A 57127-nucleotide genomic window follows, 5' to 3' on the forward strand; every position below is an offset into this window, starting at 1 on the left:
ATATACGACTGCAGGCTTCTCCCTAATGTCATTCCCGTCGGTCAGTCTCTTGTACTTTGGAGGGAGTCCATATATGTCACGTTATAGCTTGGGATTGGTATAACGTTGAATGCCGATTGGATTTCTGCCCTGTCACGGCAGACCGAATCCGGTTTGATAAACCCTCCTGATCTACGGTTTTTCTTTCCCGCCAAACCCGCCCGGCTCGCGCCGCGGTGTTTGTCATAGGCTCGTACCGTAAACAATGACGGAATCTAACGTACGTCATAACCCAAGGCGTGGATTTTCATGAAGCTATGTAGATATGGCAAATTTGCAAAAAATTACATATTTGCAATTGACGCCTTGATGTTACCAGTGAGAAAGCATCACAATGATGTGGTATCGCATGACATCCCGTATTAGTCGGTTCTGGCTTTCAAACCCTGACGAGAGTGGATTCGTGCGTCATAGCACTCTCCTTCTTGTTGCCTGGTTTATCGTCAGCCTGATGGTCCTTGCAACTGGATGGGCTACATTAGAAAAGAGTTTACGGAGTCAAAAGCAGGCTGCCGAGACGACTGCGCTACGCCACGCTGAGTTGCTCGCCGACGCATATGCCGAACGCCTGCATCGCTCACTTCAGGCGATTGACCAAATTACGCTTTACGTGAAGCATGGTTGGGAAAAAGCGGGAACAAGCTTTCATTTGGAAAGTATTGCCGAATCCGGAAATATCGCAGCGAGCGCTGGATTCTACGTAAGCATTGTCGACCGCTACGGTTTTTTGTTATCCAGTACGATCCTCAATCCCTTGCCTGCGAATGCCAGGAACCGAGCTTATTTTTCTCAGCAAGAACGCTCCGGGACCGATTTTCTATACATAGGCTATCCCGTACAGGGGATATTCACAAATCAAACTGTCGTGCATTTCAGCCGAAAATTGATGACGGAAGACGGCTCTTTTAATGGAGTCGTTATTGTGGCAGTCGAACCATCATTTTTCATTACACAGTTTGATGAAGGCGTGATAAATAATAACCGGCTATTGACTATTCTGGATACCGACAGAACTGTTCACATCGCCCGGGTTGGCGAGAGAATCTTTGACGCTACTCATCAGCCTGTCTCCAATCTCCTTCCAATAAGTGGAACAAAGGGGCAAAAGATATTGCCAGGTGAGCCCTGGTTCTCGGATAAGCGTAGTCGGTATGTGGCGTGGCACACTACCGAAGGTTACGGAATGATAGCCTTAGCCGGAATTGATCAACAAGAAGTCCTGGCGCCATATGAAGGTCAACGTCACCGTAGCTATTTATACGCAGGTATCGCAAGCGCACTTCTGATAGCTTTTTCGTTGTTCGGTACGCTCGCTTTCGCTAGACTGCGTTGGCGCAAGCATCAATTGGACGCGATGCGGGAAACCTATCGCGCCGCTACAGAGGGCGGTCAAGAGGGCTTTTATATTGCGCGACCTGTCGAAAATAGCGATGGCCACATAGCGGATTTTAAGTTTGTCGACTGTAACGAGCGTGGCGCGACGATTTTAAGACACCGGCGAAACGAACTCATTGGTAAAACTATTCGTACTGTTTACCACGGAGACGCAGGAAAAGGCACTATGCAGTTGCTGAGGCACGCAATGACTACAGGCCACTTCGCCGGTGAAATCGAGGCCCGTATCGGGGACCCATCGGGGTTGTCATGGCTATACGTTACCGTATCGAAACCTGACGGCGACCTCGCGGTTACGTTAAGAGACATAAGCGATATCAAAAAGCATGTTTCCGAACTCGAGCGCCGTAGCAATGAAGACACGCTGACGGGTTTGCCGAACCGGCTATGGATTAACAACTATCTCCCAGGCGCCCTCGAATCAGCACGACATAGCGGGAAAATGCTGGCGCTTCTGTTCATTGACCTGGACGGATTCAAGTCAATCAACGACACCATGGGACACGAAGCGGGCGACGAACTTTTGCGCAATGCGGGCCATCGTCTCAAGGATGCGATTCGCCCTCACGACTATGTCGTGCGAATTGGTGGTGACGAGTTTGTAGTCATTGTAGAAAACATGGCACACAAGATCGATGCGGCACACGTTGCTGAGCGCATATTGAAGTCGTTCCAGGAATCTTTTCGCCTGTCTAAGGGCATGCATTCGGTTGGCACGTCGATTGGCATCAGCGTTTTCCCGGAAGATGGACAGGATGCAGATTCGCTTCTCAAAAATGCCGATATGGCGATGTACGCCGTCAAGACCAGCGGAAAGCGTAACTATCAATTTTTTGATGTGCATTTTGCCGAGGCAGTGCAATCGAAGCATCAATGCGAAATGGAACTTCAGTACGCACTGGAGCATGACCAGTTCGTTATGCATTACCAGCCACGGGTCGATATGACGTCTGGGGAGATATCGAGTATGGAAGCATTGGTTCGGTGGGCCCATCCGACCAGAGGCTTGGTGGATCCCTCCGCTTTCATTCCTGTCGCAGAAGAAACCGGCTTAATTATTCAACTGGGTGAACAAGTCATTGATAAGGTATGCGCGCAATTGGCATTCTGGGCACGCACAGGACAAAAATTGGTGCCGATATCTATCAACGTATCTCCGAAACAATTTCAGGAGATAGATGTTGCCGACACCCTGGCTTTGGCACTTTCGCGTTATCACGTCCCGGCCAGCTTAATTGAACTGGAACTGACCGAATCCACGATGATGGAGAATAGGCCGGCGATGGCCGACGCACTTCATAAACTACAAGCGATGGGCGTGACCTTGCTGGTTGACGACTTTGGAACGGGCTACTCATCCCTGTCTCAGCTGCAGGAGCTGGATTTCGACGTCCTGAAGGTCGACAAGGCATTTACAGCCCGGCTTGAAAAGCACCCCGAAGGAAAAATATTTTTTACGGCGATTATCACAATGGCCCACTCCCTGGGAATGCGAGTTGTCGCTGAAGGCGTAGAAACACTTGAACAGTTAAAATCTTTAAAAGAATTGCATTGTGATGAAGTACAGGGCTACTTCATATCAAGGCCGCTTGCGCCTTCAGAGCGGCAGCCAGGTACCTATGACACTGCAGCGGGATTCGGTGTTTGGTAGCTGACTGCCAAAGTGCAGCCTCGTCGAACTTTGAAGACCTTCTGGTGTAACGATGTCACCCGTACGGTGAATGCTTGCTTTTTAAACTAGAGTAGCCAACATGAGCATCTTATGTGCCAGTTGGAGACACCGAACTGGCTCTTCGATCGTCTCCCTTTCCCAATGACGCGGCTTTACTTCTTATATATTCCTGCACCCACGACGAGATCGTCGATTTTCTCAACGTAGGTTGACTTGTTGTCGATCGCCTTTGTGCTAGGATTCACCCATTTATAATCAACCCAGCCGTTACCTTTGGCTTTAGCGAGGTCCGTGTACTCTTTGACGAAAAGCTTACCGTCCGCATCCTTCAGGTCCATTAGATTTTTCCCGATCAACTTTGAATTCGCTCCGTGAGCGACCATCTTGCCTTGCATATCGCTGACGAAGATATATAACTCACCCTTTGCAAAGTTACCAGTTGGATTATTGAAGTCGGCGAAAGCTTTTTCCTTACCGTTTTCCTTAATGTGCGCTACTGCTTTTTTTACCATTGCTGTTGCGTTGGCAGCATCGTCAGCGAACGCTTGGGTTGAGAGTGCGAACGCAGCCAACGCGAAAGCCGCGTATTTCAGAATTGTCATACCAGTCTCCACAATCTACTTTTAAGTTATCACGCGAATCATTTCCACAAAGAAATATTACTTGGTAATCGGCTTTGAGTCACTTCACATTTTGTGGCGATGTATAACTGCAACGGTCCTGGCAAAATTAACTTCTGACGCAGATCCGAATCTCACTTAGTTACTTTATATTCGTCTACAAATTGAAAAAACCGGGCGAGGTCCCGCGACGCGTCATCGGTGCGGAAGTTCATGATAATTGGCGATGTGACGCCTGCATCTGCAACCGGACGGTAGACGACATCATCACGTCGCAAGCGCTGGACGGAACTTGGGACCAGCGTTACGCCGATTCCTGCAGCAACCAGGCCAATGGCGGTCTGCATTTCGTTAGCCTCCACAACTGAGCCCAGATTGAGCCCATGCGAGCGGAAATGCTGCAATACATGATCTGCGTAACTGGGGCGCGGCTTGGCGGGATAGAGGATAAACTGCTCCGTTGCGAGCCGCTTCAGGCTAAGACGCGCATGCCTTAATAAAGGATGGCGCAATGGCAAGGCCACGACGAGCGGTTCGTCTTCAATAACGTCGCATACCAGCTCTGGATCGTTGAGCATAAGTCGCCCGATGCCGACGTCAATCCTCCCTGCCTTCAATGCTTCGCTTTGTTCAATGGTGGTCATTTCCGACAGGATGACTTCCACGCCATTACTTGCCTTGCGGTAGCTGCGAATGAGTTCCGGAAAGAATCCGTACAGTACCGACGGAACAAATCCAATCCCGAACCACCGATGTCGCCCTTGCCCGATTCGGTGTGTCGCCTGCTGAATCTCATCGATTCTCGCAAGTACCTGTATGCATTGCTGAAGAAAAAACGATCCGGCCTTGGTCAATGCCAGCGGCCTCGCGCTACGGTCAATGAGTTGCACACCCAGTTCGTCCTCCAGTTGCCGTATCTGACGTGACAGCGGCGGCTGTGCGATATGCAACAATTCTGCCGCACGGCTAAAGTTCAGGGTCTTTCCTACTGCTTCGAAATAACGTAAATGCCGCAGTTCCACAATACCTCCAGGGTATAGCACGGTAGCTAAATGATATTAGACTCGGGGTGCCGTAAAACTTACCATTGGCGCATCCATATCGTCATTTATTTAAAAATGCTCAATAAATCGAATCGCCCTTGTATCACGGCACTTGAGGCAATTATCGTCGACCTTCCGACTATTCGCGAACATCGCCTTGCGATGACGACGATGAGCCGCCAGACGCTGGTGATTGTTCGCCTGCGCTGCGATGATGGCATTGAAGGTATCGGTGAGGCGACCACTATTGGCGGTCTCAGCTACGGCGACCAAAGCCCCGAATCGATCAAGCTGACCCTTGATCACTACATCAGTCCGCTGGTCATCGGCATGGATGCCACGAGCGCGAATGCCGTGCTGGCGCAAATTGATCTCTCCATACAGGGAAATGCTCTCGCAAAATCCGCGCTGGAAACTGCCCTGCTGGATGCCCAGGGCAAGCGCCTGGGCGTTCCGGTGCATGCCCTGCTTGGCGGCGCTGTGCGCAATTCCCTACCTGTTCTCTGGACGCTGGCCAGCGGCGACAGCGCCCGCGATATCGAAGAAGCCAAGCAACTACTCGAGATCCGCCGTCACAAGGTCTTCAAGCTCAAGATCGGCAAACGCAGTCCGCGTCAGGATATCGAACACGTGGCAGCCATTAAGAATGCTCTCGGCGACCGCGCCGACATTACAGTCGATATCAATCAGGCCTGGAGCGTGGCAACGGCTGCACGGCATATTCCCGACCTGCAGGCTGCCGGTGTGATGCTGGTCGAGCAGCCCATTGCACGTGACAATCGACGGGGCATGGCGCGGCTCGCGCAGATGTTCAACATTCCTATCATGGCGGACGAAGCGGTCAGCACGCCCGCTGACATGTTCGACTATGCGAGCGATGGCGCGGCAGACATCGTTGCACTCAAAATTGCGAAATCAGGGGGACCATTGGGCGTTGTTCGTACGGCAGCTGTTGCCGACGCGGCGGGAATAGGCTGCTATGGCGGCACGCTGCTGGAAGGCACTATCGGAAGCATTGCGTCTGCCCATGCATTTGCTGCCTGCCGGAGAATGGATTGGGGGACGGAATTGTTCGGCCCCCTGCTGTTGAAAGACGATATCGTTGTCGAGCGCGCATCGGTTGTCGATTTCGAGCTCGCCGTGCCTGACGCTCCGGGTCTCGGCGTCGCCATCGATGAAGACAAGCTTGCCCATTACAGGCGCGACAAGACTCGCACCATGGTCGCATGAGAAAAGGCGAGCACGCACGCTGGCACAATCAATAACAGAAAGGAAAGAATCATGCTGTTTCTTGTCCGTATGGATGTCTTATTACCCCCAGATATGCCTTCGGCCATTGCCGATGATATCAAGGCACGCGAGAAGGCCTATGCGCAAGATTTGCAACGCAGCGGCAAGTGGGCCCACTTGTACCGCGTCGTCGGCGAATACGCAAACTACAGTATCTTCGATGTCGAGTCCAATGACGAACTGCATGGCTTGCTGTCTTCGCTTCCCTTGTTTCCCTATATGAAGATCAATGTCACCCCGCTGGCAAAGCATCCATCGTCCATCGTATAACCGAACCACCAGAATTGCAGGAATAAAAATGAAGCATTCCATTATTAAAGCCATTTTCGGCGGCGTGATAGTAAGCACCGCATTCTCCGTCGCAGCCGCCGATGCCTATCCCAGCAAAACCATCAAATGGGTGGTGCCATTCACCCCCGGCGGCGCGATGGACACCATGGCCCGTACATTGGGCGACAAAATGTCGCAAAGCATGAAGCAGCCGATCGTCATCGAAAACCGTCCCGGTGCCGGCGGTGTCATTGGCTCGACCATGGTCGCCAAGTCTGAGCCGGATGGCTACACCATGATGATCGTGTCCATCGGACATGCGGTGAATCCCAGCCTGTATTCCAGGCTTGCCTATGATCCCATCAAGGATTTCGAACCGGTCAGCCTGGTAGGTGTCGTGCCGAACGTACTGGTGGTCAATCCTGCAGTCAAAGCGAACAATGTGTCCGAGCTGATCGCATTGGCGAAACAGCAACCCGGCAAACTGACCTTTGCTTCAGCTGGCAGTGGCACCACCATTCATCTGGCAGGCGAATTGTTTGCTTCCATGGCGAATATCGATATCCTTCACGTTCCCTACAAAGGCAGTGCACCGGCAGTCACGGACCTCATGGGGCGTCAGGTCGATATGATGTTTGACTCGGTGTCGTCCGCCAAACCGTATATCGACTCCGGTCGGCTGAAGCCGCTGGCGGTCACAACCAACAAACGTTCCAGTGTACTGCCGAATGTACCGACCGTTGCAGAGGCAGGCATCAAAGGCTATGAACTCAATGGCTGGTATGCCGTGTTCGTGCCGGCGAAGACGCCGCAGCCCATCGTCAACCGGCTCAACGAAGAACTGGTGAAGGCGCTGAAGCAGCCGGAAGTCAAAGCACGATTCACACAAATCGGTGCGGAGCCGGTCGGTTCTACACCTGCGGAACTTGGCCAGTACCTGAAGGCCGAAACGACTAAATGGTCAGAGATTGTCCGTGCCCGTAATATCAAGGCTGACTGATCGATATTGCCGGTCTCGTTGACTGGAGGCAGTCGCCCAGCGTACCGGGATTGGGATTACATGCTGAAGCGAATTGGATTCGCTTCAGCTATGGTCCCCGTTGTGCTTGACATGTTATTGATCGAAGTGACGCCTGATCCATCGAACAACACCGTCGACAGATCGGAAATCGTCGATAGAGCGGCATTCGATATGGGGATGCGCGCCGTGCAGCATACGCGCCAGCGCGCCGCCCGGACCAAGTTCCAGCGCAACCGTGATGCCTGTTTCCGCACAAGTGTCCATGCAATCCTTCCATCGGATGGTTTCGCTAATCTGTCGTGCGAGCGTGCGGCTCGCCTCGTCGCGGTTTCTGATTGTCGCTCCAGTCAGGCCTGATACCACCGGTATCGTTGGGTCAGACAGACGATGTTTGCCGAGAGCTTCCAGAAATGGGGCAACAGCCGCGTTCATCAGCGGCGTATGAGAAGCAACGCCAACAGGCAGCATGACGGTACGTATTCCCTCTTGCGCCAGTTGGACCGCATAATTCTGTACCTCTTCCTGTAGTCCGCCAACAACCGCGCTATCGTGTCCCGTCTCAATGGCAACAGAAAGTCCGGCGCGTGCGGCAGTGTCACTGATGCGCATGAGGTCGAGACCGGTGACCGCCAGGAGAGCTTGCGGTGGCGAAGATTGAGCACTTGCGTCCATCAGTTGCGCGCGGATATCGGCAAGCATCAGTGTCGCAGCAGGCGCAATGGCACCGGCGACTGCATAGGCGGATAACTCTCCGACGCTATACCCCAGAACCACGGTTGGTGCCGGGAGTTCATGTTTTAGCTTTTCCCAGACAGACAGTGTCGCGGCCACGATCAGCGGCTGTGCAAGCCGATTGGAGAATAGCAGCGTTTCGTTTGCCAGGATCATGTCTAACGGCATAGAAAGCCGCTCCGGCATCGACCAATGTTCGAGCAAGGTATGTGCGTTGGATGACAAGCCCAGCACGTCAAACATACGCGGATGCTGCCTGCCCTGACCCGGACACAAAATCGCCAGCTGTGCCATCACTGTCCCGCTCCGTCGTCATTGAGGCATCGTGCTTTCCCCTGGGCTAACGGTGGTGGGCTATGCCTTCCCATTCTTTTTTCCACCCTGAAAACAAAGCAGGTCGCACCAAGCAGGTCCGCTGCGCCGCCAGGTGACAGTTTTTTTTCGGTAAAACGGCGGTGGCAGGAAATTGCATACTCTCTCCAGTCGGTCGACCCGGTGCCGCCTCGCGCAAGAAAATCCCGCGCGCAGGTTTTGACCATCTGCGCACCGAGGGATCCGCCGCGGTAGTAAACGTTGGTATCGCTGACACTCGCCATCAATGCAAAAAGCGCATCGATACGCGCACGTTCCCAGCAGTCGGTTTTCCCAAGTGTTGTCTTCAGCATCGGCAGCGCAATCTCGAATACCGATGGCATGCCGAGCGCTGCTTCTTCCCGTGCACCTGAAGCGGCATATCGATTCGCCACCTGAATGCCGTGAGAATTGCCCTTGATGTCCTGAGCGTGATGCAGCAGTTCGGCACCCCATTCACTGACAAGTGCCGCCCGGATCGAGGATGCCGAAATCAGGGTTTTCTGCGCGCGACAAACCCCGGCGGAAGCGCAAAGAAGTCCAACTGCAAAGATCGCGCCGCGATGGGTATTGACACCGCCGGTCGCGAGCATCATGCGTTTTTCGGCGGCGATGCCAAGATGTTTAAGTGTAAAAAATGACTGCTGGCGCATCCCGGCTTCGGCCATCCTCACGAAGTAATGACGTAGCGAGAATAAACTGCGTAAAAAGGTCTCGGCCGTCATGTCATCGTGGCTGCCATTGTCCACAAGCGAAACCAATCCGGGTTTTGGATACAAGGATAGCTCGTCGTACAGGCTGACAATCGCAATGCGCCCGACTTCGGCGCAAAACGCGCGATCGCTCAGACTTTTCTCTTGTGCGCAGCTTGCCCTGATTACCGGGTGCGGCTGCACCTTGTGACAATGGGCGAGGACGTCGAAGACGTTGATCAGGCTGTCCATTCTCTCTCATCCAGCGCTGCAAGCAGTTCAGAAGGATGGGCCAGACGCACTCCGTGCAAATGCTTTACGAGGACACGTGTGCCGCGCTGCGCCGTCATCGCAGCATGCCATTCCTTCCATGCGACGCCCTGACCTCCCGGAAAAGCGATCTCACCGTCGAGCGGCAGGGTGACACTCGCCTCCTGCAGCAGATCCAGTCCTGCCGACAACTGTTCTCGGCTCACAGGAGCGAGAAACAAATCTATGTCGGACGCAGGCTTCAGATAATCCATTTCTGTCATGGCTTGCAGCGCGAGCGAGCCATAGACACGCAGAACCATGCCTGCTGCAGATGCCTTTTGGTCCAGAACCGTCAGCGCTTCTTTCCATACCGGCAGCGCTTTTGGGATTGCCGTCGAAAGCGCAAGCGGAGCCGACGTTTGCAGCAGGTGCCTTTTTGATACGCGCAGGCCGATGCGCTTTTTAACACCGCTAACGACATCCGGCGGCAACGCGATACCGAGTGAGCAATCATCCATGCGTGCACCGGCGTCCTGACGGCGCACGGTGGCTGGCCAATTCGTCCGTTGCCAGGAGCGAATAGCGTCGCGGCATTCGGGCGTTGCGGCCTGGATGGCTTCGCGCCAGCCCTCCTCGGCCAGCCATGCAAGACTATGCCGCCCGAGCATGTGCATCAGCGACTACTGCCTGCATGACGCGATGCGCTGAGCGCCTTCCGCCCCGTTCCTCTCCCAGGCTGCTGCGTCTATCCTCAGACGTTGCTGTTTCCAGTGCCCTGGCCAGATTGGCCGCGAGATCGCTTTCCCAGACCGCTTCGATTCCGCCCATCATGAAATAATTGTGGGCGCCGGGCGCGAACACAGGATTGGCTTTTGCAAGTTCCACAAGCCGCTCTTCAGGCACCTTGGTGATGCGCGCCATCGCCGGTAAACCCATCACGCGGATAGTCGCATCCGGAAGTGCGTAACAGGCATCAGCCAGAAGGCCGCTTGTAATGAAGCCGCCCGACAGTGCCTGGTCATACACTAAACCGATCACCTTATGGCCCCGGCACCGTGCGAAGTCTATGCACTTGCCCAGATGCGCCATGTAGCTGTTAATGCCGAGCATCTCGTCGCGGTGGCGCAGGCGCTGTCCTTGTGTATCGACCAGGATAACGATGGGACGCCCCGGATGACGGTCGACTGTATCAAGCACTGCCTTGGCCTGAGCAAGCGCGATTTCCACGCCGATGGGCGCGTGCTCCGTTGTACCGATAACCGTCACCTCGGCGCCAGCCGCGCGCGCCGTGCCGGACAGGAACAAGTCACGTTCGACAATATCGAATCCTTCCGGGAACAGCTGTGATGAGAGCTCTCGCCAATTCATGGTTACTTTCCTATCCGATGACTATCCGCGACAGCCCGGAATGCATCCGCATCCAGCATGGGCAAGGTCGGCGCTGCGGGAATGCCTAGGTCGCTCCAGATTTCAACCGGGTCGGTCCGGGTGCCGAAGTTGGCCAGCCGGCGTTCCAGCATTGCGTTTTCTGCGTGCAGTCCATCCAGAGTCAGTTCTGCGCCTGCGGCGTCCACGAACTGCATCGCATCAAATGCCGCGTTGCGGAATGCGTCGATACTATCCGGCACGATCACCTGGCAATCTCCGAGCAGATACCGGTGCTTGCCACCAGTGGTGCGCCATACCAGCGCCCGGTCACGGGAGTCGAATTCTTCGACGCCGGCCGCGGTTTCGATCACCTCGGGGCCGGACATTGCCAGTCGCCCTTCTTCCGACATCACAACCACATTTGCGCATCGTGCGACGATGCCCATGCCGCCGAAGCAGCCGTTAGCACCTCCGATTAATGCGATGACCGGAATGCCGGCGGCACGGGTTTCAAGTACCGCGCGCATCACTTCCGAGACCGCGATCAGACCGGCGTTGGCCTCATGCAGTCTTACACCGCCGCTTTCGGCAAGGAGAATGACTGCTCCGACCTTTTCTGCCATGGCGCGCTTGAAAAGTCCCACCAGTTTGGCGCCGTGGACCTCGCCGACAGCGCCGCCCATGAATTCGCCTTCCTGCGCCGCTGCAAACACTTTGCGCCCCTGCAGGAGTCCGCTACCGATGACGATGCCGTCATCGAACGACACCGGTGCATCCAGTTGTCCCAGATGAGGACTAATAACGCGCTCGGATGGCGGCAGGAATTCGTGGAAGGTATTCGGGTCCAGGAGTTTGCGGATGCGTGATCGTGCACTCGCTTCCAGATAACTTGTCATGTCTGTTCTCCGAACATGGTTTCGACGGCCTGGTCCATGCGCAGGCTGACTACCGCCGGTGTCGCCCCCATGTCATTGATCGAGATACGCGTGTCAGCCAGCTGCCAGCGCGCATGGAAATCGGACATCACCGCCTGCCAGATTGCTGCGAAGCCAACGGCGGCCGTTTTCACTTCGATCTCGCAGGCCCCGTTCAACGCTGCCGGCTCTATCAGCACCTCCAGGTTCCCCGAACTGACGACACCGACCAGCTCCGTTTTCGTGCCGCTACCGCGGCTGCCATTTTCAAAACGAAAATTTAAGGTTTCCATGTTTGCCTACCAGTTCCTGAATCGCTTTGGCGGGTTGTACAACCCGCCCGAGGCATGCACGAGTTCCTTCATATTCTTTGCAGCCAGGAGATCGCGCGTTGCCTGGCGCTTGTCGATTCCAAGATCTTCGGCGCGCCGGATAATGCCTCGGTCACGCAGGTTTTCCACCGCCCTCTTGTCACGTGCCAGACCGACAGGTGTGTAACCGGCTACGCCGCGGATGGCCTGCTCCCGCTCTTCGTCGCTGCGGCACAGCAACAAGTTGGCGATACCCTCTTCGGTGAGGACATGCGTGACATCGTCGCCATAGATCATGACGGGAGGGATGGCCATGTTCGCCTGCTCTGCCAGTTCCCACGCATCAAGCCTTTCTACGAATGCCGGCTGCATATGCTCGCGAAAGGTCTCCACCATCTGCACAACCAGCTTCTGCCCGCGCGGAATCAGGTTTTTACCATCCCTTGCCTGCCGTCCGGCTTTCAGCCAGGCCGGGCTGACATGTCGCCGCCCGCGTGCGTCGGATCCCATGTTTGGCGCCCCGCCAAAACCGGCGACCCGGCCCAGCGTGGCAGTTGACGAATTGCCCTGTAAATCAATTTGCAGGGTTGAACCGATAAACATGTCGCAGGCGTAGTGTCCGGCTGCCTGGCACAGCGCACGATTACTGCGCATTGAACCGTCCGGACCAACGAAGAAGATATCCGGCCTTGCGCGAATGTATTCTTCCATGCCGAGTTCCGACCCGAAGGAGTGCACCGATTCGACAAAGCCCGCTTCAATTGCGGGAATCAATGCCGGGTGCGGATTGAGCGCCCAATAGCGGGCAATTTTTCCACGCAAGCCGAGCGACTCAGCATAGGTTGGCAACAGCAGTTCAATGGCGGCGGTATCGAAGCCGATACCATGGTTGAGACGCTCGACCTGGTACTCTGCATAGATGCCTTTGATTGCCATCATTGCCATGAGTATCTGGATCTCGGAAATCTGTGCAGGGTCCCTGGTAAACAGCGGCTCGATGTAATAGGGGGCCGGCGACTGCACGACAAAATCGACCCAGTCGGCAGGAATATCTACGCGCGGCAGTGTGTCTTCGATCCGGTTAACCTGCGCAATCACGATACCGCCCTTGAATGCCGTCGCTTCCACGATTGCCGGTGTGTCCTCAGTGTTTGGCCCGGTGTATAAATTACCGTTACGGTCAGCCGCCTCTGCGACAATCAGCGACACACGCGGCGTAAGGTCGATGAAATAACGGGAGAACAGTTCGAGATAGGTGTGGATTGCACCGATGTTGAGCTTTCCGCTCCCGGCAAGCCGCGCAAGCCGGGCGGCCTGCGGCCCGGAAAACGAGAAATCGAGACGATCCGCGATGCCGCGTTCAAAAACATCGAGATGTTCCGGCAACGCAATCACCGACTGGAGGATATGCAACCGGTTAACCCGGCCGGGGTCCAGTGCGGCGAGCGCCTTTGCAAGAAAATCCGCTTGCTTTTGATTGTTTCCCTCGATGCAAACCCTGTCCCCCGGCTCCAGAATCGCATGCAAAAGATCAGCTATACGCCCCGTTGCACAGACCTTGCCGGATAATCCGTCAGCGAGGATGCCCCGGGCGCGACCAAGCCGTGTCGCCCGGTTCGCTTGCTGCTGATTCCATACGCGCTCAAGGGCCCCCATACTTTCTCCTTTTACAGTTCTGCCTTAATCGATCTTTACGTTCGCGGCTTTAACCACCTTGTTCCAGCGTGCAACTTCGGACGCCACCATCGCGCCAAACTCGGATGAGGACATGGTCGGGATGTCTGATCCGCCGTTTTGCCAGTTGGTCTGCAATTCAGAAGAAGCAAGCGCCTTTTTGACTTCTGTCCTCATGCGCTCGACCAGTTCTGGCGGCGTACCCTTTACGGCAAAGAGGCCATACCAGGTCGACACTTCGTAATCAGGCAGGCCGGCCTCGGCCGCTGTGGGAACATTCGGAAATCCAGGAGCACGTTTTGATGCCGCGACGGCCAGTGCCTTGATTTTTCCAGCCTTGATATGGGATGCGGATGAGCCAAGTCCATCGAACATCATGTCAACTTGTCCGGCAACCAAGTCCTGCAACGCTGGGCCAGCACCTTTGTAGGGGATATGCGTCAGTGAAGTTTTGGTCTGAATCTTGAACAATTCACCGGCGAGGTGATGAGAAGTTCCGTTTCCAGCCGAACCGAAATTGACTTTGCCCGGGTTCTTTTGTGCGTACTCGATCAGTCCTTTCAAGTCGTTGACCGGTACTCTTTGCGGATTGACGACGATCACCTGGGGCGGTGTCGCCACGAGAGAAACAGGAATAAAGTCTTTCTGGATGTCGTAATCCAGCTTCGGATAGATGGACGGCGCAATGGCATGGTGCGCCCCGCCCATGAAAAATGTATAGCCGTCAGGAGCGGCCCGGGAAGCCAGGCCGGCACCAAGCGTGCCACCCGCTCCGCCGCGATTATCGATGACGACCGTCTTGCCAAGCTGCTTCGTCAGTTGTGCAGCAAGTGGGCGCGCGAAGGCGTCAGTCCCACCCCCTGCCGGGAACGGCACGATGATGGTTACCGGTCGTGCCGGCCAGTCATTTGCAAGTGCGCCCGCTGAAATCGCGAGGCCAGCGATAAGGAATAACGCCCGTTTGATATTCATAGTCAGTCTCCACCTTGATTGGAAGGGTTGTTGCCGCTTCGCGGTCTGGTTTGGTCTTAAGTTATACAAACCTAATATTCTTGTATACACAAGGACGAAGAAAATATACGCTTATTTTGAATAAAATCAAATTGCAGCGCACAATCGTTCAAAATCGCTTAAATTTCAGATGCGTTATGTCTAAAGGGTGTAACCGATGATTTTGTATGCGCAAGCAAGACGCAACGTATACAAAGACATGGTATGTTGCACTTTTATGACTATCTTCTTGAAAAAATAGTATGACCAGCCGCGCCCAATCCCTGAGAGACGCCATCGAAGAGCAAATTGCCATAGGAAAACTACGTCCCGGGGAGCATCTTGACGAAACCGTGCTTGCCACTCAATTCCGCGTGTCACGGACACCTATTCGGGAAGCACTTATTCAGCTGGCAACCATGGGCTTAGTCGTTATACGGCCCCGCCGCGGCGCGGTGGTGGCGGAAATAGCGCCGCAGCAGCTGGTGGAGATGTTCGAGGTGATGGCCGAACTGGAGGCAATGTGCGGAAGACTGGCTGCGCGACGCATGTTCAGCGAAGAGCATGCAGATCTGCTTAAAGCGCATCAAGCGTGTAAGGAAGCACACGATGAAGGTAATTCCGATGATTACTACTATCAGAACGAAGCATTTCATCAACAAATATATGCCGGCAGTCATAACGCCTTTCTTGCCGAGCAGGCCCGCAATTTACACCGGCGGCTGAGGCCTTATCGTCGTCTCCAGCTCCGGGTGCGAAATCGGATGGCGACTTCATTCACCGAGCACGATGAAATTGTCAAGGCGATCATTGCTGGCAATGGTGAGCGGACGGCACAGTTGCTTCGAGAACACGTTATGATTCAAGGGCAGCGCTTCGCCGACTTGATTGCTTCGTTGTCTCACCTGGCTTCCAAGGCCGCGTGACAACAAGAGTACCGATCAAAACGACGATGGCAAGGCGGGCCGATGAAGAGAGTACAGACGTAAGACCAGGAGACCTCGACGACCCCAAGCAACGCGAGAAGCGGCGTTGTGATAAGCGCACCAAGTATGTTTCATCCGTCCCGATTAAATAGACAGTGCTTGCTAATTAGCAGGCACTAAGCTGAGTGACATCTGACAGCCTCCGTGTGCCTTACCGGTGCGAACTGATTACGATGGTACTTGGCTTGGCGCATGACGATACCGTCGACCGTTGCCGGGAAGGAGTCGATCTCATTAAGATTAGCAATGAGCCGATCGACAGTTGCACACGCCTTTTAAACTGCGCTACCTGAACGGTAAATTTCTGCGAGTTTCTGGCGGACTCGTTCTTGCACCGTCGGATCGCTCAATCCCAATTGATCGCTGGTCTGGATCAAATGCTCCTTGCACCAGACAGGCCAGCCGAATGCGTCATCATCGAGCGCAAACCAATGCGTCGGCTTGCGCCGTTCTACATCAGCCCAGATCTGCATTCCGCGTGACATCGTGTCGAACTCGGCTTTGACTATTTTGGGATGCAGAAAAGTGGAGCCGATCACCCGATTTCGCAGCGATGCAGAAAGTTCATGCTTTGCTTCATTGAACCCCAATTCGCGAACCCAGGTAGTCGACAAAACAATCTTCAGATCCGGATACGGTGCGAGCAAGTCATCGAGAATTGGCATCCATTCGAAAAAGCTACGGCCGGGCGTCTTCATGGTCATACCCTTGATGCGATTGCGCAGTACATTGCCGTCGTGCAGGACGGCTTCATAGTCTAGGTAACAGATTTTCATCATAAAGTTGGCAGTAAAGGGGGGCATAGTATCGTCTAATTTCGACAGACAGAAAACAAGGTGATGCAATCCCTTTAGTCATCCGTTTGCTGTGCCTCACTAAAGAGAATGATAGAAAACAACGCACAGCGCCACAAAAGGTCCTCGGAATTAATTTCCTGCAGACAGCAGCTCCCACGTTTGGCCTTATGAGGGCGAAAACACTTAGCTGAATGTCGAGTGCAATCGACGGCCATCCACAAGCACAACTGCGGAAGCTTGGTAAACGAAAAACCAACTCCAGCCTGGTTTTGTCCAGTTGTTCATCGCAATGACATATCTCAAGGCTGACTAGTGCATCTGGAATAACGTGGCTGAACAGCAGTAAACGCTAACAATGAAACGGGAGAGAAGCATATTGCCTTACGAAGGCTTGCGGAGACTTCCATGTCTAGAATATGTTTTCGGATTCGGTATGCAGCATGTGCATTCGGGCCCGCAGCTATTTGTTTGCTGACGTCCTGCGGCGTCAATGGTGGAGATGCCGACACTTCCGTAGAAGTATCTACTCATCCAGGAGTTACAGGAGATCAATTCCTTACTACTCAATCACTACTACGTCAGGAGCAGCATAATGGGCGGGCTCCGGAATCTGTCGTTGGCTTATTAACTTTAACGCAGTCTCGGCCTGTTCTCGCTGGCAACGAATCGACGGTAGAGATTCAATACCTGGTTAACGGATTGTCGTCCTCCGTCTCCAGCTTTCAGATCGAACATGCAGATAGCGGTCTACCAGTCGAAGTATCGGGATGTCAGGTGCTTACGCTTCAGAGCCTTTTGGATTATGGCTTTGTTTGCCAGGGCGAGGTTCCGGTCGATAATTCAAATAGCGCAATAAGAATCAAACTGCGACTTCAGAATGGCCGAGATGCCTACTCTAACAGTGTTACGTTGCCAACTTCCTAGAGTAGACATGGAAAAACTCGGCGAGCGGAGAGCACCGATGCAGTGCGGCCACATAAACAAGGGCTTATGCAGGTGCACTGCGGTCTTTTTGATGACAGGTAGTGGGTATCAAAAATCAAATAAGTCGCTAAGAAAGCCTTCCTTTTTCTTTTTCTTGTAGTGATCCTGTTGATGCTGATGATAGCCCTGTGGCTGGTGTGAGCGTCCAAATCCGTCGGGTTGATGTGGCTGACCCGCATATTGGTCGGGTCGTTGGGTAGCAGGTTGGGTTACCCCAACAGAAGTCCTCTCGATAATTTTGTCGAGTTCACCGCGGTCGAGCCAGACACCACGGCAACTTGGGCAGTAATCGATCTCAATGCCCTGACGCTCTGACATCACTAGCTTTGTGTTTTGACATACTGGACAGTCCATAGTCTGTTCCCTTCTTCGGCTTGTATTCTATAAACGCCTCGCGACAATGGCGAGATCCTCTAACTACTGATATGGAATTAAAAAGGCAAATTGCAATGGGTAATTGCGTATCCGGTTATTGCTACGCAAACATAATCATAGATAACCCAAATCGACAACGTTTTACTTGCGCCCCAAAATGCCACCGGAGATAGTCATTCCTTACGACCGAATTGATAGACGCCGCCGGCTCGTACGCCGGTATCCTGCTTTCCTGCCCGTAGGTCGCGATACACTGCCGCACGCATGATCATCATTGCGACGACCGGCGCTGTCATGAACACGAATACGGTAATGATTAGTTCATGGACCACGAGACGTGCCTCCAGCGCAGAGAAATAGATGATGGAAGCCATTAAGACACAGCCGGCGCCAAGCGTAATAGTAATAGCCGGACCGTGTATCCTTTGGTAAAAATTCGGAAGTCGCATCAATCCAAGGGCGCCGATGAGAATGATACTGCCGCCCAGAATAAGCAATGCCGCGACAGGTAGTACCGCCCACCAGGAAATATCTTCAATCGCGTTCATTCTATGACCTCCCCTCGCATTAAAAACTTTGCCATCGCAACAGTCGACACAAAACCCAGCAAAGCCAGCAGCATGGCAGCTTCAAAGTAAATTTCGCTTTTAAACCGGATGCCCAATACCAGAGCGAGCAGCATTCCGCACATCCATAAGGTATCCAGGGCCAGCACGCGGTCGTGTGCAGAAGGACCCATAATCAGGCGCACCGTGCAAAACAGCATTGCCAGCAGCACGCAAACGAAAGCGTAGCTGATTGACAGTTCGAGTAGTGTGAGCATGTCAGATATTCCTATTCAAAGATTTCGATCAACGGCTTTTCATACCGTTCCTTGATCGTCTCAATCCACCACTGCTCGTCGTGGAGATCAAAAACATGGAGCGCCAGCTCATGCCTGTCACCCAATATTTCGACCCATACGGTGCCGGGCGTGGAGTTAATCAGGCAGGAGAGCATTGCGAGGCCGTACGGGTTGCGTATGTCCAGCGGAACTTTGATAAATTGAGACTTCACCTCGGCCGGCTTTACAAATAAAATGATCCGGCTGACGCTGATGCACGAGCGCACGATCTCTACCAATGCCATAGACATCAGTCGCACGAAGGTGAGCGGCTTTGCCAGTCGCGGATAACCCAGTGGTTGAAGCTTCCGGGTCAATAGCGGTGTGGCTATGCCGAGGCAGGCCCCGAACAACAGATGCACCGGCTCAATGCTTTGGTTAAGCAGCAGCCACAAAACAAGCAGGAATAAGGACATCCAGGGAAAGGGAAGCAATCGTTTCATGGCTGCCCCTCCTTGCGGCCTGGATTGGGGACTGCTGGCTCGGAAAATATCCGTTGTATGTATTGTTCAGGGCGGTGAATTTGCTCTGAAGTGCGCCGCAGATACTCAAAGATCGGACCAGCCTGCACAGTCATGATCAGGCACACTAGCAACAGGGCACTGATGGGGGCAACTTCCGTCACCTGCAGTCGGGGCGGGGAAACGGCACCTGAAGCCCAGAAGGTTCGTACTCCGAACCGCATCATCGAAATGATGGCAGCCAGGCCGGACACCAGAATCAAAGCCATTAAAATCCAGCTGATCATAGGCAGAGCATGGCGAGGCGATTCCGGATTGAGCAGGGCATGGAACAGACCGAACTTGGCTATGAACCCGGAAAGCGGCGGCAAACCAGTAATGATCAGTGCGCATGCTGCAAACGACAGGCCGAGAAATACGAGCGCCGCAGGAATTCCTACGCCCACAGGTGCCTCAGGAGTGTCTTCGATAGCGAATGCCTCCATTGTCACAGCCAGAACTGCTGCGCCGGGTGTGCGAATGCGCTCAATCAGTTCAATCAGCAGAACGAAAGCCGCTATCGCCAGAGTTGATCCGACCATGTAATACAGGCCGGCCGTCACAAGCGATGGTTGGCCATAACCTATCACCGCGAGCAAGGTGCCTGAAGACACGATGGCGCCATAGCCTGCCATTCTGCCTGGAGTCTCGCTGGCAAGCATGCCGGCCGCCCCGTAGATGATGGTGGCCATACCTCCCCACAATAATGCACTAAATCCAAAACCGGCCGCCAATCCCGCATCGCTGGAGAACACAAGCAGCCATAGCCGGAGAATTGCATAGGCGCCCACTTTGGTCATCAACACCAGCATTGCGGCCACCGGCGGGGACGCTGTAGCGTATGTCGCAGGAAGCCAGAAGCCCAGTGGCCACATTGCGCTTTTCACCAGGAATGCCATGGCGAGCACAGTCGCCGCCAGTTTCATCAAGGCCAGGTCAGTTGCGCTCATGGCACCAATACGCGCCGCAAGATCGGCCATATTCAATGTTCCGCTACTGGCATAAATTAGCGCGACGCCAATCAGGAACAAAAGAGATGCCACGAGATTGATCGCGATGTAATGCATCCCGCTACGGAGTCGACTCGCATTGTAGCCATGGAGCAGCAGGCCATAGGATGCGGCCAGCATGACTTCAAAAAAAACAAACAGATTGAACAGGTCATTGGTCAGGAATGCACCATTGAGGCCCATGACCAGGAACAGAAAAAGCGAATGGAAGTGCACGCCGACCCGACTCCAGCGCAACATGGAATATAACAGCGTCGCTACAGCCAGCAGCGCGGTCAGCAACACCATCAACGCCGCCAACCGATCAGCCAGAAGCACGATACCGAACGGCGCCATCCAGTTTGCTGCCAGGTAAACACCCATTCCTTTCTGCCAGCGTGGACCGTCTGTCTGTATCACGAGCAGAACTGCCACGGCCAGTAGCGCCAGCACCGACACCATACTGATCGAAAACTTGAGGGTGTGGCGATTATGCCTGATGGGCACCTGCAGAGCGCCGCATACCAGCGGAATAAGCACAGGCGCCACGATGAGGTGTTCGCTCCATCCAACGTTCATTGATCCGGTTCCTCGCCATCGACATGGTCGGTACCGGTCAGTCCGCGCGTACCGATCATGAGCACAAGATATAGTGCCGTGGTGGCGAAACCGATGACGATTGCCGTCAACACTAATGCCTGCGGAAGCGGATCGCCGATAGCCGCAGGATTGGGTTCACCACCGCCCAATATCAGGGGTGGGCGATTCACCCACAGCCGTCCCATAATAAAGATGAACAGATTGACTGCATAGGACATCAGCAGCAGGCCGATCAGCATCTGAAAGCTTCGCGGGCGTAAAATCAACCAGATGCCCGATCCAAACACTACGCCGATGGCAATTGAGATGACGACTTCCATTACGGAATCTCCTGTGTGGGAATTGCGGCAGGGATTGTCAGTCCCCCACCTGGAACACGGTGGCTACGGACCGATTGGTGCGCCAGGGCGACCAGAATCAACATTGTTGAACCAACTACTGCTGAGAAAACCCCCAAGTCAAATGCGAACGCGCTAGGCACATGTATGTCGCCAAGCAACGGCAAGTGCAGATGCGCGGTGTGACTGGTTAGAAATGGATAGCCAACGATCCATGCACCAAGCCCCGTCACGCATGCAAGCAGCAAGCCGTATGCAATCCAGCGGTGCGGCCGCAAACGTATATGTGACTCAACCCAGGCCGTGCCGGCAACCATGTACTGTACGATGATCGCCGTCGCAAAAATCAGTCCGGCCACGAATCCGCCTCCTGGCAAGTTATGCCCTCGCATGAAGAAGTAAACTGCAATCACCCCCATGAAAGGCAGCAAGAAGCGCAGATACACCGCCGGAATCATCAAATAGCCATTGCTTGCCTGTTCCAGGGGCGTCTGGCGAACAGCCGGGTCCAGGTCGCTTACCTGCTGCGCGGGAATGGAAACGCTTTCTGGCGCCGGCCTAAAGCGCCGAAGCAGCGCATATACAGTCAGCGCCACCGTCGCAAGCACGGTGATTTCACCCATGGTGTCGAAGCCTCGGAAATCAACTAAAAGCACATTGACGACGTTCGTGCCTCCACCTTCGGGAAGGGCTCGCAGGATGAAGAAATCGCCAATGCTTTTTGGTGCGGGATGCACCAGAACGATGTAACTCACCGTCGCCAGGCCCAGGCCGCCCGCAACGGCAATGAGAAGGTCGCGAGAACGACGTAGCAGAACGGTACCGGGAATACGTTCACTCAGACCTGTTGGCCTGGAGCGTGGTGGCAACCAGCGCAAGCCGAGCAAGATCAGTACGGTGGTGACGGTCTCCACCATGAGCTGCGTGAGTGCCAGATCGGGCGCAGATAACCAGAGAAAAGTGATGCTAGTGACGACGCCTGTGCCGCCTACGAGCAAAAGCGCGGCCAAGCGATGATACTTAGCCTTCCATGCCGCTGCAAGTGCACAGCCACAACCGACTAGCCACACTAAAGCAAACAACGGGTCGGTGCCCGCAAAATGTAATGCCGGCCAATCCGGAAGGGGCCGTACTAACAGTAAGGGCGCGATAATGAACACCAGCATGACCATCATTAGTTGTGACTGCAGGCGCTGCGTGCCGAGACGATTTACCAGCCATGCGGCCGATACCGAAAGCGACAACATGGTGGACTCGTAGGCCTGGGCACCTTTTAGCCGATGCAACACCGGCACCTGATCGCTTGAAGCCAACGTATAGTACTTTCGCAGCACAATGTAAAACAGCACCCCGCCCGTCAGGGCAGCAACACTCATCACGAGTGGAAGGTTAAATCCATGCCATATCCCGAGATCGTACGTCGGTATGTCTTTGCCAAGCACGGACTCCGCTGCGAACGCCAGAAACGGCCCGACGGTTAGCTCGGGAACCATGCCAACCAGTATGCATAGCAACACCAACAACTCAATGGGAAAACGCATCCAGCGCGGAGGCTCATGCGGCTCCTTTGGCAAATTATCGGGAAGCTTGCCGAAGAACACACTGATAAAGCGAAGTGAATAGGCGACGCTGAATATACCCATTGCGACAGCGGCGATTGACATCCACCAGTTTTCGGTACCGCCGACATGCACGGTCTCGGCAAAGAACATTTCCTTGGACAAGAAGCCGTTGAGCAACGGCACCCCAGCCATGGACGCGCTGGCGACGATGGCCAGCACGCCGGTGAACGGAATGGCTTTGTACAAGCCACGTAGAATTCGCATGTCACGCGTACCAGTCTCATGGTCAATAATTCCGGCCGCCATGAACAGGGAAGCCTTGAATATTGCATGGTTGAGCGTATGAAAAATTGCGGCCACCACGGACAAAGGCGTGCCTATGCCCATCAGTACCGTGATCAGTCCCAGATGGCTGATCGTGGAATATGCCAGGAGCCCCTTCAAATCATGCTGAAAGATCGCTACAAAGGAGCCCAGCAGTAGTGTACAAACACCGGCTCCGCCAATGATCCACGTCCACTCAGGCGTGCCGGACAAAACCGGCCACAGGCGAATTAGCAGGAATACGCCTGCCTTGACCATCGTCGCGGAATGCAAGTACGCCGACACTGGCGTCGGCGCAGCCATTGCATGGGGAAGCCAGAAGTGAAAAGGAAACTGCGCGCTCTTGGTGAGTGCACCGAGTGCGACGAGTATCAGTACTGCCAAATACCCGTCATGCCGTCGGACGATATCTCCGGCTGCAAGGACCACATCCAGGTCGTAACTTCCAGTGATCCGGCCAAGTATTAACACCCCGCACAATAAACATAGCCCGCCGATCGTTGTCACCGTGAAGGCCATGCGGGCTCCACGTCGAACATCTATCCGATGATGCCAGTATCCAATAAGCAGAAAGGACGTCAGGCTGGTCAGCTCCCAGAAAACCACCAGCTGGATCAGGTTCCCGGATAGCACAACACCGAGCATCGAACCCATGAACGCCAAGACGAAGGCAAAGAAGCGCGGTATGGGGTCTTCCGGCGACATGTAATAGCGTGCGTACAATGCGACCAGCACGCCAATACCCAGCACGAGTACCGCGAACAACCACGACAAACCGTCCATTCGCAGTACGAAGTTCAGGCCATACGCAGGAAGCCATTCGACCTCGTAACGCATCACTTCATTCGACTCGACGTGGGAATACAGAGAGCAGGTCAGCAACAGACCAACCAGGGCCACCCCGCCCGTTATTGCAGCCGCCCATTTGCGTACAAGTGATGGCGTGCAGGCGATGATCGTGCTGCCAATGAATGGTAGAACAATAATGAGCAGTAGGAGCATCGGTGCTGTATCGAGCATTTAATCCTGTTGATGAAGGTAAAGAGCCTGGAATTACAGAAGTTGAATCGGTACCGACAAACACCTGAATGAATTATATTGAATAAACGGCAATAGAGCGAAATCTATATCACTGGCCATCCCACGATGATTTGAAAAACAAGGGTTCATTAAATCTCCTTGCCCTCCTCCTGCCAGGGGAAGGAGTCCTATCGCTTCCTCTCGCCAGAGGCGCCCGGCGAAGGGAGGGTCAGGATGGGGGGCGAAAGTATTAGTACGCCCCACTGTCTTTTATTTACCGAGCACTCCGTAGTTCGCCGGTCTGTTCGGACTGCACACAGTTCGTCGGGACGATAGTTCTTGAGACAGCTAATGGACTTCCAGACACTGTGGAAGTACGAGCACAGGAATTTCTGCCTTCGTTAGCAGTTGCTGAGTCGTGCTTTCTTTAAAAACAGTATCAATAACTCCCATTTTTCCGCGGGTTGCCATGACTATTAGATCGCACTGATAGCGCGCTGCGGTTTCAAGAATTTCCTCGCACGGTATACGTGACATGGTGATCACCGCTTCGCATGGAACATGCGCGTCTGTTGATGCGTTAACCGCCTTTTGTACGTTTGCACGAGCAGCCTGTAAATTTAAGTCTTCGACCGCTCTACCATCGTCAACCTTGTCAAGATCCGACGTGGTAACCAAGCGTGGCTCGGCAACCGACAAGAATACGAGCGTTGCGGTGTGCATTTTTGCGATGGCGATCGCGGTTTGCACCGGTTTATTAGACAGCCCTGAGCCGTCTACAGGTACGAGTATTGACCTAAACATGATTTTCCACTTCCAAAGACGGCACCGTCAGCCAAGCCGCTCTTCAGCGAAGCAAGACGGTTCTTTACATGCGTGAAGATACGCTACAGGCTCGCACAACCATGCGGGTGTAGAAACCTTTATGCAATCCGAAATTCAGGAACGTGGAGGGGGTATAGGCCTGGGAAGGATGATTGAAACAAAGGGAGATTTACCCACTGCCATTTGCTGTGCGCAACGACTCTCTTCTTGAACAATCAGTTCGAGAACGACATAGTCAGACATCTCCTCAATTGCACACTTTGCCTGTGTATCATCAAAATCCGATTGGCCGTACGCATCTGATGAGACCAAAAGATTTGCAGATTGGCTCTTCGCAATCTCTTGACTGAAAAGCTTTGTCCCAGCGATGGCATGCTCTCCTGCTGCCGCAGCCATAACCTGCACAGAGAAAACAAGCAGCAATAACTGGATAACCAAACGTCTCATGGATAAAAAATTTTGTACAAGTTGCCAGACTAGTATGACTCTTACAGCTGGAAAAGATTCAGGGTGATTTCAGAAGCATACCTTAGAAAGTTGCCTTTATCATTTGCGACAGAGAAATTATTCGAACCGGTTTTCAATCCAATCAGGCGAGGCAATTTCGGGGGCCGCAACACACTATGAAAAAACTCGCACGCACTACGTGTCATTTTCCCCCTTCGTTTGCGTGGTATTGACGCTGTCAATCCGGCCTGCCGTTGCTCTGTTCTGATGGTAGCCGGATGAGAAAGATTGTCACAATAACCCCGATCGCGATCAGGATTATTGTGACTGGCCATTTCTGTACTTGGTAGATCGAGAACGCCAATGATGGCCATAGAAGCAGAATGGCCGTCACCTTCGCACGCCGTGGGACAACCCGGTGCTGCTGATAATCGCTTAAGACCTTCCCTAGTACGGGCGCTTGTAGAAGCCAGGTATGCATTCGTTCCGATCCACGCAAGTAACACGCCGATGCCAGGAGGAGAAATGGTGTAGTCGGCAATAACGGCAGAAATATCCCGAGAATGGCAAGCAGTAAAGCGAGAGTCCCTACGACATTAAACAGAAGCTTCACATTACTCCCTTGAGCATTTCATTGAACTGATCGACAGACTAAACGATAGTAGATTTGTCGGCGGTTACAGCGATTATTACAAAGAAAATGTAGTAGCAGACTAAATTAGTGCAGCTTTAGCTTGGCTGTACTGTCGATGCCAACTGCTTCGTCAACCGAAATGCCAGATTGCTCCGCTTTAACAGCTTTGGTATTAACCGACATAGTGGCATATGGGCTGCCCTCGTCGCCCTGCTCTCCCCCCTTTTGCTGTCCATGCGTGCAAACGCACAGGCCATAGATCGTCAGAACGTCGTTAAGGAAGCGCCTCAGGCCCTTGATACCGTCCTCGTTACCGCCTCGACGCCGAAGTCTATAAACGCGTCAAAATCCTTTGCGGTCCTCTTCCACGCAGTACGGCAGCGACGACCTCACGGGCGCCGTCAACTTCCTGGTCTGACCATGTAGCTTCAATTTCGTTAAGCGAAGGAAACATTGGTACGTCATACGTCGCGTGCCAAAGTGATACGGAGCCAATGTCATTTCCGTGCATTGTATTTTCCAGTGGGAAGCGCCCCAGAATGTGCGCGAAACTCACATCGTCATGAGCCGCTCATCGCAATTCGCCTAATAAGCCGTGCTTGATACGCAGGTATGTTGCAGGTTGGATTCGTAGCACATATCGATACTATATTTGATTAGACGAGCTTGCCGTTCTTGGCGTTCCAGAAAAAGATTGCCTTATCCATTTGCCGTCATCCTGCGTAGCAATAGGGAATGCATACAAAATCCGGTGGTCAGAAAAAGCTTTGGCTATCTGCATTAAGTCAGATCGACCTGCCGGAAGATCTTTACTCAGCGTCTTTCAACAAGTCTTGTTCGTCCATAGCAGGTTATCTTGAATGTATATCACACTGTGATATATTATAATCGTGGGAGTCATACAGTTCCGTTCAGCGTTCGGACAGACATTTTTAAATTGAATACTTACTACCAAGGCACAGACCAGGTATGGACACATTGAGTTAAGAAATGGCATCCTATTTTTACCTTGCACGAAAGCCGGCACTACAGGCAGCTGAAAAAACTCGCTTATCCCGACACTTCACAGACCGTAAGATAGATCACTGGGTCATGGAGGACTCCGATGAGGTGGAATCCGCCGTCCATTCGCGATGTTTTCAGAAATTGCTATGCACTCTGAGTAACGGCGATACATTGATTGTTGAGCGACTAAAGGATTTCGGTTGCGGCCCTCTTGAAGCGATTGCCTTGATCAACACGCTGATGTCCCGCATGATTGAAATCGTGATCCTTGAATTTGGCGAGTATCACCTTGCTGCGCCAGAGAACAGCGCTGTCATCAAGATGCTCAATGCAATCATTGGCTTGGATCCGAAGGCTTTCGTTTCTCCCCCTTGCCAAAGCACTGAATCCGCTTGCAGACCTCGCCACAAGAACGACGATTTGGTCAGAGAAACAATTATCACGCAGTACTCGTTAGGGGAAAGCGTGACTTCACTCGCCAGACAATACAACGTTTCGCGATCAACGATTGCGAGAATTGTTCAACCTCCACCCCTATATGAACCATACTATCGGCGCGCGTTCGGCGACTGAATGCACCTACTCTATGCTGAGGTTTATCTTGCATTGAAAGAAAACGCCATTGGGAAGTCATCACCTTACGCAGCCGATGCCTGATGTCCGATCGTGTAAGCGAATCTACGTAGAACCATTTCGTGGTTATCGGTACAGGACATGAAGGAGAAGCAATGAATATCGAAACGCGCCATCAGTTCGAGGCATGGGCAGCCACCTATGACCTTGATTTGAAACCAGCCCGATGCTCAATGGGAGAATTTCAGTATTGCGAACTAAACACAGACTTCGCGTGGCAAGCATGGAAGATACAGGCGCATGCAATTGAGCAAGCACATGAACGATTGGCGGCTGTGGAGATGGAAAATGGTATTTTGAAAAGCGAGACGGCAAAGGCATTCGCTTCCCGGATCGCCGAGAAACGTGACATTGCCCACATGCTGCGGGACGCAGAGCGTTATCGTTATCTTCGCGTACATCCCAACATATTATTGCCATCGTCAGACGGAACTTTCCGCGCATCTGACGAAGTGGATGCATTGGTTGATATTGCCAGGTTTGGCAAGGTAGACGCGTAATTAACCTCGGTCTTCCTATCCCTTGTGCCGCTGGCAGGCATAGGGAGACATATAAAGCTAATGCAGGTCATTGGAAATGTGACACGACGCTCCTTGACTTTATATCATATCGTGATATGTTTAATTCAGATACAAGTAACCGTGAATACCGGTTGATTGATGCCGGTGCCTGACATAGGGCGATATCTATCTAGCCGCATTCATAGTGCTGCCTGTGCCGTGTAACTCCCTGGAGGATACTATGTTCGATACGATCCTTGTTCCGACCGACGGCTCGCCATTATCCGCCAAGGCAATCAACGCCGCTGTGCAGTTCGCCAATGAACACGGCAGTGAAATTGTCGCTTTTTCAGTGACGGAGCCGTATCAGTATTCCGCGCTGGCCGATGGATTCATCGCGGATACAACCAATACGGAAGAGTTCGACGAAGACATGGAAAAGCTGGCACGGGCGCATGTCGATGAGATTGCCAGCCTGGCCAAGGCTAAGAATGTCCGGTGCCGAACGACCACGGTGCGATCTTATGATCCTGCGCATGAGATCATCGCGGCTACGAAGAGGTACCGTTGTGATGTCATATTCATGGCGACGCATGGACGTTCCTGGTTTGGAAACTTGCTGATTGGAAGTGAAACCCAAAAAGTACTAACACACTCATCAATTCCGGTCGTGGTGTTTCGCTAAGACCTAAGGCGTTGCAGAAGATGTCCATGTGCCATGTCAGCTTTCATGAAAACTTATCTGGAACTGACACCGCATTTTCTGTAATAGTACATACCTGATCTGTCATACAGATGATGCACGTTCCTGGACAAGCGAAAAGAATTCGCTCCTGAGCGCGTCCGAAGTTCGCATGTCACCTAGTAGCGCTGAGGTCACAGTTTCTTCACCGCGCGTCTGAATTCCACGGCTCTCCATGCACATATGACGGCATCGTATGACGACGCCTACCGACCGCGGCGCCAGATGTGACATTAGCGCCTCGGCGATCTGTATGGTGAGCCGCTCCTGCACCTGGAGTCGCTGGGCAAAGCACTGTACCAGCCTTGTCAGCTTCGACAATCCCACAATCGCATCTTGAGGGGTATAGCCAATCGTCGCGGTACCAAAAAATGGCGCCAGATGATGTTCGCAGTGGCTATAAACCGGTATCCCGCGCACAATAACCAATTCGTTATAGCGTTGTGCGCCATCCTGAAACACCTTCAGAATACTGGCTGGATCCTGATGGTAGCCGGCGGTCCAGTGTTTCCATGCTTTTGCCACACGCCGTGGCGTCTCATGAAGCCCCTGACGATCTGGGTCTTCACCTAGATGGCTTAGCAGACGACGCCAATCGACCTCCGTAAACTCGCTGTCGCTGTCGCTGTCGCTGTCGTTGTCGTTGTCGAGGACATTCCATCGTTTGTGCTCTTGTAGGTCCATGGCCATCATTCCGTTCTTTGTTTAAATCGTGTTAGTTATTTGTGGTTATACAAATGGCTTTCTCCACGCAGTTCGAGGCGACAACAATGACGTGGAGTGTCGCGTGATCAGCTCAAAGCATAGATACCACGGCGGCAAACCGATGCAGGGTTTTGGTGCGGCGCGCCCTGGCTGCATCCTTTTTGATGCCGTTGGCATGCATTGTCGCTCCCCTCCCCTGAGTGTTTCAAAAGATTAGATGTTTGCAAAACTAGCTGCGTTCCCATTCCATTGCAACTTAAGGCCTTGTGAGTGGCAGGTCGTTTGCCACCTCAGTCAAGATCCGGTAATGCAGCACCCTCATGAATGTCATGTCTAAAAAACCCCGGCCTTACGTACAGACATTGATGAGGGCCAGGGTCATGTCGGGATGATCATGATGCAATGTGTTGATATTTGGCATGACACGCAACGGTTGGTCAATCTCATCAGCGTTGAGCAACGGAGTTGACGAATTGTGCAATGTGTATATACTCAACTGAAATTAGCCTACCTCCATACTGACGCCAACGTGAACAAGATCTGCATTCTGATGAATCGCAACTGTTCGTCCCTGAACGAGGGAGTGTCACCTATGGCTTCGCTGTTTATTCCTGACCATGTTCTGTCCCGCACCGCGTTCGGGTATCTGCTTCCGAATGCCGGTCGCGCGCAGCTGTCCACCCGAGACCTCGCCTGCCTCTCTTAGGCTCGGCGAGCGCTGAAGAGAACCATCGGTTCTCACCGCCTCCCGAGCCACCCCACCCGAAATTCGAATGACGTGCCCGCCTCCCTGGCCGGCATCCCATGTCTTTTTCAAATGACCGTAGCCAAACCATGCGGTCATGGGGATCTATTGCCATGAAAATCGAACGTTACTTGTCGCAGCATGACGCATCCATCCTTAGCAGGCTGGCGGAGAACCTGTTACGCCTGCGTGAGGTCAAGTTCAACCATGCAGAACGGATCATTGAACTGATCACGACCTCCATCCTGCTGCCGGAGAACAGCCGACGCGATGACTATGTCTCGCTGTACGCGACAGTGGTCTATCGCGCCATCGGCACATCGCAGCTGAACTCGATTGTTATCGTGTGTCCACAGGATGCAAGCGAGGCCCTGGCAAAAATCTCGCTTCTCGCACCGTTGGCAATGGCTCTGCTCGGACGCGTCGTCGGCAGCGTCGTCGCCGTGACGCTGCCCTTCAACCAGGTCCAGTACATCGAAATTGTGGGAGTTCAAACCGTGTACGACGACACCTGCAGCCATGCGCAGTTCAAGCGCGATGCCTCTGGCACCGCAGAGTCCAGACCTTATACCAATCCCAACCTGTAACGTGACAAATGAGATCGATGGATTTTTTTGACTGGCAAGGCGCAGGAGGAGTCAATAGCGGGCTATTGACGACGAGGGTTGGGATTGGTATTAAGCCTATTGGGGGCGGATTGCTTCACTGCAAGCCAGATGAAGCGGCATTCGTAACTTGTGTGCCAGTCAGGCATAACGATGATGGAGCCAGCAATGCGAGACACAAACAATCATTGCAACAACGATGATAAGTACCAGCAATCTGAATCCTCGGCCATGAAACCGGATAACGCCGCTAAAGATCAGGATAGAGAGTCGAAAGCGGCGCACCAGATCCGTATTGCCAAGCGACTCCAGGCTGTGGATGAGCATATTGCGACATTACAGAACTCGGTGCGCGCCGCCATTGCCGATGTTGAGTATGCACGACGAAGGGCGGAGGCTGACCTTGCGCATGCGCACCGATTCGCTATCGAAGAGTTTGCAAGATCACTACTGCCCTTTAAGGATTCGCTGGAGGCTGCGCTAATGATAAATACCACGGATGTGCAGGCATTACGTTCCGGCCTGGCGCTCACGCTCAAGCTTTTCCAGGCTGCGCTAGAAAAGCAGGGTTTGGTGGAGTTGCAGGCGAACCCGGGAGACACGTTATATCCAAACAGGCATCGATTGTTGTCGAGATCCAGCGATATCGGTTCGACTCCGGTCGTGGCCAGCGTAGAACAAAAAGGTTACGCAATCAATGGACGGCTCATCCGTCCGGTGGCGGTAACTGTGGCGCCATCGAATTAACCGTCCAGTGGCTTCGACTGTTCAGCGCCGTATTACGTATTGAGGGGAATGGTATGCATCGTATTGAAACTATATTAGTCGCTACCGACTATTCGGAACAAGCAAGGCGTGCCGAGACGCGTGCTGCAATGCTCAGTGTCGAATTGAAGGTCAGCACGCTCGAGATTCTCGCCGTACAGGAAACAAGGATGGGGTTAAATACGCCTGCTACCGCATCCCAAAGCACTGAACTGGATACCACTGCGGTAGATAACGTCCTCGTTGAGAACCGACTCCCGGTTTCGCTCATCCAGAGCGTGGAAGCGTTGCAGTGCATACGTTCATTGGCCGTGGGAAAACCGGCTTCCGCGATTGCCAGGCGAGCCGATGAACTGAATGCGGATCTGACGATTGTTGCGGCGCGATCGAAAACATTCGTACCCGATTTTTTCACGCGGGACGATAACGACGAACTCGTCCGCCTTTGTAATCGGCCGGTGCTTCTGGTACACACCGATCCGGCGCGGACGTACACGAAGGTACTGGTTGCGATAGATTTTTCGGAAGAGTCAAAGGAAGCTGCGCGCTATGCGCTAGCCATGGCGCCATCGGCCCACTTCACGTTTCTTCACGCCTGCCTGGTCCCGGACGAAGGAATCATGCCAGAGTCGGGGCTCAATACAGAAGCGCTGAACACCAGCCGGATGGCTATGTGCGAAAAGGCACGTGGAGAGCTCAATCTGTTCATTACCCAGTTGGGGCCACGGAAGCAGTTGATCACTCGCGCCATTCATTATGGGCACACAGTTCCTGTACTGTGTGATTACGCCAAGCGCATGCGCGCTGACCTGATCGCCATCGGGAGACACGGCAAATCGCGCTTTGAGGAACGCCTGCTGGGAAGCACCGCGCAGCGTCTAATGGATCGTACAACCTGTGACCTCCTTGTTGCCTCAACTGCAGCCCCCGGTGGTTGGGATGACAGGCCGGCCGCTTAGTAAAAAAAATGCCGAAACCGGGAGGAAAGCGCGCTTTGATTAAGCATAGGAGCGCCAATGTACATTTAACATGGAGCACAGTCGGTGCTTCACTTCACACTTAACGGAGTAATACGAATGAAACCTGACATCATTGTTTCGGCAGTTGATGCCGAACGCCTTGAGACGATTGCCGATCTTCTTCCGGCATCCGCGATCGAGAGCAAAAATGCATTGCTCGATGAACTGGGGCGCGCAAATATTGTTGAACCTGATCAGATGCCGGCCACGGTAGTGACCATGAATTCAACAGTACAGTTTGAGATCACGTCACCAAAAGAAGAATTTTGCATGACGCTGGTTTACCCCTCGGATATTGGCAACGGAACCAACCAGATATCGGTCCTCACTCCCATTGGGACCGCACTATTGGGGCTGGCCGAGGGTAGCCAGATCGAGTGGCCCAGGCCTGACGGTCAGTCAGTGCATGTCCGTATCCTTAAAGTGATCGCCCAACCGCGTCAGGCTGGTGTATTGCAGCCTTAACCCGGATGGAATGAATGCGCTTCCAGATCGTTCACTCCGCCGGGTGACGGGCTGTATCCCACAAGCAGACCTTCACAAGCTTCGGCGTCAGGCGGCCTAGCCTCCATATCAGGCGAGAACCCAATGATTATCTATTTTGAGGTTTGCCGGCAGGTTGAGCATTACCCTTGAATCTGATTCAACGCCGAGCGCCTTGGCACTTCCGCTCGCCCAGAAGTTGGGACCTCCGGCCGAGACAATAGCGCAGCCGTCCTGCAACGCTAGTGGCGGCAGCCATCCTTCATCGGGGCGCCAGCGTAATACTGCATTCGCACGCGGCGCGCCTATCGCAAAACCGTTGTCCCAGGCAGCAATGTCGCCAGCGTATCCTGCCAGCCCCGGCACGCGTACCGCGTCCGGGATAGCCAGCGTGTCACCGTCGAGCACGGCCAGAACCGGTGCTGCGTCGCGCTCTGCCTTGACGTCGTGCTCGGCCTGCATGGCGATGCCGACGCGCGAGCCGTTACGCGCCATATGGCGCATGCTCAAACGGTGGTCAGGAAGCTTCCATTGTCCCAGCAGTGCGCCACTGCGTGCATCGAGACGGACCAGCGATGAGGCCATTGTATTGAGGTTGCGCTTGATTCGCCCTGTCTCGGGCTGGGTCGGAACACCTCCGTTCGCCACCAACAGCGTTTCCCCGTCCATCAACATCATGTGAGCATCAATACCATGTGTGTCCCACTCATCCAGCTTTTCCAGCGACTGTGCATCCCATACGCCGATCAGTCCCTGCCCCGTCTCCAGGTTAGTCTCGGTCGAGAACAGTCGTTTGCCGCCACTAGCGACAACGACATGTCCATTGAATGCCCGGCCGGGTTCGGCCCAGACCCAGTACGGCGCCCCCCGTCCGGGATACCACCGCAGCATCCAGTCACCGGGCCGTCGAGCGACAGCCAGTAGACTGCCGTCGGTTTCCATGAGCACCCCGTGGGCGCGCGTCGGCACTTCAACGCGTGCCACAGGCAGCATTCCCTCGGCACGCCTTGCCAAGACGCCGATATGGTGACCATGTCCGTCGTTCCATGCCGCAGCGATGCGCAGCTTTGAAGCGGGGATCGATGCACTCCATGCGGGCGTGACGCAACTAAGCAGCGAGGCGATGAGAACGCGTCGACGGCCAGGAAACCGCGTAGTGTTCTTGTCAGTCACCATCTGCGTCGGAAAAGCCGATGCTGACGTTGAGCGCCGGTGCAATTTCATCCTCGGCCATCCGCTTGATCGTTGCCAGCCGCTTTGCTGCCGGAAGTAGTCGACTCTGCGTATTTGGAGAGAGTCCCTGCATGGCGGTGCCGGCTTGCCCGAAGGCCTGCTGCCACCGTTGTGCAAGCGCTGCGTGGCCACGGCCACGCAGATACAGCTCCATCGGGATGAGGGCTTGACCAGGTTGCGGCGCTTCTTGTTCCTTGGATACGGCCAGCTCGCGCAACGACGCCCAATGGGTAGCCCAGCTGGCCGATGTGGCACCGCTGAGCTGACGCGGGAAACGCGCCGCACTGCGAGATGTGGACTTAGCCTCACGTACGGGCCGCTCGATTTCTTGCCAGCGGAGTCGCTCCATCGAACCGACCCACTGATTCACGAACTCCGTAAATGCATCTGCAGTTTGCTCGGGGTCCCAGTCACCCGGGTTGGCATCAGCAAAGGCAGCTTTCAGAGCCTCAGCTTCCCGCGTGATGTCGGCCGCTACCTCGACGGCATATGCACAGGCCTGAGTACCTCTGTCGATGGGCTTTTCCCATAACAGCCACTCCAGAGCAGGAAAGCCTTTTGCGGGAGAGCCAATGCGCTCCATGGCCGCCGCGCCGCGTGGCGCTTGCTTGATCGCTCGCTCGATGAGTGAAGGACGGGTCGGCGTGAAGTCGATGGCGCGCACCGAACGGCGCTCGATCAGTGGCCCGAACGGGACAGCGGATAGCCGCTCCCAGCCGGCCGCCGCGGCCTTCCACGCACTACGCACCTCGCGGATATTGGCCGCGGAGCTACCGGGTGCATTGCCGCAGAATGTGGTCAGTGCCAGGTGCATTTGCTTTGCCGCATCCACGAATGCCGCTGAGCGCGGCTGCGCCCAGTGCTGATAAAGCCCGGTGACAACATCTTCCGGCTTGTAAAACGGCGTAGCAATGTCTGGCCTGGAAGATTGTGCCGCCAGGTTGGCCGTGGCCGGGGTGAACAGCGCAACTGCCGCAAGTTTTAGAAGGATGCGCCTGCAAACCGGGTTGGTCATAGAGACTCCACGAATTTCACGAGCGCCGACCGTTCGGCCTGATTCATCTTCAGCACCTGCTGCTTGCTGGCCTCGGCTTCGCCGCCGTGCCAGAGGATGGCTTCCAGCACGCCGTCAGCGCGGCCGTCATGTAGCAGTCGGGTGTGGCCGTTGACATCCTTAAGCAGACCGATGCCCCACAGCGGCGATGTGCGCCACTGTTTGCCGCTGGCGGAAAAATCCGGACGTCCATCAGCCAGGTCGTCGCCCATGTCATGCAAGAGAAGATCGGTATAAGGCCAGATTTTCTGTCCCTGCAAGGCCTTGCTCGTCAGATTGGGAAAGGGGCCTTCGGCCGTCGTATAGCTTGGCCGATGGCAGACCGCGCATTGCGCCTGCATGAACAGCTGCCTGCCCTGTTCGATACGGCCCTCGTCCTTGAGGCGGCGTGCCGGCGGTGCCAGGTTGGCCTGGTAAAAGATCACGTTGGCCAAAGTCTCATCATCGATTTCGCCCTTGGTGTCCGGATGGCTGCCGCTCCTGGCTGCGAGACAATCTTTCTGTTTCTCGGTACAGGCCTCGCGCCAAAACCTGGTCGAGGTGATACCGATGTCACCCAGGAATGCAGATGCAGTCTGGTGCGCCAGAGTGGCGGCATTGGCTTTCCAGCCGAAGCGGCCAATCATTTCGCGCTCGGCGAAAGCATCGTAGACGCGGTTGGGGACGCCCTTGATGGCTCCGAGTGAAGCCGCCTGCGTCGCGGCGTTATGTAGAATCTCTTGCTCGGGTATGGCTTCAAGCAAACCAACACCGATCAGTTGCGGGGCGATGCGTGGGCTGACCATGACATCCTTCGCCATCGGGCCGTAGGCAAGCTTGCGAAAACCGTACAGCGGTTTTTGCAGAGTATAAGTGCTGCCGTCGGCAAAACGCCCATGGATTGCTTTCCAATGCATCACAATCTGCCCTTCCGGCTTGACGCCCTGGACGGCAAGATTGGCGAATTGATCGCCGTAGGTGGGCTCGGGTTTCGGCGCGCCGAAATCGCCCTTGCCGGGGACCGACAGCCGCAGCAGTAAGCCGACGGGCTGCTCATCGCTCAGACCTTTGCGGAACGCCGGCGGCGCAGCGCGGCCATCCTGCACATGACAGCCGCCGCAAGAGCGAGCGATGAAATGCGGGCCTAGTCCGTCGCGCGCAGTGGTCGACGCGGGGGCCTGGACCCAGTTACGGCGGAAGAAAGAATTGCCGATAACAAACCGGGTGCGTTCATCGTCATCGAGGTTCGCCGCCGGGAACGAGAAGGCATTGCGCCCATCCGCATGCACGGTCGTCGCTCCGCCAGTCAATTCGCCTTGCGGGTCATTGCCGTCGAACGGCACGGCTGCGTGAAGCATAGCAGCGCCTGCCGCGGCAAGCACCGTTCCGACGAGCAAGGGGGCAAGCTTGATCACGGCTGTACCAGTGTCAGACGCTTGATTCCGACGGCGTTCGCGGCTTCCACCAGGTTGCGCGACTGCTCGACCAGACTGTCGATCGTTTTCTGTACGCGCTTCCTGCCCGGCGCATCCTTGCCGCCAACGATTTCACGGTCAAACGGCGCCTGAATGCCTTCCGCTGCCTCCACGGAGGCGCGGATCTGACGGGTCGTCTTATCGGCCAGTCCGCCATCCTTCGCTGCGACCAGCGCCTGCAGCCCCGGGCCTTTCAACACTTCACCATCCGGTCGCTTGTACTCGCCGAGCCAGACGTTTTCTATCCCCCTTGCATTGGCGACTGCGTCACGATGTGTGTTATCAGAGAAACAGCTGTGCTCGTCTTCCTGGTCCTGACTCGCCAGCGCCACTTCCAGACGCTCGCCGGCCAGCTCGCCGCGCGATAAAGAACCTAATCCCACAAAGATCTTGCGCAGGGATTCCTGGCCGCCCTTTTCGAAGCTTGCACGGTAGTTGGACGCCGGTCCGGGAGACCATGCCTTTACCAGCGACCGCAGATCGTCGAGGAGCAACGCGCTTGTCACCTTCAGATACTGGCGGCGGCGATCTGCATTGGGTTTCTTGCCGTCGACAAAATCCTCGTACGACCTGTTGCCGGGACCGGTCTCGGAGAGATCCTGTCCCCAAAGCATGAACTCGATTGCATGCCAGCCGGATGCGATGTTTTCTTCGCCGTCCCGTTCGTTCAAGGCAGCGAGAGCCTTCTTCGTGATCGGTTGTTTACGATTATTGATGATGCCTGCCTTGTCATTGCCTTCGACGAAGTCCACATACGACTCGTCCATCGGCCATGCATTGAGGCGGCCTTCGGGGCCGTTGCTATCATCAATGGGCCCACCGTAGAAGCGGTATGCCTCGGTCTGCCCGTACACTTCTCGCGCGTCGAGCCAGGCTTTTCGTGCCTTCGCAAGGGAGTCATTGGAAGGGGCAGTCAGGAATTCATTGATGGCCTGGTCCATCCGTTGGGCAGCAGAAAGCGCATCCGAATAGCTCGCATGGACCAGCTTGGCATAGTGCGCAACGACACCCTGGACGGGCGAAGAGGCTTGAGCGATCGAGAATGGACTCAACAGAGAAAGGCATACGCCCAAGGTTACAGCAACGAATGTTTTTTTCATCTCAGTGTTCTTTATTCTGATAACTTAGAAGTCGACCTTTGCGGCGACTTTCAGTGTCCTCGGGTTACCCACGCCGATGAAACCGTTACCGGCGGTGCTCCAATAATTCTTGTCGGTGACGTTGTCCAGCACGGCCTGGAAGGTAGTACGCTTTCCGGCCAGTTTTGTCATGTAGCGCGCGCCGAGAGAATAAGTGGTGTAGCCGCCAATGGAGGCCTGATTCGCGTTATTCACAGGACGTTCGCCGACGTAAAACACCCCGCCGCTCAGCGCCAGGCCCGGCACTTGCGCAAGCCGGTACTCGGCAAACAGGCTGCCTGTGCGACGCGGCGTGTTTTCCGGAGTCTTGCCATAGGTAGCGGCATTCGCGAGATTTTTCTGCTCGGCATCCATAAACAGAGCAGATCCGATCAGCGAGAGCTGCTTCGTGATCTCGCCGGAGGCGGCAAGTTCTATCCCCTTGTATTCAGCCAGTCCGTTGAGCACGAAACGGTTCGCTGCGTCGATGTCGGTCGAGGGGCGGTCAATGTCAAAATAGGCAGCCTGCAGCAGCACCCCTTGGGCGACCTCGGCCTTGACGCCAATTTCCTTCTGTTTGGCGACCGCAGGGGCCAGCAGTTCACCGGCATTCGCGCGGTTCGCCGGGGCCTGACCGCTTTCCTCCACGCCCTCGATGTAGCTGGCATAGACGGAAACATTGGAAACTGGCTTGTACATCAACGCGACGGCGGGATTCAGTTCATCGGTGCTATAGCGCGTGGTCGACGTCGTACTTTCATAGCGGCTCGTGCGCACGCCGGCGGTCAGCTGCCACTGTTCACCGAACGAGATGCGATCCTGCGCATACCACCCGCGGTCCTTGATGGTCGACGGTGCGCGTACCGGCGCTCCCGTCGGGGAGCGCTCGGCGATATCAATCGGGTTGTACAGGTTCTGTGGCGTGTCGAATGTTCCGTTAGAGATCGACACCGCGTCGCGATCGTTTCGTGTGAAACCCAAGGTGAGCTCATGCGACATCCAGGATCCCGGCAAGACGCCCATCAGCTCAGTCCGATAATTTGTGTTCTCCCATTCCTGCCCGCGATTGAAGAAGGTGCGCAGGGTGCCGGCACCTGTCGTCAGGCTGTAGTTCTGGAACTGGGAAAAGTTGCGGTCGCGCTCGGTTTTTGCATGCCCGCCTTCCACCAGCACGCTCCAGTTATCGCTTAAACGATAGTCGGTACGGAACAGCACATTGGTTGCCTGCGCGTCGTAGTTCTGCCATTCGCCAGCCAGGTTGCGCTTGTTATCGGGAACGTCCGGCAACGCAATCCTGCCGCCGGAAGCGGGTAACAGCGCGATGGCGGCCTGTTCGGACACGTCCTTGCGGTAATGTTCAAGATCGAGCTTGAACGACAGGTCCCTGGTCGCTTTCCAGTCCAGCGCGGCCGATGCAAGCTGCCGGTCGCCCGAGAAGCGTTCGACCCCGATATCCTCGCGCCCGGTGACAAGGTTAATCCGCGCGCCGAATTGTTCCTGTTCTCCGAAGCGACGGCCAATGTCGGCATGAGCCGACGCGCCGCCATGCTGGTTGGCCGTCACGGCAAAACTGGTGACCGGCTCCCTGGTTGCCCGCTTGGTGACGAGGTTGACGATGCCGGACGGCGGCACGAAGCCATAGTACAGGGAAGATGCGCCCTTCAAAACTTCCACCCGCTCTTTGTTTTCAAGCGGGATGTCGACCAGATTAATGATCGGAAGACTGCCGTTGAGGCGGTAATTGCCGCGATTTTCTACAAGAATGCCACGAATGGCGATGTTGTCGTAGGTCGAGCCATTGAGCTGCGAGCGCGTGACACCGGCGGTGTTGCGCAACGCGCCGTACAAAGTTGACGCTGCCTGCGCATCAAGAACCTCGCGTGTGACGACATTGCTGGTCTGGGGTACATCGATCGGTGCGACATCCCGGAAGGTTCCCACCTGGACACTGTTGCTCTTGTAACTTCCCATCTTTTCTGCGGAGACCGTGACGGTGCCAAGTTCTTTTTCTGTTTGAGCGGCCGCTGTCTGGGCAAGGACAGGGAATGCGGAAAAGGCCAGGGAAAGCGCGCTGGCAAGCACGGTCAGGCGGGGCTGCATAAGGTCCTTTCGGAAAATTAATGTAAATGCGACTAATTCGCATTTACCGATGATACTATACTTGCTATCCTGAGCGGCAATTTTTAACCATTTTGGTGCGTTTCCCTTGTCTCGTGCCTGCGACTATGCGAAAGATCCTTGTATTTCTCCATCGCTATCTCGGCCTTGCCGTGGGGCTTTTCCTGATAGGCAGCGGACTGAGCGGCAGTGCAATTGTCTTTAGCAAAGCAATCGACTCCTATCTCAACCCGGAGTTACTGACAATCTCTCGTCCTCTCAATGCCGCGCTGCAAGTCGATGCGCTCCTTCGGAATGCGAAAGCGGTCTTGCCTGCGGAGACTCCCGCCTTTGTCTATATGCCCTTGGCCCCTGCGGAGTCAGCGCAGGTTGTGTTTCAACCGAGTGGCTTGCGAGCCCACGCGGATCCCTATTCCGGCCAAATCCTCGGTGTCCGGCATCCCAACGATTCGGTCACCGGACTGCTGATTGATTTCCATGTACACCTCCTGGCCGGCAAGACTGGCAAGCAGATTCAAGGCTGGGTCGGCCTTAGCGCAATACTGCTCACGCTGGTTGGCATCTTTCTCTGGTGGCCCAAAGGCGGAAAGTGGAAACAGGCCTTTTCAATCAAATGGCGCGCAGGAGCGTTTCGGGTTTGGTTCGACGCGCATCGGGTTAGCGGCGCCGTCGCAGCGGTGTTGATTTTGCTGACTGCTCTGACAGGGTCCGCACTTGCGCTTTATGACCTGATCACCGAGCCTCTCCTCATTGCGACGACTGGTAGCGGGACTCGGCAGCCTGCGCCCAAAGCTCCCTCGACATCGGTTGAGCAGGCATCGATCGATCGCATGCTGCGGGAAGCCCAGTCGATGTTCCCGGACGGGAAAATCACTAGGCTAACATTGCCCGTAAAAGATAGTAGTGCGGTTGGGGTTCGCATGCGACTCAACGGCGAAATGCATCAATTCGGCCGATCCTTTGTCTGGTTCAGCCGATATGACGGGAGCGTACTTCGGGTCGATAACGCCCTGGAAGCGAACCGGGCGGTGAAAATTCAGAGCTGGCTGTTTCCGCTTCATACGGGAGTGTACGGCGGTACCGTCACGCAATGGCTACAGGTGCTTGTGGGCCTTAGCCTCGCATTGCTGTCGTTCTCGGGCGCATGGCTCTGGATGAAGAAAGCCCGTGCAAAAGCCATTGCGAACACGCGCCGCGCCCGGACAGGCGAAACGGTTGCCGGGTGAATCAGGGTTTCTGTTAAAAGCTGGTACCCAAAGTGCGCTTGCCGTTAGGTATGGCAATGACAGGACTTGCCATCTCTCACCAAAGCAGTTCGAGGTCGTTGCTATTGAGTCGGTCCGTTCTTCGTTTGTCCGCGAACGCATCGAGCATGAAATCGACCATTGCCCGGGTCTTCGCCTGCAAATGGCTCTTGGCAGGGAAAAGAATGTAGATGTCAGCAGGCGGCGCAGCCCAGTCCGTCAGTAGCAGACGCAGCCGCCCGGATCGCAAGTAGGGGGCCGCATCCCATTCGGACCGAAGAACGATGCCATGTCCGTCGAGTGCCCAGGCAAGCGCCGCTTCTCCGTCGTTCGTGCTGAGTGGACCTCTTACCTTGACGGTATCCTGCCTTGTCCCCGAACGAAAATGCCAGCTCCCGTAGATCTCATCGCTTTCTCGCAAGACGATGCAACTGTGACTGTGCAAGTCGCGCGGTGAGTTCGGCACCCCTCGTGCGGAGATATAGGCAGGGGACGCACACAGGAAGCGACGGTTGTTTGCCAGCTTGCGCGCGGTAATACGCGCATCCGGTTGTTCGCCAAAACGAATTGCCAGATCAAAAGCCTGTTCCACCAGATTCACTGGCCGGTCGCTCAGATGCATCTGTACCTCTACCTCGGGATACCGGAGTGCGAAGCGAGAAAGCTCAGGTGTCACATACTTCCGGCCGAAGCCGAGGGTCGCATTAATTCTCAGCAGGCCTTGTGGGACGACGCTTCCGCCGGAGATTTTTCGCTCCAGTGCGTCGAGTTCGGCGACCAGCCGTTCGCCTTCTGTCAAATACGTCTCTCCCTCCGGAGTGAGGCTCATCCGGCGCGTAGTCCGGTTAAGCAGCCTGACCCGCAAACGTGCTTCGATCGCCGCCAGCCGTTTGCTCACAGCAGGAGGAGTCACCCCCAGTTCCTGCGCGGCCGCGGCCAAGGTTCCGCGCTTCACTACCAGTGCGAAAAACGACAAATCGGAAAGGCCGTCCATTCTTAACCTGTGCGACTGAATGAAATAAATAATGGTGCATTATAACGCTCCTGTTTTTGAATATGATGATCTCACCGATAACACCGGCCAACAATCCGGACCCGCAATCCATTTTTAACAATCGGAAGAGACCATGAAACTGAACATCGCGCTGCTTGCCGCAGCTGTCCTCGCATCGACTGCAGTTCACGCGGATAACTACCCGTCGCGTCCAATACGGCTGGTGGTGCCCTATGCCCCCGGCGGAAGCGCAGACATCGTCGCTCGCCGCATATCGGATGAATGGGCAAAAGCTGCTGGTGGCAACATCTTTATTGAAAACAAGGCTGGTGCGGGCGGCAACATCGGTGTCGACGCGGTGGCAAAGTCCACACCTGATGGCTACACAATCGGTCTCCAGACCGTCTCGCTGGCAATCAATCCTTCGCTGTTCGCCAAAATGCCTTACGACACGCTCAAGGACCTGGCACCGATCGGCATGGTCGCCGCGTCGCAGCACGTATTGGTCGTCAATCCCAAATATTCGGCCAAGGACACGAAAGAATTGTTGTCCCTCGCCAAATCCAATCCCGGCAAGTACAACTACGGATCCGCTGGGCCCGGCAGCACTTTTCATATGGCTGCGGAGTTGTTCAAAGATGTTGCAAAAGTCGACATTGTGCACGTGCCATACAAAGGCGGCGGACCCGCGTTGGTTGACACGATGGCAGGCATGGTGGATATGAGCTTTCCTGTATTGTCGGCCGCCGTTCCCCACGTGCAGAGCGGGAAGCTGCGCGCGATCGGTGTGACAGGACCGAAGCGTTCTGCGCTGTTGCCGAACGTGCCGACCCTTCAGGAATCGGGCGCCACAGGATACAACTTCGAAACCTGGTTCATGGTTTTTGCACCGGCGAATACACCCAGGCCGATCATCGACAAGCTCAACGCCGCACTCAACAAGGCAATCAGTTCGCCGGAGTTGAAGGACAAGCTGGTCAGGGATGGCTTCGATCCGATTCCCTCCACACCGGCACAAGCACAGGCTCGTCTGACGCAGGAACTTCCTGCGTGGAACAAGCTAATCAAGGAACGCGGCATCAGCGCCGAATAATCCCAACCGACAGAACCAAATGAGCAAGACTCTTTACAGAAAGCTGGTGGACTCGCACACGGTCGTCGAGTTGGACGAAGACAATGTCCTGCTGTATGCCGACCTGCACCTGATGAACGAATACACCAGTCCCCAGGCCTTCGCCGGCCTGGACGAGCGCGGATTGAAGACCTTGTACCCAGGGCAGAACGTCGCCACGGTCAGTCACATCATTCCAACGCATCCGGACAAAATCCGCATCATCAATGACGCAGACTCCGCGCTCCAGGCCAGCAACCTTAAGCGCAACTGCGACAAGCATGGCATTCCCCTGTTCGATACGAACGACCGGTGGCAGGGCATCGAGCATGTCATCGCGCCGGAGCACGGCATGATCAGGCCGGGCATGGTCGTCATCTGCGGAGACAGCCACACGACAACCTATGGCGCACTCGGTGCCCTTGGCTTTGGGATTGGCACCACCGAGGTCGAGCATCTCCTGGCAACGCAGACACTGGTCTACCGCCTGGCGAAGAACATGCGGATTCGGATCGACGGGGCGCTTCCGGCCGGGACAACGGCAAAGGACCTGGTGCTCATGGTCATTGCTCAAATCGGCGCACAAGGGGCGCGCGGCTACGTCGTTGAATTCTGCGGCTCTGCCATTGCTTCCCTTAGTGCGGAGGCACGCTTCACACTTTGCAACATGGCGGTGGAGGCAGGTGCGCGGGGCGCGCTGATCGCCCCGGACGAAACGACGATACAGTACGTTCTGGCCCATTGCCCGGATCTGGCGGGCGACGCGGACCTGCGGGAACGCGCGCTGGCGCAGTGGCGTACTCTTCGCAGTGATCCGGATGCCAGCTTCGACGTTGAGCACTTCTTTAATACGACCGAACTAGTCCCGACTGTCACTTGGGGGACGAGCCCCGATCAGGCAATGTCGGTCACAGGTCTCATTCCGGCAGCAGAAGACGCGTCGGATGCCAGGGCACTGCAGTACACCGGATTAACCAGCGGCATGCCGATAGAGGGTATCGGCATCCAACACGTATTTATCGGATCCTGCACGAACGGCCGCATTGAGGATCTCCGCGCAGTCGTCGAGGTGATCGGCAATCACAAGGTTGCACCAGGGGTGCGTGCCATGGTGGTTCCCGGATCGGGAGCAGTCCGGGATCAGGCAGAGCAGGAGGGTATCGCGGCAAAGCTGATCGCGGCAGGATTTGAATGGCGTAAGCCAGGGTGCTCAATGTGCCTTGCCATGAATGACGATGTGCTTGCACCCGGTACACGGTGCGCCTCCACCACCAACCGGAATTTCGAGGGGCGTCAGGGTCGAGGCGCTATCACTCACCTGATGAGCCCTGCCATGGCGGCCGCAGCGGCGGTCACCGGAAAAATCACTGACGTCAGAAAGCTGCTGGAAAATCATGAGTAAGAGCTCCATTATTGAAGGAATCGTGGCTCCGCTGCCTATCGCCAACCTGGACACCGACCAGATCATGCCCAAGCAGTTCCTGCGTGGCATTGACAAGGCAGGTCTCGATCGCGGCGTGCTGTACGACTTGCGCTTCGACGGACAGGGACATCCGCGCGAAGATTTTGTGCTGAACCAACCCGAGTTTGCCCAGGCACCCATTATCCTGGGCGGAGCGAATTTCGGGTGCGGTTCAAGCCGGGAACACGCCGTCTGGGGGCTCCAGCAGTTCGGGGTGCGGGCGGTTATCGCGTCCAGCTTCGGGGAGATTTTCTACTCGAACGCGATGAACAATGGCCTGATGCTGGTGACCGTATCGGAAGAGGATTTGCGACGTCTCTTCGCCGAAGCAGCGTCCTCGCCATCGCCGATGCACGTGCGCGTCGATGTGGAACATCTCGAAGTTTCAAGCGCGACCGGAACAGCCCGTTTCGCACTGAGTGATCGCCACCGTCGGATGTTTATGGATGGCCTCGACATGCTGGGCGCATCGCTGCTTCACTTGTCATCAATCAAGGCATTCGCAAGCCGGTGGCAAGCGGAGAATCCCTGGCTGAAGGACCTGGCATCTACCGCTCGAATCAGGATTGACCGGTTACCGGACGCACCATGAACCGACAATAGGAAACGCGGTCTCCTGGAGAGGCTTGTATGATGCATGTTTGAGGAAATCCACGTCCTCCAGACCGCCTGATCTTTCATTCACCCTCATTACGAAGCTATCATGGTAACCACTCCGCTGTTTCCCGGATTTCGTTCGGTGTACATAGACACTTCCCCCGAAGTGAAAATACATGCGGTAGTCGGCGGCAGCGGCCCTCCGCTTCTGCTTCTGCACGGCCACCCGCAGACCCATGCCATTTGGCACCGGGTCGCACCTGCCCTATGCAAGCAATTCACCATCGTTGCATGCGATCTCCGAGGCTACGGAGATTCTTCGAAACCCGTGGGTGATGGCAAGCACGTCAATTACAGCAAGCGGACGATGGCCGGCGACGTACTGCGTGTCATGCAGTCGCTTGGCTTTCCGCAATTCAGCGTGATGGCACACGACAGGGGCGCACGCGTCGCCCACCGCCTGGCGGCCGACCACCCTGCCGCCGTACAGCGGATGATCCTGCTCGACATCGCTCCCACTCTGGCGATGTACACAAAAACCACCGAGGCGTTCGCCCGTGCCTACTGGCACTGGTTCTTCCTGATCCAACCGGCCCCGCTTCCCGAACGCCTGATTGAAGCTGATCCCGCGGCCTACATCAGAGATGTCATGGGGCGCAGGAGCGCAGGACTGGCACCGTTCGATCCCCGTGCATTGCAGGAGTATGTGCGCTGTCTTGCACTTCCCGGCGCCGCCCACGGATTATGCGAGGATTACCGCGCCTCTGCGGGCATTGATCTTGAGCACGACAGGACCGACCTCGACAATGGACACAGGCTTCGGATGCCCCTGCTCGTTCTGTGGGGAGAACAGGGAGTGGTTCATCGCTGCTTTGAACCCTTGCAGGAATGGCGGCACGTTGCCGAAAACGTCAGTGGAGAAGCGCTTCCCTGTGGTCACTACATCTCCGAAGAAGCGCCCGAGTTATTGATTGCGCGCGCCTTGCCGTTCCTCGATGCCGGCACCGCCTAGCCGCCCGGATTGCAACGGCACGGGATTCACGTCGTTGCCTTCGGCTCCGCAAGCAATTGCTCCCGCAAGTCGCGTTTGAGCAGCTTCCCATTGGCATTACGCGGCAAGGGCTCTGTTCGCAGGGTGACGCTTTCCGGTACCTTGTAGTCGGCAAGGCGTTCGGCGCAAAATGCGATCAACTCGTCCTGCGCCACACCTTGCCCTTCCTTCAGCGCGACGAATACGTGCACGCGCTCGCCGAGCACGGGGCAAGGCTTTCCGACCACCGCCGCTTCCAGAACGGCAGGATGCTGACACAGCACGTTCTCCACTTCGACGCTGTAGATTTTGTAACCGCCGCGATTAAGCATGTCCTTGCGCCGATCGAAGACATGGAGATAGCCGTCTGCGTCCATGCTGCCGATGTCGCCGCTGTGCCAGTAGCCGCCAGTAAAATTTTCTGCGGTTGCTGAAGGATTGTCCCAGTAACCCTTCACTATCATCGGGCCGCCTATCCAGATTTCTCCGGTTTCATCGCGCGGCACTTCACGCCCGGCATCGTCCATAATGAGGATGTGTCCGCACTGCACCGTGCGGCCTACGCTGTCGCGATGCCCGTCTGTCTGGCCGGGCGGCATGAGTGTCGAAGGTGACGTCGTTTCAGTGGCCCCGTAGGCGTTCATCAACACCAGCCCTGGAAGCTGACGGGCTAATGCATCGATGGTGGCGGTTGGCATTGGTGCGCCGCCGTAGGCACCGACACGCCACGCGGAAAGATCGCGTCGTCCAAAATCATCCTGCAACAGGCACAGGTTGTACATGGCGGGCACCATGATCGTGAAGCTCATGCGTTCGCGCTCGGCGAAGGGCAGGAAGTCGGCCGCTCTGAAAGCCGGCGCCACGAGTAGTGTGCCCGCCGTGCGTACCATCACCATGAGCAGGCCGACCAGGCCGGTCACATGCGATAGCGGCACCACCGCCGCGCCACGGTCGGCACTGGTGAGTGCCATCGTGCTTTCGTAATGCATGGTCGAATGCACGATATTGACATGGGTAAGCATTGCGCCCTTGGGGCGACCGGTCGTACCCGAGGTATAAAGGATCGCTGCCACCTCCTCTTCATGAACCTCGACGGCCTCTGCCAGCGCCGGCGTGGCAAGCAGCGCGCCAAACGCGTTCGTGCCGGTATCGTCACCGACACAGACCCGCAACCTCAGATGCGCGACGTCGACTGCCGCAGGAAGACGGTCGGCCAAGGCGGCATCGTAGACGATGACCGCCGCTGTGCATTGATTCAGGATATAAGTAATGCCCGGCTTCTGTTCGCGAATACTGAGCGGCACGACGATCGCTCCCAGAGCCGCAGCAGCAAGGGTCGTCACAACAAACTCGATATCATTACCAAGTAAAAGCGCGATGCGCTCGCCTTTCACGACGCCCCGCTGGGCCAGGCCACCCGCAACCGCCATGGCCTGTGCGTGCAGGTCGCGCCAGCTCAGTCGCCGCTCGCCGCAGATTACCGCCTCGCCATCGGGATTGGATTCAACCGCCTGTCGAAACATGGTATAGACGCTATGCGGCCGTTCGGCAAAGCACGGCACCACACGGTCGCCAAAGTGCGCCTCCATTCGCGTTGCCGGTTGCTGGATTTCCCACATCCTCATCCTCCTTGCATGATGCTCGGCCCTGGTGTAATAAGTGTCATGGCGCTTTTGCCACATTGGCTCCGCGTTCAATCACGTATTCGCGATCGAAAAACTTGCGCGAATGATTGAGGTCGGATTGCGAAATCACGACGGCGAGGTCCTTGCCCCTGAGCGCGAAGATCACCTCCGACAGCCGCTGGGACAGTGCCGGGGCGACGCCTTCAAACGGTTCGTCGAGCAACAGCATGCGGGTGCCGACTGCCAGCGCACGGCCCAGCGCCACCAGCTTTTGCTGACCACCGCTGAGCAACAGCGCTTTGCGGTCGCGCATCTCGGCCACTTCCGGCATCAGTCCATAAACAAAGTCGAGACGTGCCCTTGCCTTGAGCGTCTTTGACACCCATACCGGCAGCAGGATGTTTTCCTCCACTGTCAATTGCGGTACCAGTCCCCGGTCTTCCGGCATGTAGCCGATACCGTCTGCGGCACGACTGCTGCGACTGGCCTTGACCAGGTCTTTGGCTCCGAAGGTCAGCGTACCGCCAGACGGCTGGAGATGACCCATGACCGTGCGCATGAAAGTCGTTTTGCCCGCACCGTTGCGGCCAATCAGTCCGATCATTTCGCCGGACTGCACAGTCATCGACAAGCCGCGCAGCGCAGCCATCGACTGAATGCTGACTTCGAGAGATTGCACGTCAAGCAAGGCATGCTGGCTCATGCGTGTCCTCCGGTGACGTAACGCTGCACTTCGGGATTCTTCAATACCTCCGTTGGTGCGGCATCGGCAATAATCCGACCGCTGTAGAAGGCAATCACTCTTTCCGAAAAGCGGGCCACGATATCCATGTCATGTTCGACAAACATGACGGTGACTTCTTCCTGTGACAACGCTTCCATCACGCGCTCCATCGCGTCAAATTTTTCGTCCGCGCTGACACCCGACGTCGGCTCGTCCAGGAGCAGCAACTTGGGTTGCCGCGCCATGGCCATGGCAATATCGAGCAGCTTGCGCACACCGCCGGGCAGTTCAGTGACCCGGCGATAGGCATACGGGCCCAGGCCGAAACGGCGGATCAATTGTTCGGCCCGTTCGAAACGGTCGGGCGAGTCGGCGCGCTTCCACATCGAGAGCCCCGCCGAATGCGCGGCCGCCACGGCAACCAGCAGGTTGTCGATGACGCTCAGGTCCAGATACAACTGTGGAATCTGGAAAGAGCGGCAAATACCGAGACGGGCAATATGGCGTGGCGCGAGCGCGGTGATATTGGCGCCTTCGAGCGAGATGCTGCCGGTATCCGGTTTGAGGTAGCCGGTCACCATATTGACGAATGTGGTCTTGCCCGCGCCGTTGCTGCCGATCAGGCTCATCTTTTGTCCGGCCGGGACTTCGATGTCAATGTTCTCGGCCGCGACTACCGCGCCGAATCGCTTGTTCAAACCCTTTGCCGCAAGCAATGGCGTCATGTTGCCGCTCCCTGGTGACTGACGGGTTTTACCTTGACAGCAGGTGCAGGCTCGTCCGGCAGGGATGGTCGCGGCGCACGCCGCTGCCGTACCCAGAACGAACCGATGCCGGCTGGACGGAACAGCACAACCACCAGCAGGAATATGCCCAGCGCCAGCTGCCACGTGGTCGGGAAGTAAAGATTGGAAAACGAGCGCACGACTTCCAGCACCAGGGAGGCGACGAATACTGCGGCCACGCTCTGGTAACCCGCAAGGATCGCGGCGAACACAAATTCGCCGGAGGTCGTCCAGTAGGCAAATTGCGGATCGACATGCCCCAGCGCCAGCCCGGTCAGTGCGCCGCCGAGGCCACCAAGGGCACCCGCCAGCGTAAAGTCGATTGCCAGCGAGGCACGTGACGACGCGCCGAGGTATTCCACGCGCAAATCGTTACTGCGCACCGCAAGCGATATGAGCCCCGAAGACGAACGGAAGTACACCGCAATGCAGAGACTGGCGATCATCGAAAACACGACCGTCAGCGCGTACAGTACGTAATCCGCATGTTCCGTGGCAAGCTGCGTGCCCAGCAGCGTCGGACGTGGCAGGTTGAATCCGTCGGTCCCGCCGAGCGCAGTCCATTTGCTGAGGATGCCGTAGGCAACCATGGATAAGGCCAGCGTCAGCATGGCAAAGAAGATGCCACGGTAGCGGGCCAGCAGTGGTGCCACCATACCGGCGACCAGCGCACCGGCCAGTGCGCCGAGCAGCGCCCGCAGGATGGCGTCGTTGATGCCAAGGCGCAGCGATACCAGGGCTGCCACGTAGGCACCGATCGCAAAGAACAGGCCCTGGCCGAAGGTGGCGCCGCCGCCGCGCGACAGTACGACCACCCCGAGAATGGCGAGTCCGTGTGAAGCTGCCATCGTTACCAGGAATAGCAGCCACTTTGGCGCGACAAGCCCTGCCGCGAGCAGGGCAAGCGTCACGCCGAAGGCGACGAGCAGGGTTTTCATGGCCGTCATGTCAGATCACCCTCGCTTTCACGCTCTGGAACAAGCCTTCGGGACGGAACACCAGGACCGCAGCCATCACCAGGTAGACGCTGAACAATTCGACATCCGGCATCACGTGCACCGCAACCGCCCTCGCCAGACCGACCACCACGGCACCAATGGCCGCGCCCTCAATACTGCCGAGTCCACCGATGATGACCACCGCGAAACTGACGATAATGACGCTCACACTGACCCCCGGTTGTACCGAGATCATCGGCGCGGTGAACGCGCCGCCGAGCGCCGCAAGAAACACACCGACGGTAAAGGCGGCACTGTAGACGAAGTTCACGTTGACACCCATGCTCGCGCTCATCTCCGGGTTATGGATGACGGCAAGCACGATCTTGCCCGCCACCGTCCGGTTCAGCCCCAGCCAGACCAGCAGGCCGCACACCACGGCAAGCACGATCAGCGCGAGGTCATAACCGACGAAGGAAAGCGAACCGATCTCGACGTTGCCGAACAGGCTGTACGGCTCCGATACGTAATAAGGATTCACACCCCACAACAGCTTGGTGCCATCCTCCAGCATCAGGAACAACGCATACGTCACCAGCAACAGCAACACCTCGTCGCGTCCATAAAAGCGTGCGAGCAGACCGCGTTCCAACAGCGGACCGACGACCGCCGCCACGCCCGCGGCTGCCAGCAGCATGGCCACCAGCGACCAGGCCGGAGACATCCCCCAGGTGGTAAACAGCGCAACGACACTGGCCGCCGAGTAGGCGCCCAGCGCGTAGATGCTGCCGTGCGCCATATTGAGGATCTTGAGCACACCGAACACTAGCGTCAGCCCAAGGGACACGATGAACAGCCACGACGCGTAGACCAGGGCATCGACACCGATGGTCAGAACGAGGTCCATTTTGCTTCCTCCTGGGAATGGCCATCGAGGACGCCCCGCCGAATGCTCGGCGGGTTCGTCGCTTGCGGTCGCAACAGGTGGCGTATTACTGATCGCATTTTGCGCCCGGGAAGCCGGCTTTGATCCAGTCCAGGCTCTTCATGTTGGCCGGCGGGTTCACGCATTCCGCCTTGAAGTGCTGGATGTCGGTGGCGACCACCATCTTTTTCGCCGGGTCATATTTGGTCCGCCCGATCGCGATAGGCTGGATCGCCTGTTGCCCATTGGCCAGCGCCATCTTGATGTGTCCACCCGGTGAATCCCACTCCGAGCCGCGCAGCGCTTCCGCAAGTTCCTCCGGTGTCGGCTTCTTGCCGCCGTTCTTTGCCATGGCTTTTTCCACCGCCAGCTTGACGCCCATCAGCGACTGCGCCATCCGGTAGCTCGCCTGCACGACAGCAGCCGGTCCGTGGACATCCTGATATGTCTTCCAGAACCAGTCGTTGAGCGGACTCTTCGCCGCCAGAATGCCGTAAGCGCCACGTGCGCCAAGAACAGTGCCGTCCGGCATCTTGTCGCCCAGCGAAGGCAGCACATGGTCGCCCGCGCTCAGCACCAGCTGGCTGCGCTTGAACAGGCCGCGCGGCGCGGCTTGCAATACAAAGGCTTGCAGGTCGCCGCCCCACAGGCTGGAGTAGACGATATCCGCCGGCTGGCGTGCCAGTGCGGAAATCTCGGTGCCGTACTGACCCGCGCCGAATTTAGGCAGCAGATCACCGGCGGCTTTGGCATTCGGATAGAGCTGACCCATGGCGGCCACGAAATCGGTGCGCGAGTCCTGGCCCCAGGCATAATCCTGATTAATCAGGTTCATGGTTTCGACCTTCACATTGCGCGACTTCAGGTAGCGCGCCAGCGCCACGTTGTCCATTGCGCCGTGCGCGGCGGTGCGGAATACATATTTGTAATTGCCTTCTTCGAAAATGCGGGGCGAGCCGCAGTCGAACAGCACCAGCAACTTTTTCATTTCCTCGGCCGCCGGGGCTACCGCAAGGCAATCGCCCGACCCGACATAGCCGATGACGGCGTCGACATTTTCGCGCTGGTACAGGTTGCGCAGTTCCTGCACCTGCTTGGTTGCACCGCCTGCTTCGTCGACCACCACGGTTTCCACCGTCAGGCCGCCGAACCCCTTCTTGTTGTAAGGCGCGGGCGCACTACCCTTGTTGAACTGCTCGATGAGGATCTTGGCCGCGTTACCCGCCGGCACGCCGAAACTTTCCGCCGCCGGACCCGACAAGAAGGTCACGATGCCCAGTTTGAAGGTTTCCTGCGCCTGGACCGGCAAGGCAAGGCTTGCGCCGATACCTGTCGCGGCCATCCACAGTCCCAACTTTAGGCTTCGCTTTGCGGTTCGCTTTGTCGTCACTCCATGTGTACCGGACTGCAGTTTCATGTTGATCTCCTCTTGTTGTTGGGACCGGAGGCGACTCCGGACGGTTCGGGCAAACAAAGCTGTTTTGCAGAAATCATCATCCGGTAACGCGCAGGGTGCGGGTTACCAGTTCAGGCGGGGCGGTCGCGGACATGGTTCTCCTCCAGTCGCTTGTCGTTCGGTGCCGGCGTTTCTCTTTTGAAATTCTTGCCGTGCGTGTGGTATTCAGATCGAAAGAGCGTAACAATGGCCGGTATTGGCGGCATCGTCGAAAAGGACGATTTCCTTGTAGCGACGATGACTACCGGTACCATGCCCATCCTTGCCAGGGTCGTCGAACCAGGATGTTGGGCATTCCGTATCCGATTGTGCAGGATTAGGCAGCTTCAGGCACTCTGAGCAACACCGTGCTTTGCCGTTGTTCTCTGGCGCAGTACCGCGAGCGTATCGGCGAGGCTGGTTTTCATCGTGATCTGCTGCCTCCAGCCCAACACCTCCTTAATACGGCGATTGCTGGCATTCCAGCGCTTGCCCTTGTTCATGCGCATGAACTCGGGAGAGACAGTGAGCGGCGAATGCAGCATCAGGTGGTTAAGCCGGTCGAACGCTGGTAGGAAACGCACCATGAAACCGGGCAGCGGCAGCATCGGCAAAGGAATGGCCGGATCGATCTCGTGCAGTGCCTGCAACATATCGCGCAAGGTAGGCAGCACGTCGTTGCAAACGATGAAGCGCCCTTCGCAATCCTGCTCGGCGGCGCGCAGGTGCGCATCCACCACATCGCGGACATCTACCAACGGGAAGTTAAGCTCCGGAACGCCCATGCGCAGGCCACCGAGCGCCATCATTTCCACCAGGTCGATGGACGGCGTATTGCGCGCAAAACCCGGGCCGAGAATTGCTCCCGGCAAGATGGCCACCATGTTGACCCCGCGCTCGCGAGCCACGCGCCAGGCATTACGCTCACCCTCGGTCTTGGCCCGAACATAAGGCACGGAAAGGTCCTCGGTCCACGCAGTCTCGTCTACCGGCGGTGCGCCGGGCGCGGTCAGCGGCAGGGTGACGACGGAGGACGTCAGGATCAGTTTGCGCACGCCGGTATCCGCTGCGCAGCGGACGGCGGTTTCCGCGCCTTGTACCGATGCTTCGATCATTTCCTGGTTGCGCTCGGGCCTGGTGTAGGCATACACCGCCGCGGCATGGAACACCACCTCGATCCCTGCCATTGCCGCACGCATCTGGTCTGCCCGGGCAAGTTGAGCCTCGACGATCTCGACGCCGGCCAGCATACGCAGCCGGGATGTCTTGTCCATGTCGGTAGCGGATCGCACGCTGGCCCGCACTGTGTGCCCGGATTCGACAAGTTTTTTGACCAGCATGAAGCCCAGATGCCCATTTGCACCGGTGACAAGGACTCGCATGATTACCTCCATTCCTGCTGCAATACCACGATGTCGTTCGTGCGTCGGATATCGTGCAGTGTTGGACTTTCTGTCCTCGCGCGCAGAAATTTGAACCAGGCTTCTGAGGTACATCAAGGCTTGCTTTACGGAATACGGGGCGCGACCGAGTGTCTATCAATTCCGCCGACGTCAACGCTTGTCAATGCTTGTAATTACATGGAAAGCCATGCCTTGCCGGCGACCTTGACGTCCCCATCCTGGTCATGCACCTTCAGGTGCACGACCAGGATATTGCCGTCGCATTTCTCGATGACTTCGCCGGTACAGACAAGACAGTCTCGGACATGGGTTACGCTCATGAAGCGTACGTCAATTTTCCTAATCCGTTCCTGCGGCACCCAGTTCGTCAACAAGCGCCCCAGGTACGCCATCACCAGCATGCCGTGAGCAAAGACATCTTCGTGCCCGGCAGCCCTCGCAGCATCGCTATCGATATGGTTTGGGTTGTGGTCGCCCGAAGCACCGGCATAGACCGCCAGGGTAGTACGGGTAATGGCAGGAAGTTCCAGAGGCGGCAATTGCTGGCCAACATGGATGGCGTCGAAACCAGGGCCAGGAAAAGACGCTTCATCCATGTCGCTGGACGATGACGGTACGCAGGTCGGCAACATGCTCCCCGAGCAGGCTGCTCACTCGCGTGGATTTCACCAGAAACTCGAGAGCCCCGCCCTTCTTGTCGTAGATATCCTCAATGCGCGTTTCAAAGCTCAGCACATCGCCGGAATGGCAAGGCGTCATATACGTGAATGACTGCTCCCCATGCAGTACTTTTGGCAGTTCAAGACCGACCTCGGCATACCAGTCATAGGGGTCGTGGCGTTCCATGTCCAGGCAAAATAAAAATGTCGGCGGCACTGGCAAACGCTCGCCTTCCGTCCAGCGACGGTCTGTTTCGCCGATCGCTTTGGCAAAGAGCCGCAAGCGACCGCGCTCGACCTCCGCCTGATGGCGGGACACGATCCGGCCAATGTGCTTCCTGTCTATCATGCTGGCTGAAAACCCGGGCATTCAGGCTGTAGGCAGCCGGTAGTCGCGGAATTGTTCCCGCAGCTTGGTCTTGAGCAGCTTGCCGGTGGCCGTATGCGGCAACTCGCTGACGAAGACCACGTCATCCGGAACCCACCACTTCGCCACCCGCTCGCCAAGGTACTGCAAGAGTTCTTCGCGCGTAAGGTCTTTGCCCGGCCGTTTGACGGCAAGCAACAGCGGGCGCTCCTGCCACTTCGGGTGCGGTGCGGCGATAATCGCCGCTTCCTGTACGGCCGGATGACCGATGGCGGTATTTTCAAGGTCGATCGACGAGATCCATTCGCCGCCGGATTTAATCACGTCCTTTGCACGGTCGACCAACTGTACATAACCATCGGCATCGACGGTGGCAATGTCGCCTGTCGGGAACCAGCCGTCCTGGTCGAGCACCTTGCCGCCCTCATCCTTGAAGTAACCGCCTGCGATCCAGGGGCCGCGCACATACAGATGGCCGTAGGCAACACCGTCATGTGGTAATTCCTTACCGTCGTCACCGACGATTTTCAGGCCCACGCCCCACACAGCCCGGCCAGCCTTCATCTTCACGCTGGTCTGCTCTTCCTGCGACAGGCCTGCATGCTTGGGCAGCAGGCGTCCGATCACCCCGATCGGACTGGTTTCAGTCATGCCCCACCCCTGCACGTAGTCAGCGCCGAAGTCGCGCTCGAAACGTTCGATCATCGTGCGCGGGGTTGCCGCGCCGCCCACGCCGATGGTCTTCAGGCCGAGTTTCTTCATGTCGATTTCCGGATGCTGGTCGAGATACTGGAACAGCATGAGCCAGACGGTCGGCACTGCTTGCGAGAAGGTGACGCCTTCGTCCCGCATCAGTTCGTACAGGCTTTGACCATCGAGGTATGGACCGGGCATGACCATCTTTGCACCCACCATCGCGGTGGCATACGGCATGCCCCAGGCATTGGCATGGAACATCGGCACGGCCAGCAGGATGCACATCGACGAGCACACGCCAAAGGTGTCCGGCGAACATTCCATCAGCGAGTGCAATACCGTCGAACGATGCGAGTACAGCACCCCTTTGGGATTGCCGGTGGTGCCGGAGGTATAGCACAGCGACGAGGCGGAACGCTCGTCGAATTCCGGCCATACATACTCTTCGCTTTGCGCGGCGAGCAGATCTTCGTAGCAAAGCAGATGGGGAATATCCAGTGCCGGCATGTGCGCACGATCGGTCATCGCAATGAAGTGGCGCACGCTTTGTAATTTTGGTGCGAGTTTTTCAATGAGCGGGGCGAATGTGGTATCGAAGAACAACACCTTGTCTTCCGCATGGTTGATGATGTACTCGATCTGTTCAGGAAAAAGGCGTGGGTTGACCGTATGGAGGACGGCACCCGATCCCGACACGCCGAAGTAAAGTTCCAGGTGACGGTGGGTGTTCCAGGCAAGTGTGCCGACACGGTCCGAGAAATCGATGTCCAGTGTCTTGAGTGCATTGGCAACGCGTTTTGCGCGACGATGGACCTCCGCATAGTTGGTCCGATGGATAGTGCCTTCCATGGTCCGTGCGACGATTTCCCTCTCCGGGTGATACGTGGCCGCATGCTCGATGAGTGATGAAATCAACAGCGGCCGGTCCTGCATCAGTCCTAGCATGGCGTCTTCCTTTGGTCTCTTGTGTCTCGGTCTCTCTGCTTTCATTGCCGGCAGGTCGCGGAGGCGACCGCCCGTTGTCATCTTTATTTAGTAGCAGCCGGCCTGAGGTA

55 protein-coding genes are annotated in these 57127 nt (G+C 56.0%); 17 read left to right on the forward strand and 38 right to left on the reverse strand.

From position 1 onward, the window contains the following. The first annotated feature begins 388 nt into the window (after nucleotides 1–388). A complete protein-coding gene (locus tag ASE07_RS15805; protein WP_162256892.1) occupies nucleotides 389–3085 on the forward strand; it encodes a bifunctional diguanylate cyclase/phosphodiesterase in 2697 nt (898 codons plus the stop codon). 173 nt (nucleotides 3086–3258) lie between these two features. On the opposite strand, the gene ASE07_RS15810 is transcribed toward ASE07_RS15805, so the two are convergent. Then, entirely contained in the window at nucleotides 3259–3708 is a 450-nt protein-coding gene (locus tag ASE07_RS15810) for a cache domain-containing protein (RefSeq protein WP_057291799.1), read from the reverse strand. Between the two features lie 152 nt (nucleotides 3709–3860). After that, on the reverse strand, nucleotides 3861–4748 hold the full coding sequence (locus ASE07_RS15815) for a LysR family transcriptional regulator (RefSeq protein WP_057291800.1): 888 nt from the start codon (nucleotides 4746–4748) through the stop codon (nucleotides 3861–3863). A 96-nt stretch (nucleotides 4749–4844) separates the two neighbouring features. Between ASE07_RS15815 and ASE07_RS15820 the strand changes: the two genes are divergently transcribed. From ASE07_RS15820 to ASE07_RS15830, 3 genes are read left to right on the forward strand one after another with little or no spacing between them, the layout of a single operon-like run. Then, a complete protein-coding gene (locus tag ASE07_RS15820; RefSeq protein WP_057291801.1) occupies nucleotides 4845–5999 on the forward strand; it encodes a muconate/chloromuconate family cycloisomerase in 1155 nt (384 codons plus the stop codon). A gap of 51 nt (nucleotides 6000–6050) precedes the next feature. Beyond that, the gene (gene catC / locus ASE07_RS15825; protein ID WP_057291802.1) at nucleotides 6051–6329 is read left to right on the forward strand and encodes a muconolactone Delta-isomerase; all 279 of its coding nucleotides are present in this window, start codon (nucleotides 6051–6053) and stop codon (nucleotides 6327–6329) included. A gap of 28 nt (nucleotides 6330–6357) precedes the next feature. Next, nucleotides 6358–7329: a Bug family tripartite tricarboxylate transporter substrate binding protein gene (locus ASE07_RS15830; RefSeq protein ID WP_057291803.1), complete on the forward strand. Its 972-nt coding sequence runs from the start codon at nucleotides 6358–6360 to the stop codon at nucleotides 7327–7329. 114 nt (nucleotides 7330–7443) lie between these two features. On the opposite strand, the gene ASE07_RS15835 is transcribed toward ASE07_RS15830, so the two are convergent. From ASE07_RS15835 to ASE07_RS15870, 8 genes are read right to left on the reverse strand one after another with little or no spacing between them, the layout of a single operon-like run. Continuing rightward, nucleotides 7444–8376 (reverse strand): ACP S-malonyltransferase, encoded by a 933-nt coding sequence (locus tag ASE07_RS15835; RefSeq protein WP_057291804.1) that lies wholly within the window; start codon nucleotides 8374–8376, stop codon nucleotides 7444–7446. Then, entirely contained in the window at nucleotides 8376–9377 is a 1002-nt protein-coding gene (gene mdcB, locus ASE07_RS15840) for a triphosphoribosyl-dephospho-CoA synthase MdcB (RefSeq protein ID WP_082584193.1), read from the reverse strand. The genes ASE07_RS15835 and mdcB overlap by 1 nt, the downstream gene beginning before the upstream one ends. Next, entirely contained in the window at nucleotides 9365–10051 is a 687-nt protein-coding gene (gene mdcG, locus ASE07_RS15845; protein ID WP_057291805.1) for a malonate decarboxylase holo-[acyl-carrier-protein] synthase, read from the reverse strand. The genes mdcB and mdcG overlap by 13 nt, the downstream gene beginning before the upstream one ends. Further along, nucleotides 10029–10745, reverse strand: a complete 717-nt coding sequence (gene mdcE / locus ASE07_RS15850) for a biotin-independent malonate decarboxylase subunit gamma (RefSeq protein WP_057291806.1) — start codon at nucleotides 10743–10745, stop codon at nucleotides 10029–10031. Before mdcE ends, mdcG begins: the two co-directional genes overlap by 23 nt. Nucleotides 10746–10747: 2 nt before the next feature. After that, nucleotides 10748–11641, reverse strand: a complete 894-nt coding sequence (locus ASE07_RS15855; RefSeq protein ID WP_057291807.1) for a biotin-independent malonate decarboxylase subunit beta — start codon at nucleotides 11639–11641, stop codon at nucleotides 10748–10750. Further along, the gene (gene mdcC, locus ASE07_RS15860; RefSeq protein ID WP_057291808.1) at nucleotides 11638–11952 is read right to left on the reverse strand and encodes a malonate decarboxylase acyl carrier protein; all 315 of its coding nucleotides are present in this window, start codon (nucleotides 11950–11952) and stop codon (nucleotides 11638–11640) included. Before mdcC ends, ASE07_RS15855 begins: the two co-directional genes overlap by 4 nt. A gap of 6 nt (nucleotides 11953–11958) precedes the next feature. Next, complete coding sequence (gene mdcA / locus ASE07_RS15865) at nucleotides 11959–13626, reverse strand: malonate decarboxylase subunit alpha (protein ID WP_057291809.1); 1668 nt, start codon at nucleotides 13624–13626, stop codon at nucleotides 11959–11961. Between the two features lie 24 nt (nucleotides 13627–13650). Continuing rightward, the gene (locus tag ASE07_RS15870) at nucleotides 13651–14616 is read right to left on the reverse strand and encodes a Bug family tripartite tricarboxylate transporter substrate binding protein (RefSeq protein ID WP_057291810.1); all 966 of its coding nucleotides are present in this window, start codon (nucleotides 14614–14616) and stop codon (nucleotides 13651–13653) included. Nucleotides 14617–14897: 281 nt separating this feature from the next. Here ASE07_RS15870 and ASE07_RS15875 point away from each other — a divergent pair, with 281 nt between their 5' ends. After that, entirely contained in the window at nucleotides 14898–15560 is a 663-nt protein-coding gene (locus tag ASE07_RS15875; protein WP_057291811.1) for a GntR family transcriptional regulator, read from the forward strand. A gap of 335 nt (nucleotides 15561–15895) precedes the next feature. Here ASE07_RS15875 and ASE07_RS15880 read toward each other — a convergent pair whose 3' ends face one another. From ASE07_RS15880 to ASE07_RS15930, 11 genes are all read right to left on the reverse strand, one after another. Further along, complete coding sequence (locus ASE07_RS15880; RefSeq protein WP_235548487.1) at nucleotides 15896–16465, reverse strand: HAD domain-containing protein; 570 nt, start codon at nucleotides 16463–16465, stop codon at nucleotides 15896–15898. Between the two features lie 984 nt (nucleotides 16466–17449). Next, nucleotides 17450–17755, reverse strand: a complete 306-nt coding sequence (locus ASE07_RS15885; RefSeq protein WP_057291812.1) for a TFIIB-type zinc ribbon-containing protein — start codon at nucleotides 17753–17755, stop codon at nucleotides 17450–17452. A gap of 194 nt (nucleotides 17756–17949) precedes the next feature. Beyond that, complete coding sequence (gene mnhG / locus ASE07_RS15890; protein WP_057291813.1) at nucleotides 17950–18324, reverse strand: monovalent cation/H(+) antiporter subunit G; 375 nt, start codon at nucleotides 18322–18324, stop codon at nucleotides 17950–17952. Next, nucleotides 18321–18599, reverse strand: a complete 279-nt coding sequence (locus tag ASE07_RS15895; protein ID WP_057291814.1) for a K+/H+ antiporter subunit F — start codon at nucleotides 18597–18599, stop codon at nucleotides 18321–18323. Before ASE07_RS15895 ends, mnhG begins: the two co-directional genes overlap by 4 nt. Before the next feature lie 11 nt (nucleotides 18600–18610). Then, nucleotides 18611–19102 (reverse strand): Na+/H+ antiporter subunit E, encoded by a 492-nt coding sequence (locus tag ASE07_RS15900; RefSeq protein ID WP_057291815.1) that lies wholly within the window; start codon nucleotides 19100–19102, stop codon nucleotides 18611–18613. Continuing rightward, entirely contained in the window at nucleotides 19099–20727 is a 1629-nt protein-coding gene (locus ASE07_RS15905) for a monovalent cation/H+ antiporter subunit D (protein ID WP_057291816.1), read from the reverse strand. Before ASE07_RS15905 ends, ASE07_RS15900 begins: the two co-directional genes overlap by 4 nt. Continuing rightward, a complete protein-coding gene (locus ASE07_RS15910) occupies nucleotides 20724–21068 on the reverse strand; it encodes a Na+/H+ antiporter subunit C (RefSeq protein ID WP_057291817.1) in 345 nt (114 codons plus the stop codon). The genes ASE07_RS15905 and ASE07_RS15910 overlap by 4 nt, the downstream gene beginning before the upstream one ends. Beyond that, nucleotides 21068–23974, reverse strand: coding sequence for a monovalent cation/H+ antiporter subunit A (locus ASE07_RS15915; protein WP_057291858.1), 2907 nt, complete (start codon nucleotides 23972–23974; stop codon nucleotides 21068–21070). The genes ASE07_RS15910 and ASE07_RS15915 overlap by 1 nt, the downstream gene beginning before the upstream one ends. A 366-nt stretch (nucleotides 23975–24340) precedes the next feature. After that, entirely contained in the window at nucleotides 24341–24796 is a 456-nt protein-coding gene (locus ASE07_RS15920; protein WP_057291818.1) for a universal stress protein, read from the reverse strand. Nucleotides 24797–24931: 135 nt separating this feature from the next. Next, nucleotides 24932–25255 (reverse strand): hypothetical protein, encoded by a 324-nt coding sequence (locus tag ASE07_RS15925; RefSeq protein WP_235548488.1) that lies wholly within the window; start codon nucleotides 25253–25255, stop codon nucleotides 24932–24934. Nucleotides 25256–25502: 247 nt separating this feature from the next. Then, complete coding sequence (locus tag ASE07_RS15930; protein WP_057291820.1) at nucleotides 25503–25877, reverse strand: YbaN family protein; 375 nt, start codon at nucleotides 25875–25877, stop codon at nucleotides 25503–25505. A gap of 1011 nt (nucleotides 25878–26888) precedes the next feature. Here ASE07_RS15930 and ASE07_RS15935 point away from each other — a divergent pair. From ASE07_RS15935 to ASE07_RS15945, 3 genes are all read left to right on the forward strand, one after another. Next, complete coding sequence (locus ASE07_RS15935) at nucleotides 26889–27476, forward strand: recombinase family protein (RefSeq protein ID WP_057291821.1); 588 nt, start codon at nucleotides 26889–26891, stop codon at nucleotides 27474–27476. Nucleotides 27477–27631: 155 nt separating this feature from the next. Beyond that, a complete protein-coding gene (locus ASE07_RS15940; RefSeq protein WP_057291822.1) occupies nucleotides 27632–28036 on the forward strand; it encodes a hypothetical protein in 405 nt (134 codons plus the stop codon). A gap of 241 nt (nucleotides 28037–28277) precedes the next feature. Further along, complete coding sequence (locus ASE07_RS15945) at nucleotides 28278–28721, forward strand: universal stress protein (RefSeq protein WP_057291823.1); 444 nt, start codon at nucleotides 28278–28280, stop codon at nucleotides 28719–28721. 102 nt (nucleotides 28722–28823) lie between these two features. Here ASE07_RS15945 and folE read toward each other — a convergent pair whose 3' ends face one another. After that, on the reverse strand, nucleotides 28824–29462 hold the full coding sequence (gene folE, locus ASE07_RS15950) for a GTP cyclohydrolase I FolE (protein ID WP_082584195.1): 639 nt from the start codon (nucleotides 29460–29462) through the stop codon (nucleotides 28824–28826). A gap of 879 nt (nucleotides 29463–30341) precedes the next feature. Between folE and ASE07_RS15960 the strand changes: the two genes are divergently transcribed. The 4 genes from ASE07_RS15960 to rnk all read left to right on the forward strand — a co-directional run bounded on the left by ASE07_RS15960 (nucleotide 30342) and on the right by rnk (nucleotide 33082). Beyond that, nucleotides 30342–30815, forward strand: coding sequence for a GreA/GreB family elongation factor (locus ASE07_RS15960; protein ID WP_082584194.1), 474 nt, complete (start codon nucleotides 30342–30344; stop codon nucleotides 30813–30815). Nucleotides 30816–31001: 186 nt separating this feature from the next. Next, complete coding sequence (gene grpE, locus ASE07_RS15965; RefSeq protein WP_162256893.1) at nucleotides 31002–31580, forward strand: nucleotide exchange factor GrpE; 579 nt, start codon at nucleotides 31002–31004, stop codon at nucleotides 31578–31580. Between the two features lie 53 nt (nucleotides 31581–31633). Continuing rightward, nucleotides 31634–32557: a universal stress protein gene (locus ASE07_RS15970; protein WP_057291826.1), complete on the forward strand. Its 924-nt coding sequence runs from the start codon at nucleotides 31634–31636 to the stop codon at nucleotides 32555–32557. A 117-nt stretch (nucleotides 32558–32674) separates the two neighbouring features. Continuing rightward, nucleotides 32675–33082, forward strand: coding sequence for a nucleoside diphosphate kinase regulator (gene rnk / locus ASE07_RS15975; protein WP_057291827.1), 408 nt, complete (start codon nucleotides 32675–32677; stop codon nucleotides 33080–33082). Nucleotides 33083–33190: 108 nt separating this feature from the next. Here the strand turns inward: rnk and ASE07_RS15980 are convergent, their stop codons facing one another. From ASE07_RS15980 to ASE07_RS16000, 5 genes are read right to left on the reverse strand one after another with little or no spacing between them, the layout of a single operon-like run. Continuing rightward, complete coding sequence (locus ASE07_RS15980) at nucleotides 33191–34324, reverse strand: DUF1513 domain-containing protein (protein ID WP_235548489.1); 1134 nt, start codon at nucleotides 34322–34324, stop codon at nucleotides 33191–33193. Continuing rightward, entirely contained in the window at nucleotides 34266–35348 is a 1083-nt protein-coding gene (locus ASE07_RS15985) for an imelysin family protein (RefSeq protein ID WP_057291829.1), read from the reverse strand. Before ASE07_RS15985 ends, ASE07_RS15980 begins: the two co-directional genes overlap by 59 nt. Beyond that, nucleotides 35345–36724 carry a di-heme oxidoreductase family protein gene (locus tag ASE07_RS15990; protein ID WP_082584196.1) on the reverse strand — a complete coding sequence of 460 codons (1380 nt, stop codon included), beginning with the start codon at nucleotides 36722–36724 and terminating at the stop codon, nucleotides 35345–35347. The genes ASE07_RS15985 and ASE07_RS15990 overlap by 4 nt, the downstream gene beginning before the upstream one ends. Nucleotides 36725–36777: 53 nt before the next feature. Further along, nucleotides 36778–37941 (reverse strand): imelysin family protein, encoded by a 1164-nt coding sequence (locus tag ASE07_RS15995; RefSeq protein ID WP_057291831.1) that lies wholly within the window; start codon nucleotides 37939–37941, stop codon nucleotides 36778–36780. Nucleotides 37942–37965: 24 nt separating this feature from the next. Next, on the reverse strand, nucleotides 37966–40059 hold the full coding sequence (locus ASE07_RS16000) for a TonB-dependent siderophore receptor (protein ID WP_057291832.1): 2094 nt from the start codon (nucleotides 40057–40059) through the stop codon (nucleotides 37966–37968). A 125-nt stretch (nucleotides 40060–40184) separates the two neighbouring features. Between ASE07_RS16000 and ASE07_RS16005 the strand changes: the two genes are divergently transcribed. After that, complete coding sequence (locus ASE07_RS16005) at nucleotides 40185–41303, forward strand: PepSY-associated TM helix domain-containing protein (protein WP_057291833.1); 1119 nt, start codon at nucleotides 40185–40187, stop codon at nucleotides 41301–41303. A 76-nt stretch (nucleotides 41304–41379) separates the two neighbouring features. Here the strand turns inward: ASE07_RS16005 and ASE07_RS16010 are convergent, their stop codons facing one another. Continuing rightward, complete coding sequence (locus ASE07_RS16010) at nucleotides 41380–42315, reverse strand: LysR family transcriptional regulator (RefSeq protein WP_057291834.1); 936 nt, start codon at nucleotides 42313–42315, stop codon at nucleotides 41380–41382. Between the two features lie 133 nt (nucleotides 42316–42448). Here ASE07_RS16010 and ASE07_RS16015 point away from each other — a divergent pair, with 133 nt between their 5' ends. From ASE07_RS16015 to ASE07_RS16030, 4 genes are all read left to right on the forward strand, one after another. Then, complete coding sequence (locus tag ASE07_RS16015) at nucleotides 42449–43408, forward strand: tripartite tricarboxylate transporter substrate binding protein (RefSeq protein ID WP_057291835.1); 960 nt, start codon at nucleotides 42449–42451, stop codon at nucleotides 43406–43408. 19 nt (nucleotides 43409–43427) lie between these two features. Then, complete coding sequence (leuC, locus tag ASE07_RS16020; RefSeq protein WP_057291836.1) at nucleotides 43428–44828, forward strand: 3-isopropylmalate dehydratase large subunit; 1401 nt, start codon at nucleotides 43428–43430, stop codon at nucleotides 44826–44828. After that, nucleotides 44821–45480, forward strand: a complete 660-nt coding sequence (gene leuD / locus ASE07_RS16025) for a 3-isopropylmalate dehydratase small subunit (RefSeq protein WP_057291837.1) — start codon at nucleotides 44821–44823, stop codon at nucleotides 45478–45480. Before leuC ends, leuD begins: the two co-directional genes overlap by 8 nt. 111 nt (nucleotides 45481–45591) lie before the next feature. Next, nucleotides 45592–46497, forward strand: a complete 906-nt coding sequence (locus ASE07_RS16030) for an alpha/beta fold hydrolase (RefSeq protein WP_057291838.1) — start codon at nucleotides 45592–45594, stop codon at nucleotides 46495–46497. A gap of 26 nt (nucleotides 46498–46523) precedes the next feature. Here the strand turns inward: ASE07_RS16030 and ASE07_RS16035 are convergent, their stop codons facing one another. The 10 genes from ASE07_RS16035 to ASE07_RS16080 all read right to left on the reverse strand — a co-directional run bounded on the left by ASE07_RS16035 (nucleotide 46524) and on the right by ASE07_RS16080 (nucleotide 57017). Then, nucleotides 46524–48134: a class I adenylate-forming enzyme family protein gene (locus tag ASE07_RS16035; protein WP_235548490.1), complete on the reverse strand. Its 1611-nt coding sequence runs from the start codon at nucleotides 48132–48134 to the stop codon at nucleotides 46524–46526. Between the two features lie 43 nt (nucleotides 48135–48177). Beyond that, complete coding sequence (locus tag ASE07_RS16040; protein WP_057291840.1) at nucleotides 48178–48843, reverse strand: ATP-binding cassette domain-containing protein; 666 nt, start codon at nucleotides 48841–48843, stop codon at nucleotides 48178–48180. Further along, nucleotides 48840–49589, reverse strand: a complete 750-nt coding sequence (locus ASE07_RS16045; protein WP_057291841.1) for an ABC transporter ATP-binding protein — start codon at nucleotides 49587–49589, stop codon at nucleotides 48840–48842. Before ASE07_RS16045 ends, ASE07_RS16040 begins: the two co-directional genes overlap by 4 nt. Beyond that, complete coding sequence (locus ASE07_RS16050; protein WP_057291842.1) at nucleotides 49586–50596, reverse strand: branched-chain amino acid ABC transporter permease; 1011 nt, start codon at nucleotides 50594–50596, stop codon at nucleotides 49586–49588. The genes ASE07_RS16045 and ASE07_RS16050 overlap by 4 nt, the downstream gene beginning before the upstream one ends. A 1-nt stretch (nucleotide 50597) precedes the next feature. After that, nucleotides 50598–51494, reverse strand: coding sequence for a branched-chain amino acid ABC transporter permease (locus tag ASE07_RS16055; RefSeq protein ID WP_057291843.1), 897 nt, complete (start codon nucleotides 51492–51494; stop codon nucleotides 50598–50600). A gap of 85 nt (nucleotides 51495–51579) precedes the next feature. Then, nucleotides 51580–52929, reverse strand: coding sequence for an ABC transporter substrate-binding protein (locus ASE07_RS16060; RefSeq protein WP_235548491.1), 1350 nt, complete (start codon nucleotides 52927–52929; stop codon nucleotides 51580–51582). A 365-nt stretch (nucleotides 52930–53294) separates the two neighbouring features. After that, a complete protein-coding gene (locus ASE07_RS16065) occupies nucleotides 53295–54329 on the reverse strand; it encodes an NAD-dependent epimerase/dehydratase family protein (protein WP_162256894.1) in 1035 nt (344 codons plus the stop codon). Between the two features lie 194 nt (nucleotides 54330–54523). Further along, a complete protein-coding gene (locus ASE07_RS16070) occupies nucleotides 54524–54982 on the reverse strand; it encodes a MaoC/PaaZ C-terminal domain-containing protein (protein ID WP_235548492.1) in 459 nt (152 codons plus the stop codon). Further along, nucleotides 54939–55358 (reverse strand): MaoC family dehydratase N-terminal domain-containing protein, encoded by a 420-nt coding sequence (locus ASE07_RS16075; protein WP_057291861.1) that lies wholly within the window; start codon nucleotides 55356–55358, stop codon nucleotides 54939–54941. Before ASE07_RS16075 ends, ASE07_RS16070 begins: the two co-directional genes overlap by 44 nt. A gap of 21 nt (nucleotides 55359–55379) precedes the next feature. Continuing rightward, a complete protein-coding gene (locus ASE07_RS16080) occupies nucleotides 55380–57017 on the reverse strand; it encodes a 3-(methylthio)propionyl-CoA ligase (RefSeq protein WP_057291846.1) in 1638 nt (545 codons plus the stop codon). Nucleotides 57018–57127 lie beyond the last annotated feature (110 nt).

It is taken from the genome of Noviherbaspirillum sp. Root189 (assembly GCF_001428545.1).
Taxonomy (GTDB): Bacteria; Pseudomonadota; Gammaproteobacteria; order Burkholderiales; family Burkholderiaceae_D; genus Noviherbaspirillum.

Excerpts from the sequence above, each read along its gene's own strand:
- ASE07_RS15805 (WP_162256892.1), top strand. The coding sequence starts at position 389 with ATGACATCCCGTATTAGTCGGTTCTGGCTTTCAAACCCTGACGAGAGT.
- ASE07_RS15810 (WP_057291799.1), bottom strand. The coding sequence starts at position 3,708 with ATGACAATTCTGAAATACGCGGCTTTCGCGTTGGCTGCGTTCGCACTC.
- ASE07_RS15820 (WP_057291801.1), top strand. The coding sequence starts at position 4,845 with ATGCTCAATAAATCGAATCGCCCTTGTATCACGGCACTTGAGGCAATT.
- catC (WP_057291802.1), top strand. The coding sequence starts at position 6,051 with ATGCTGTTTCTTGTCCGTATGGATGTCTTATTACCCCCAGATATGCCT.
- ASE07_RS15830 (WP_057291803.1), top strand. The coding sequence starts at position 6,358 with ATGAAGCATTCCATTATTAAAGCCATTTTCGGCGGCGTGATAGTAAGC.
- ASE07_RS15835 (WP_057291804.1), bottom strand. The coding sequence starts at position 8,376 with ATGGCACAGCTGGCGATTTTGTGTCCGGGTCAGGGCAGGCAGCATCCG.
- mdcB (WP_082584193.1), bottom strand. The coding sequence starts at position 9,377 with ATGGACAGCCTGATCAACGTCTTCGACGTCCTCGCCCATTGTCACAAG.
- mdcG (WP_057291805.1), bottom strand. The coding sequence starts at position 10,051 with ATGCACATGCTCGGGCGGCATAGTCTTGCATGGCTGGCCGAGGAGGGC.
- mdcE (WP_057291806.1), bottom strand. The coding sequence starts at position 10,745 with ATGAATTGGCGAGAGCTCTCATCACAGCTGTTCCCGGAAGGATTCGAT.
- ASE07_RS15855 (WP_057291807.1), bottom strand. The coding sequence starts at position 11,641 with ATGACAAGTTATCTGGAAGCGAGTGCACGATCACGCATCCGCAAACTC.
- mdcC (WP_057291808.1), bottom strand. The coding sequence starts at position 11,952 with ATGGAAACCTTAAATTTTCGTTTTGAAAATGGCAGCCGCGGTAGCGGC.
- mdcA (WP_057291809.1), bottom strand. The coding sequence starts at position 13,626 with ATGGGGGCCCTTGAGCGCGTATGGAATCAGCAGCAAGCGAACCGGGCG.
- ASE07_RS15870 (WP_057291810.1), bottom strand. The coding sequence starts at position 14,616 with ATGAATATCAAACGGGCGTTATTCCTTATCGCTGGCCTCGCGATTTCA.
- ASE07_RS15875 (WP_057291811.1), top strand. The coding sequence starts at position 14,898 with ATGACCAGCCGCGCCCAATCCCTGAGAGACGCCATCGAAGAGCAAATT.
- ASE07_RS15885 (WP_057291812.1), bottom strand. The coding sequence starts at position 17,755 with ATGGACTGTCCAGTATGTCAAAACACAAAGCTAGTGATGTCAGAGCGT.
- mnhG (WP_057291813.1), bottom strand. The coding sequence starts at position 18,324 with ATGAACGCGATTGAAGATATTTCCTGGTGGGCGGTACTACCTGTCGCG.
- ASE07_RS15895 (WP_057291814.1), bottom strand. The coding sequence starts at position 18,599 with ATGCTCACACTACTCGAACTGTCAATCAGCTACGCTTTCGTTTGCGTG.
- ASE07_RS15900 (WP_057291815.1), bottom strand. The coding sequence starts at position 19,102 with ATGAAACGATTGCTTCCCTTTCCCTGGATGTCCTTATTCCTGCTTGTT.
- ASE07_RS15905 (WP_057291816.1), bottom strand. The coding sequence starts at position 20,727 with ATGAACGTTGGATGGAGCGAACACCTCATCGTGGCGCCTGTGCTTATT.
- ASE07_RS15910 (WP_057291817.1), bottom strand. The coding sequence starts at position 21,068 with ATGGAAGTCGTCATCTCAATTGCCATCGGCGTAGTGTTTGGATCGGGC.
- ASE07_RS15915 (WP_057291858.1), bottom strand. The coding sequence starts at position 23,974 with ATGCTCCTACTGCTCATTATTGTTCTACCATTCATTGGCAGCACGATC.
- ASE07_RS15920 (WP_057291818.1), bottom strand. The coding sequence starts at position 24,796 with ATGTTTAGGTCAATACTCGTACCTGTAGACGGCTCAGGGCTGTCTAAT.
- ASE07_RS15935 (WP_057291821.1), top strand. The coding sequence starts at position 26,889 with ATGGCATCCTATTTTTACCTTGCACGAAAGCCGGCACTACAGGCAGCT.
- ASE07_RS15940 (WP_057291822.1), top strand. The coding sequence starts at position 27,632 with ATGAATATCGAAACGCGCCATCAGTTCGAGGCATGGGCAGCCACCTAT.
- ASE07_RS15945 (WP_057291823.1), top strand. The coding sequence starts at position 28,278 with ATGTTCGATACGATCCTTGTTCCGACCGACGGCTCGCCATTATCCGCC.
- folE (WP_082584195.1), bottom strand. The coding sequence starts at position 29,462 with ATGGACCTACAAGAGCACAAACGATGGAATGTCCTCGACAACGACAAC.
- ASE07_RS15960 (WP_082584194.1), top strand. The coding sequence starts at position 30,342 with ATGAAAATCGAACGTTACTTGTCGCAGCATGACGCATCCATCCTTAGC.
- grpE (WP_162256893.1), top strand. The coding sequence starts at position 31,002 with ATGCGAGACACAAACAATCATTGCAACAACGATGATAAGTACCAGCAA.
- ASE07_RS15970 (WP_057291826.1), top strand. The coding sequence starts at position 31,634 with ATGCATCGTATTGAAACTATATTAGTCGCTACCGACTATTCGGAACAA.
- rnk (WP_057291827.1), top strand. The coding sequence starts at position 32,675 with ATGAAACCTGACATCATTGTTTCGGCAGTTGATGCCGAACGCCTTGAG.
- ASE07_RS15980 (WP_235548489.1), bottom strand. The coding sequence starts at position 34,324 with ATGAAATTGCACCGGCGCTCAACGTCAGCATCGGCTTTTCCGACGCAG.
- ASE07_RS15985 (WP_057291829.1), bottom strand. The coding sequence starts at position 35,348 with ATGACCAACCCGGTTTGCAGGCGCATCCTTCTAAAACTTGCGGCAGTT.
- ASE07_RS15990 (WP_082584196.1), bottom strand. The coding sequence starts at position 36,724 with ATGCTTCACGCAGCCGTGCCGTTCGACGGCAATGACCCGCAAGGCGAA.
- ASE07_RS15995 (WP_057291831.1), bottom strand. The coding sequence starts at position 37,941 with ATGAAAAAAACATTCGTTGCTGTAACCTTGGGCGTATGCCTTTCTCTG.
- ASE07_RS16000 (WP_057291832.1), bottom strand. The coding sequence starts at position 40,059 with ATGCAGCCCCGCCTGACCGTGCTTGCCAGCGCGCTTTCCCTGGCCTTT.
- ASE07_RS16005 (WP_057291833.1), top strand. The coding sequence starts at position 40,185 with ATGCGAAAGATCCTTGTATTTCTCCATCGCTATCTCGGCCTTGCCGTG.
- ASE07_RS16010 (WP_057291834.1), bottom strand. The coding sequence starts at position 42,315 with ATGGACGGCCTTTCCGATTTGTCGTTTTTCGCACTGGTAGTGAAGCGC.
- ASE07_RS16015 (WP_057291835.1), top strand. The coding sequence starts at position 42,449 with ATGAAACTGAACATCGCGCTGCTTGCCGCAGCTGTCCTCGCATCGACT.
- leuC (WP_057291836.1), top strand. The coding sequence starts at position 43,428 with ATGAGCAAGACTCTTTACAGAAAGCTGGTGGACTCGCACACGGTCGTC.
- leuD (WP_057291837.1), top strand. The coding sequence starts at position 44,821 with ATGAGTAAGAGCTCCATTATTGAAGGAATCGTGGCTCCGCTGCCTATC.
- ASE07_RS16030 (WP_057291838.1), top strand. The coding sequence starts at position 45,592 with ATGGTAACCACTCCGCTGTTTCCCGGATTTCGTTCGGTGTACATAGAC.
- ASE07_RS16035 (WP_235548490.1), bottom strand. The coding sequence starts at position 48,134 with ATGTGGGAAATCCAGCAACCGGCAACGCGAATGGAGGCGCACTTTGGC.
- ASE07_RS16040 (WP_057291840.1), bottom strand. The coding sequence starts at position 48,843 with ATGAGCCAGCATGCCTTGCTTGACGTGCAATCTCTCGAAGTCAGCATT.
- ASE07_RS16045 (WP_057291841.1), bottom strand. The coding sequence starts at position 49,589 with ATGACGCCATTGCTTGCGGCAAAGGGTTTGAACAAGCGATTCGGCGCG.
- ASE07_RS16050 (WP_057291842.1), bottom strand. The coding sequence starts at position 50,596 with ATGACGGCCATGAAAACCCTGCTCGTCGCCTTCGGCGTGACGCTTGCC.
- ASE07_RS16055 (WP_057291843.1), bottom strand. The coding sequence starts at position 51,494 with ATGGACCTCGTTCTGACCATCGGTGTCGATGCCCTGGTCTACGCGTCG.
- ASE07_RS16060 (WP_235548491.1), bottom strand. The coding sequence starts at position 52,929 with ATGAAACTGCAGTCCGGTACACATGGAGTGACGACAAAGCGAACCGCA.
- ASE07_RS16065 (WP_162256894.1), bottom strand. The coding sequence starts at position 54,329 with ATGCGAGTCCTTGTCACCGGTGCAAATGGGCATCTGGGCTTCATGCTG.
- ASE07_RS16070 (WP_235548492.1), bottom strand. The coding sequence starts at position 54,982 with ATGTTGCCGACCTGCGTACCGTCATCGTCCAGCGACATGGATGAAGCG.
- ASE07_RS16075 (WP_057291861.1), bottom strand. The coding sequence starts at position 55,358 with ATGATAGACAGGAAGCACATTGGCCGGATCGTGTCCCGCCATCAGGCG.
- ASE07_RS16080 (WP_057291846.1), bottom strand. The coding sequence starts at position 57,017 with ATGCTAGGACTGATGCAGGACCGGCCGCTGTTGATTTCATCACTCATC.